Genomic DNA, 43907 nt, shown 5'->3' with positions numbered 1-43907 from the left:
CGGCTTGGCTCGGCTGCTGGGCCGGCTGCTGCTGGGGCGGCTGGTTCTGCGGCGCCGGTTGTTGCGATTGGGCCTGCGCCGGCTGGGGCGCCGGCTGGGCGGTGCGCGGGGCGGCCTGGCTCGGCTGTTGGGCCGGCGGTTGCTGGGCGGGCTGGCTCTGCGGTGCCGGCTGCTGGGGCTGGCCCTGCGTCGGCTGGGGTGCCGGCCGGGCGGTGCGCGGGGCGGCCTGATTCGGCTGTTGGGCCGGCGGCGGTTGCTGGGCGGGTTGGCTTTGCGGTGCCGGCTGTTGCGGCTGCGCCTGTGTCGGCTGGGGTGCGGGCTGGGCGGCGCGCGGGGCGGCTTGGCTCGGCTGCTGGGCCGGCTGTTGCTGGGTGGGCTGGCTCTGCGGCGCCGGCTGCTGGGGCTGGGCCTGCGTCGGCTGGGGCGCCGGCTGGGCGGCGCGCGGGGCGGCCTGGCTCGGCTGTTGGGCCGGCGGTTGCTGGGCGGGCTGGCTCTGCGGTGCCGGCTGCTGGGGCTGGCCCTGCGTCGGCTGGGGTGCCGGCTGGGCGGTGCGCGGGGCGGCCTGATTCGGCTGTTGGGCCGGCGGCTGTTGCTGGGCGGGCTGGCTCTGCGGCGCCGGCTGTTGCGGCTGCGCCTGTGTCGGCTGGGATGCGGGCTGAGCGGCGCGCGGGGCGGCCTGGTTCGGCTGCTGGGCCGGCTGTTGCTGGGCGGGCTGGCTTTGCGGTGCCGGCTGCTGGGGCTGAGCCTGTGTCGGCTGCGGAGCCGGCTGAGCGGCGCGCGGGGCGGCCTGGCTCGGCTGTTGGGCCGGCGGCTGTTGCTGGGCGGGTTGGCTTTGCGGTGCCGGCTGTTGCGGCTGGGCCTGCGCTTGCGGCGGCTGTGACGTCACCGCCGGTCGGGCTGCTGGCTCCTTCAGGACGATCGCCAGGAGGCCTTCGCTGCGGGACAGGTTCAGGCTGTCGGCGCCGGTCGTCGCGCCCGCCGTCCCCGCCGTCGCCGGAGCGGGCGGTGAGGGAGCCGCTCGCGCCCGGAGCGCTGCCGCGCGGGCCTGCATCTCTGGCAGGGCCTGGGCGAGCGGGCGGCCCCCCACCTCGGTCACGCGCAGGGCCGTGGCATCGGGCTGTTGCGCCGTCACCTGAAGCGTCAGCCGCGTGCCCTCGGGCATGGGCGGGAGGCTGGTGCGCAGGGTGAAGGTGGTGTCCGTTCCCGCCATGCGCACTTCGGCCACGCCCCGGTTGGTGGCGGTGACGGTGCCCTCGATCTTCGCCGCCGGCGGCAGGGCCTTCACGGCGGGCGGCGGGCGCGGTGCGGTGGCCGACGCGGGCGAGGGCGGCGCCGGCTGGGTGGGTCGAGCGGGCGACGGTCGCTGGGGCGGCGGCGGAAGCGGTTGCGACATGCCGCCCCTCCGCTACAGCTTCAGCAGCCGGTCGGCGACGCCCTCCACGTCCAGCGCGGCCTCGGCGTTGGGGTGGCGGGTGAGGATGGGCGTCTGGTTGCGGATCGCCTCGCGCACCCGCATGTCGCGGCGCACGATGCCCAGAAGCGGCGGGTTTATCTTCAGGAATCCCTGGCAGGCTTTCTGAAGTGTCTGGTAGGTGCGCTCGCCCTCGCGGGTGGAGTTGGCGGCATTGATGATGACGCGGATGTCCACCCCCGGCCGCTCCATGGCCGTGACCTTGATGAAGGCGTAGGCGTCGGTCAGCGACGTCGGCTCGTCGCTGGTCACCACGATGATGGTGCCGGCCGAGCGTGCCAGGTGGCGGACGCTCTTTTCCACGCCCGCACCCAGGTCCAGGATCACGCGGTCGTACTTCTGCGCCATCAGCGCCAGGTCGTCGGCCAGGATCTGGAGGCGGCTGGCGGGAATGTTCGCCAGCGAGCCGGAACCCGAGCGCCCGGCCAGCACGTCGAACCCGCCCGGTTCATAGCGCATGACAGCCTGGTTGAGCGTCATCTTGCCGGCCACCACGCTGCCCAGGTCGAAGCGCGGCATCAGCCCCAGCTGGATGTCGACGTTGGCCAGCCCCAGGTCGCCGTCGAACAGCAGCGTGTGCTGGCCCCGGCGCGAGATGGCGTGGGTGAGCGTGATGGCGAACCACGTCTTGCCCACGCCCCCCTTGCCGGAGGCGATGGCGACGATGTTGCGACCTTTCTGCCGCCCCGAGGGACGCGGCGCCAGGGCGGGCACGGCGTCGGAAGAGGTGGTCATGACTGGCGAGCCTCGTTCCAAGCGTTGAATTCTTTCGTTCTTGCGGGCGCGGCGCGCACAGGCGCCGGCTCGGGTGTCGCGGCATGTTCTATGCCGGAGGACTCGCCGGGCGGGACGATCAGCCTTGCGAGTGAAACAGGATTGATGGAGCACAAGCCGTTGGCGACGTGCGGATTGACCGACACCTCGCTGAACATGAGCTGCCCGGCGTCGGCGGCGGAAAGAATGGCACCCAGGCGGCGCGTCATGTCCAGCCGGGTCGCCAGCAGGCGGGTGGCGCCGGCGCCGGCAAAGGCCTCGGCGATCTCGGCGGCCTCCACGGGGTCGCCGCCGGCGGCCATCACCAGGATCGGCTCCACGTCGACGGAGTCGATCAGGTCGCGCAGGAAGCTCATGTCGTTGTCGTTGAAGGGGTTGAGGCCGGGGCTGTCGATGAAGGTCAGGTCCTGCATCCCCAGCGTCTCGTCCAGGATGTCGCGCAGGGAGTCGGGGCCGCGCGCCTTGTACAGCTCGATGTCCAGGATGCGGGTGAAGGCGCTCAGCTGCTCCATGGCGCCGGCGCGCACGGAATCGGCGGTGATGACGGATACCGCCCGGCCCGCCAGGCGCGTGCGGGCGGCCAGCTTGGCCACCGTGATGGTCTTGCCTGCACCCGGCGGTCCGACGATGAGGAACGGGCGCGGTGCCTGGCGCGCGGGCAGCGGCGCGAAGGCGAAATGTTCGTCCAGCGCGGCGGCGCAGGCCATGGTCGGCTCGCTGACGTCCAGGGCGCGCACCCGGCCCACCAGGCGCTCCAGCAGTCCGGGGACCACGCCATGATAGTCCAGGCAGTCGCGCACGGTTTCGGCGATGGGCGAGGGCTCGGTGCCCGACAGGACGGTTTCGATTTCGTCGTCGAGCGCCATGGGTTCTTCCATGGCGGCGGTGATGCGCACACCCTGGCCGCCGGCCGCGCGCTGGGTGGAGACGATGATGGCATCGTCCCCCAGCTCCTCGCGGACCAAGGCCATGGCCTCGGCCATGGAGTCGGCGGCGTAGCTTTTAAGGCGCATTCACGAATCCCTGACGTGTCGCGGACGACCGTCCGCCACACCGTTATGGCATCGGAAGTGTTACCATTCGGTTCATGCCCCTGCCACGATAATCACACCGTCGGCGACTCCTGAAGCCCGCTGGCGGGTTTTGACGTGGTGTCACGGGGTGGCGCTGTCCCCTGCGGCGTCATGAGGAGTCCGGTCCGGCCAATCGAATGAGGTGGTTTAGGCGGGATGCTTGCTTCAAGCCCGGGCGCTGCTGTTCGCGCATGGCCGGCACGGTCGGTCGCCACCCCCGGTGCCGGAGGTCGCGCAGCGGTGCTAGAGGATCGGCGCCAGCGCGTCGCGCAGGGGCGCCAGGTGGTCGCCGTACTTCTGCCATGCCTTGACGCTGGAGGTGTACATCCGGCGCCTCACCTGCGTGGCGCTGGCCGTGCGCACGGCACGCCGGGTCTTGTGGAAGTCCAGCACCCGCTCGTCCCATTCCAGGCCGCAGTGCGCGAGCAGCCGGCGCGACTGGCCCTCCTGGTCGCTCACCAGATCCTCGTAGCGGCAGGTGAAGACCCGGTCGCCCAGCAGGCGGCGGTGTTCGGCCATCAGGTCATGGCAGGCGAGATGCACCGCCGCAATGTCCTGCAGGTCGAAGCCGAAGCTGAAATCGCTGTCGGAGAACAGCGTCTTGTAGATGGACAGGCCGACGTCCATCGGATCGCGCTGCATGTGGATGATCCGGGCGTTGGGAAACGCCCGCGCGATCCAGGCGAGCCAGATGAAATTGAACGGCATCTTGTCGACCACGCGCAGGGTCTCCGGCCCCGTGTGGCGGTCGAGGAGGCGCCCGTACTCGGCGATGAGGCGCGGTGAGGCATCGGGCGTGATCCGTCCGTCGGTCAGCCACCGGCCGAGCGTCTTGCCGATGAGCGCCACCTCTCCGGCGCCCTCCACGGCGGGATGGCTGGCGAGGATCTGTTCCGCCAGGCTGGTGCCCGAGCGCGGCATCCCGACGATGAAGATCGGCCGCTCGTCCGGCGACGGCTGCGGGATCATCCGTGACAGCAGCGGCTCGACGAACAGGCGGGCGGCGTGACGCATGGCGGCGGCGCGGTCTGCTCCATCGCCGCCGATCGCCTGCCGCTGCCGGTCGTTGGCCGTGCGGAGAAGGGCGAAGGCCTCGTCGTAGGCGCCGATGTCCTCCAACGCCTTGGCCAGCGCAAACTCGACATGCGTTCTTTCGTCCGGCGCCAGGTCGCCCTTGCCGAGCACCGTCCGCATGGCCTCCATATGGGGGTGCCCGGCGGTGTAGCGGCGCTGGGCGGCAAGCATGCGGTGGGCATTGCCGAGCGTCGGCCGCAGCCGCACGGCCTCTTCAAAATCCCGTTCGGCCTCCGCCATGCGTCCCATGTCGAAATAGAGCTGCCCGCGGTTGTTGAAGGCCGGCGCCTGGTGCGGTGCCAGTGCGACCACGGCATCGTAGGCGGCCAGCGCGTCTTCCAGGCGGCCGGCGGCCTGGTACATGCGCGCCAGGTTGGTCTTCAGAACGGCGTCATCCGGTGCGAGCGCCGCCGCCTGCTCCATGGCCTCCAGCGCCTCGTCCTCCAGGCCCGCGGTCCAGGCGGCGTCGGCCAGTGCCTCGTGACGCCCCGGGTCATCGGGTTGCACGCGGGCGGCGTGTGCCAGGACCGCCGATGCCGCCTCCGGCTTGCGCTGGGCGAGAAACACCTCGCCCAGAACCTCGTAGAGCGGCAGGGCGTCGGGAAGTTTTTCCGCCAGGGCGCGGGCCTGCGCCTCCGCCTCCTGCACGGCGCCTTCGTGGCACAGGGTCCGCAGCGCGTCGACTGCCTCGGCCGGAAGCGCCTGTTCCGCCTGCTCGGCCCGCTCCGCGAGGCGATCCAGGCCGGCCTTCGCCTCGGCCTCGTGCTGTCCCGCCGAGGCCAGCGCATCGAACAGAAGGGCAGCCTTCATGGGGTCGTCGTTGCGCTCCGCCGCCTTCGCCAGGGCCAGTGTGCGTTCGGGGGATGGAGGCTGGGTCATTGGTCTCTCCGTGCCGAAGCGCCCTCGCGGGGGCAGGGAAAGGCCAGATCGTCAGATCTGGCCCAGGGTGCGGATCTTGGCCTTGGGGTGGATCTCGTTCTGCGACATCACCGGCGTCAGCGGGCGGAAGCGCTCGACGATGGAGCGCACGTAGGGGCGGATCATTGGGCTGGTCAGCAGCACCGGCGTCTCGCCCTGCTGGGCCAGGCGCTCGAAGGTCTGGCGGGTGTTGACGATGAACTGCTGCAGCTTGGACGGGTTCATGGCCAGTTGCTTCTCCTCGCCCTGGCCGACCAGCGCCTCGGCGAAGGCCTGCTCCCACTCCGGCGACAGGGTGACCAGCGGGATGACGCCGTTGTCGTCGGAATGGGCGTCGGAGAGCTGGCGCGCCAGGCGGGTGCGGACGTGCTCGGTGATGGAGGTCAGGTTGCGGGTCGCGCCGGCGGCCTCGGCCATGCCCTCCAGGATGCTGGGCAGATCGCGGATGGAAACGCGCTCGGCCAGCAGGTTCTGCAGCACCCGCTGCACGCCACCCAGCGAGATCTGCGACGGCACAAGGTCGCCGATCAGCTTCTGGTGTTCCTGGTCCAGGTCGTCCAGCAAGCGCTGGGTGTCGGCGTAGGACAACAGGTCCGGCATGTTCTCGCGGACGATTTCCGTCAGATGGGTGGTGATGACCGTCGGCGGGTCCACCACCGTATAGCCGCGGAACAGCGCTTCTTCCCGGTTGGCGGGGTCGAGCCAGATGGCGGGCAGGCCGAAGGTGGGCTCGCGCGTCTTCTCGCCGGGCAGGCCGATGTCCTCGCCGCGCGGGTCCATGACCAGCAGCATGTTGGGCCGCAGGTCGCCCTTGCCCGCCTGCACCTCCTTGATGAACACGCCATAGGAGTTGGCGGGAAGCTGCATGTTGTCCTGGATGCGCACGCTGGGCATGACGAAGCCGGTCTCCACCGCCAGCGCCCGGCGCAAGGCCTTGATCTGGTCGGTCAGGCGCTGGTTGGCGCCGCCGTTGATCATGGCCAGCAGGCCGTAGCCCAGTTCCAGGCGGATCTGGTCGATCTTCATGGCCTCGGAGATCGGCTCCTCCTCCACCGGCGGCGGATGGTCGCCGGCGGGCGCGGGCGAGCCGTCGGGGCGGGTGCGCGGCGCACCGCCCGGCCCGCCGGTGGCTGCGGCGGCCGCTTCCTCGGCGGCCTCGCGGTCCTGCTTCTTGCCCAGATAATAGGCCGCGCCGGCCGTGATGCCGGCCAGGAACAGGAAGGGCAGGGCCGGCGTGCCCGGCAGCAGCGCCAGGGCGACGGCCAGGCCGGACGACATGCCGAGCGCCTTCGGATACGAGGTGAACTGGCCGACCAGGGCCTTTTCCGTGCTTTCGGTCAGGCCGCCCTTGGACACCATGATGCCGGCCGCGACCGAGATGATCAGCGCCGGGATCTGGCTGACCAGCCCGTCGCCCACGGTCAGGCGGGTGTAGGTGTCGGCGGCCTGGGCGAAGGACAGGTCGGACTGCACCATGCCGATGATCATGCCGCCGACCACGTTGATGCCGGTGATGATCAGGCCGGCGATGGCGTCGCCGCGCACGAACTTCGACGCACCGTCCATGGCGCCGAAGAAGTCGCTTTCCTTCTGGATGTCCTGGCGGCGCTGGCGGGCCTCGGACTCGTCGATCAGGCCCGACGACAGGTCGGCGTCGATGGCCATCTGCTTGCCGGGCATGGCGTCCAGGGTGAAGCGGGCCGTCACCTCGGCGATACGTGTCGAGCCCTTGGTGATGACCATGAAGTTCACCAGGATCAGGATCGCAAAGACAATGACGCCGATGACGAAGTTGTTGCCCATGATGAAGCCGCCGAACGCCTGGATCACGTCGCCGGCGGCCCCTGGTCCCTCGTGCCCGTTGGCCAGGATCAGGCGCGTCGACGCCAGGTTCAGCGACAGGCGGAACAGCGTGGCGATGAGCAGCACCACGGGGAAGACGTTGAACTCCAGCGCACGCTCGATGAAGATCGTCGTCATCAGGATGAGCACGCTGAGCGTGATGGACATCGCCAGCAGGACGTCCAGCATCCATGGCGGCAGCGGCAGGATCAGGACCACCAGGATCATGATCACGCCGGCGGCGAACATGATGTCGCCACGGCTGCCCGCCTTGAGCAGCGCCGACTTGGCGTTGCCCCTGGTCATCTGGCCCTTGATGGCGCCGATGCGCCCGCCGCCGGCGCCTGCGCCCGCGGCAGCGGGTTCGACCGACTGGCCCGACCCTTCCTCAGCCATTCTTCATACTCCGGGACATCATCAAGAGGCACACCACCGCCGTCACAGGCTCTGGTGGCCCCGGTCGCCCTCGCCGGACGGGGACGGCACGGGCAGGCCCTGGTCGGTGTAGAGCTTCAGCTTGTTGCGCAGGGTGCGGATGGAAATGCCGAGGATGTTGGCGGCATGGGTGCGGTTGCCCAGCGTGTGCTTGAGCGTCTCGATGATAAGGTCGCGCTCCACGTCCGCCACGGTGCGGCCCACCAGCGCCGCCGTGCCGTCGCCGGCCGCGCCGCCCTGGCCTTGACCGGCCGCGCCGGCCTGCGCCGCCTGGTGCCGGGCCAGCGCCGAGGTCGGGGCGGCGGCGGAAGAGGACGCCGGCGCCCCGCCGCCGACCGTCTCGCGCGCCAGCGGCTGGGCGTCGGGCAGCAGGATGGCGTCGGGGCCGATCTCGTCGGCGCCGGCCAGCAGCACGGCGCGGTGCATGGTGTTCTCCAGCTCGCGCACGTTGCCCGGCCAGCGGTAGGCCTTGAGAAGCTGAAGCGCTGCGGCCGACAGCGGCCGGCGCGGCATCTCGTTGGCCTCGGCGAACTTGTTGGCGAAGTGCTCGGCCAGCGCCTCGATGTCGGCCGGACGCTCGCGCAGGGGCGGCAGGGCCAGGTTCACGACGTTGAGGCGGAAGTAGAGGTCCTCGCGGAAGGAGCCCTCGCGCACCGCTTCCTGAAGGTTGCGGTTGGAGGTGGCGATGAGGCGCACGTTGACCTTGACCGGCGTGTTGGAGCCGACGCGGTCGATTTCCTTTTCCTGGATGGCGCGCAGCAGTTTGGCCTGCAGGCGCACGTCCATCTCGCTGATTTCGTCGAGCAGCAGGGTGCCGCCGTGGGCTTCCTCGAACTTGCCGATGCGGCGTGCCACGGCGCCGGTGAAGGCGCCCTTCTCGTGGCCGAACAGCTCGCTTTCCAGCAGGTTGTCGGGAATAGCCGCGCAGTTCACCGCGATGAACCGCCCCTTGGCGCGGCGGCTTTTTTCGTGGACGAAGCGGGCCATCAGCTCCTTGCCGGTGCCGGACTCGCCGGTGACCAGGATGGAGGCTTCCGACGGCGCCACCTGCTCGGCCATCTTCATGGACCGCTGCATGGCGGGGTCGCGGAAGATGATGGAGCGGCTGTCCTCGGTCACCGCCTGAAGGACGGCGGCGATGAGTTCCGGCTCCGGGGGCAGCGGGATGTATTCCTTGGCGCCGGCCTTGATGGCGCGCACGGCGGCCTTGCTGTCGCTCGCCACACCGCAGGCGACGACGGACACGCTCATGTGTTCGGCAGCCAGGCCGGTGATGAGGGCCTCCACGTCCAGTGCCACGTCGACCATGACGAGGTCGGCACCTTGCGTGCGCAGGACCTCCAGGCCGCGCGGGATATCGTCGGCCTGCACCACCTGCGCGCCGCGGGCGACGGCGATGCGGCTCGCGGCGCCGATCTGCCCGCCCAGGGACCCGATGATCAGAAGACGCATCCTATCTCTCTCCCACGCATGCCGTTCTTGTTCGTATCGGTCATGTAACGGTTGTCGTCAGTCGAAGACGCTGACGCGGCTGCCCGGCGGCAGCACGCTGTTGATCTGCATTTCCAGCCGCCGGGGATTGTCCTTACGGCCGATGGACAGGACGCCCAGCAGGTGCACGCGGGCCACCAGATGCTCGTCGGTGGCGTTGCGCTCCAGCTTGGAGGCCAGCGGCGTGAACACCACAGTGCCCAGGATGGCGCCGTAGAAGGTGGTCAGCAGCGCCACGGCCATGCTGGGGCCGATGGTCGACGGGTCGTCCAGGTTGCCGAGCATCTGCACCAGGCCGATCAGCGTGCCGATCAGGCCCATGGCCGGCGCGATTTCGGCCGCCTTGCGCAGCACCCCGACGGCGATGCGGCTGCGGTGCACGGCCGCCGACAGCTCATGGCGCAGGATGGCCTCGACCTCCGCTTCCGGCAGCCCGTCGATCACCAGCGACAGGCCCTTGTGCAGGATCGGCTCGCGCTTGAGAAGGTCCAGCGCCGGGCCCTGCATCTTCAACAGCCCCTGGCGGCGCGCCACGTCGGCCAGCCCGAGCACGCGCATGGCGGCTTCTTCCGGCGCCCGGGGCGACGGGCGGACGGTGGTGCGCAGGACCGACAGCGTGCGGCGGATGTCGCCGATCGAGAAACAGGCGGTGGTGACCAGCATGGTGCCGCCGATGACGATCAGCACCGCCGGCACGTCCACGAAGGAGGCCGCCGAGCCGCCCAGCAGCAGCGCCGCGCCGATCAGCACGGCGGCGCCGCCCAGGCCCAGCACGGTCGCCAGGTCCAGTGCGGGGCGGCCGGGGCGCGCCGGTATGTCCAGGCCGTCGGCCATGATGGGCTCAGCTCCGGTCCGTCTTGATGATCTCGGTCATGGTGATGCCCAGGCGCTCCTCGACCACCACCACCTCGCCGCGTGCGACCAGGCGGTTGTTGACGTAGATGTCGATGGCCTCGCCCACCTTGCGGTCCAGTTCCACCACCGCGCCGCGGCCCAGCTTGAGAAGCTGGTTGACCTGCATGGACGACTTGCCCAGCACCGCCGAGACCTGCACGGGGATGTCGTAGACCGCTTCCAGGTCGGCGGCGGAGCGCGGCTTGTCGGGCACGTCCGACGGCTCGTCCTCCAGGTCCTCCAGGCCGCCCTCGGCGGGCACCGGCGTCTGGTCGCCGTTCAACTCGTTGAGGTCGAGGTCGTTGTTGTTCTCGCGTTCGTCAGCCATGTCTCAACTCTCTTTTCGCGGTCCGCCGGCCTGCGGCGGTGGCGGCTGTGGGGCGGCGGCGATGGCCGGTCACCCGTCGGTTCCATTGCGTGCCTCGGGCGCCTCGGGCTCTTCCCCGGTCCCGGCCGGCGCATCGGCGTCCGTTTCCGTCTCCGGGTCCGGCTGCCCGCCGTCGCCTTCGGCATCCGGTGCGGGCGCGTCATAGGCGCCCTCGGCCTCGCGGGCGGCGACGTCGGCCTCGGCCTGTTCGCGGGCGCGGTCCTTCGCGCGCTCCATGGCGGCGTGCTCGGCCTCGGCCAGGGCCTCTTCCTTGAGGCGCGGGAAGGCCTCCTCGGCGGCGCGCTCGGCCTCGGCGAAGTCGCCCGTCAGGCCGCTTTCGCCGACGACGTTGCGGTCGATGATCTCCAGCACCTCGGACCATGTGCGGGCGGTGTCCTTCTCGACGCCGCCGTCGCCCCATTCCATGCGGGCGTCGCCGGGCTGGATCTGCGGGTCGTCGGTGACCACCAGCTTGCCCTCGAATCCGGCGTCCTCCACCACCGGGCGGATGGCGGTGCGGGTCTGTTCGGCCAGCGCCGGATGGACGCGCACCACCAGCCGGGGCTGGTCGATGACGGTGGGCACCACGCGCCGCACCAGGGCCTCGATCTCCTCCACGCCGTGGCGGGCGGCGATGATGGGCAGCACCCGGCGGCACACGGCGACGGCGATCTCGGCCGCCATGGGCTCCAGCCGCTGATAGGGCTCGTCGATGGTGCCCGCCATCTGCCGCAACTGCTGGGCGATGAAGTGCAGGCTTTCCGCCATCAGGCGCTCGGTGGCGGCCTCGGCCTCCTGCAGGGCGGCGGTATGGCCGGCGACGTAGGCCTCGTCGCGGGCGGCTTCCAGGTCCTGCTCGCTGAAGGTGGGCGCCGGCGGTTCCTCGGGCTCGGGCTCGGGTTCCGGCTCGGCCTGGTCCTGTTCGGCGGCTTCGGCTTCGGCCTGCGCGGCGGCCTCGGCCTCGGCGGCGGCGTCCGCTTCGGCCTGTTCCTGGGCGGCGGCGACGGCGTCGTCCAGCCGCGTGTCCTCCATGGGACGCGGGTCGGGCGGCACCGTCGTGTAGGAATCCCGCACGGCGTCATCACCGTCGAGGTTCAGGTCGAAGGTGAACTTGCGGATCGCGCTCTGTTTAGGCATGGCGGCCATGGAAGGCGACGTCCTCGGCGGAAGCGGAGTGGGGGCGGGCGGCGAGCGGCATCATCAGTAGATGAGCTCGTCGTCCTCCTTGCCCTCGGAGATGACGATCTGGCCGGAGTTGGCGAGTTCCTTGGCCAGGGCGACGATGATGTTCTGGGCCTCGTCCACCTCGCGCAGGCGCACGGGGCCGAGGGCGTCCATGTCCTCCTTGAGCATCTTGCCGGCGCGCTCGGACATGTTCTTGAAGAACAGATCCTTGATGCCGTCCGACGCACCCTTGAGGCCGAGCGCCAGCTTGTCCTTCTCCACATGGCGCAGCAGAGTCTGGATGCCCTGGCTGTCGATGCGGTTGAGGTCCTCGAAGGTGAACATGAGCTGCTTGATCTTCTCGGCGCTCTCGCGGTTGCGCTCTTCCAGGGCCGAGAGGAAGCGGCTTTCGGTGTTGCGGTCCAGGTTGTTGAAGATGTCCGCCATCATCTCGTGGGCGTCGCGGCGCGCGGTGCGGGCGAGGTTGGACATGAATTCCGTGCGCAGGGTCTTTTCCACGCCGTCCAGCACTTCCTTCTGGACCGCCTCCATGTGCAGCATGCGCATGATGACTTCCATGGCGAAGCCTTCCGGCAGCAGGGCCAGAACGCGGGCGGCGTGGTCGCCCTTGATCTTGGACAGCACGACGGCGACCGTCTGCGGGTATTCGTTCTTCAGGTAGTTGGCGAGCACCTGCTCGTTCACGTTGCCCAGCTTGTCCCACATGGTGCGGCCGGCGGGACCGCGGATTTCCTCCATGATGAGGTCCACGCGATCCTTCGGCAGCGACTTGGCCAGCAGGCGCTCGGTGCTTTCATAGGAGCCCACCAGCGAACCCGTGTTGGACATGGCGTCGGCGAATTCCACGAACAGCCGTTCCACCAGCGAGGAGGACACCGTGCCCAGGTTGGCCATGATCTGCGACAGCTCGCGGATCTCGTCGTCGTCCATCATGGCGAACAGCTTGGAGGAGTGCTCGTCGCCCAGCGACAGCATCATGATGGCGGCCTTCTGCGGCCCGGTGAGGCTGCGGTAGTCTTCCTTGACGCGTCCCACGGTTCTTCTCCTTCGTCGATGCCGCCCGGCGGGGGTCCGGGCGGATCGCGGCTGTCAGGCGATCAGGCTTCCTGGTAGAGCCAGTTGCGGATGATGGACAGGGCTTCCTCGGGGTGCTTGTCGACGATCTCGCCGATCTTGCGCAAGCTGGAGGCGCGCACGCGGCCTTCCACCTTGTCGATGTCGATCAGCTCGTCGGCCTCCATCTCCTCGTCCACGGGCACGGGCATGGAGCCCGGACCGGTCAGCTGCGGCACGCCGGCGGCGGCGTCGGCCGACAGCATGTCGGCCTCGTCGGGCGCGGCGGACTCGAAGGCGCGGGTGACCAGCGGACGCACCACCAGCAGGATCACAAGGATGGCGACGATGGCGATGCCGAGACCCTCGGCCATCTTCATGATCTCGTCCTTGGTGAAGCCCATGAACGTCCACGCGTCCTCGGGCATGAAGTCGTCCAGGCTGGTGAAGCGCATGTTGATGACTTCCACCTGGTCGCCGCGCTGGGCGTCGTAGCCGACGGCGGAGCGCACCAGCGTGGCGATCTTGTCCATCTGCTCGTCGCTGCGCGGCACGTAGGTGCGGGTGCCGTCCTCGGCCACGTCATAGGTGCCGTCGACCAGCACGGCGATGGACAGGCGCTCGATCTCGCCGCCGTCGCTGACGGAGTTCACCACGCGCTTGGAAATCTCGTAGTTGACCGTTTCCTCGGTGCGGCTCTCGCTGGAGGTGGCGGTGGGGCCGCCGGCGTTGAGGTTGGCGTCGGGCAGGTTGTTCTGCACCGTCACCGCGCCCGGGTCGTTCTCCCGCGTCTGGGCCTGTTCCTCCAGGTTGACGGTGGAGCGCGGCACGGCGCTCTCGGGATCGAAGATCTCCTCTTCCGTCACCGTGCGGTCGAAGTCCATGTCGGCGCGCACCTCGGCGCGGGCCTTGCCGGGGCCGACGGTCTGTTCGAGCAGCTGCTCGATGTTGCGGGCCAGGCGCTGCTCGGTCTTCAGGCGCATTTCCTCGCGCGTGAAGGCCAGCATGTCGCCGTCGTCCTCGAAGTTGCGCGACAGCAGCGTGCCGGCCTCGTCGACGATGGAGATGCGCGAGGGCTTGAGCTGCGGCACCGCGGCGGCCACCAGCTGCTGGATGGCGTTGACCTGGCCCTGGTCCAGGCGGCCGGTCTTCATCTTGATGTAGATGGAGGCCGACGGCTCCTGCGTCTCGCGCGAGAACAGTTCGCGTTTGGGCATGACCAGGTGGACGCGGGCGGCCTTGACGCTGTCGATGGCGGCGACGGTGCGCGCCAGTTCACCTTCCAGCGCGCGCACCAGGTTCACGTTCTGCATGAAGTTGGTGGCGCCCAGGCTGTCCATCTCGTCGAATACTTCATAGCCCACCGTGGCGCCGCCCGTGGCGAACTCGGCCAGCGACACCCGCTGGCGCAGCACCTGGTCGGCCCCGACGTAGATGTCGGCACCGCCGTTGCGCAACTCGTACGGAATGTTCTGCGCTTCCAGCTCCTGCACGATGCGGTTGCTGTCCACGGCCTCCAGGTTGCCGTACAGCAGCTCCATGGGCGTGGCGGTGAAGCGCGTGGCGAAGTAGATGATGAAGGCCAGGAGGCCGACGCCCACGCCCGCCAGCGCGGCCAGGCGCATGGGGCCGAGGTTCTTGAGCTGCGTGAGAAGCGCGTTCACGGGATGGCGTCCTGCTCGACGAATGGTGTGCCGGGCACCCCCTCCGGCCGCCCGGCGGGTACCCCCTCTGTCTTAGCGCGGAGGGTAGGAGGGCCTTATTAAAGAAGACGTTAACGGTGGGCAAAATTTGCCCGCCCCCGTCGCCGCCCCCGGACACAATTGCCGGGGCGGAATCTCGTGCCGCCCGAAACCGTCCCGGGTCCGGACACGCCACGGGCCGCGGCGGGCAGGGCAGGGGCGGGCGTGGTGGCGGCGTAAAAAGACTCAGTGGCGACAACGAGTCGCATCCCTGTTCGCGTCTGGCGTGGGATGTGCGAGGGGTGCCGCATCCGGGCCGTGACGGGATCATCGGTGGCAGTTGGCACGCTGTTTGAATAGGTCGGCGTCGGCAATCTCATGCCGCAGAAGGCGGCCCCGCCATACTCGGAACCGGAGTTAGAAGAGATGACCTCGTCCATTCTCACCAATGCCAGCGCGATGACCGCGCTGCGGGTGTTGAACTCGATCAACAAAGATCTTGCCACCACCCAGAACCGAATCTCGACCGGCCTGAAGGTCTCCAGCGCCAAGGACAACGCCTCCTTCTGGGCGGTGTCCAGCGTGATGAAGTCCGACGTCAACAGCTTCAAGGCCATCGGCGACAACCTGTCGCTGGCCGAGAACAGCCTGTCGGTGGCCCGCACGGGCGCCGAACAGATCACCAAGCTGATCGACACCATCAAGTCGAAGACGACGGCGGCCCAGGAAGGCTCCATCGACAAGGGCGCCCTGCAGGCGGACATCGACGCCGCGCTGGACCAGATCAGCGAGATCACCAAATCGGCCAACTTCAACGGCGTCAAGCTGCTGGAGACCACGTCGAAGGTGCGCCTGCTGTCGTCCATCGGCCGTGACGGCTCCAACGTCGACGCCAGCTACATCAGCTTCACGTCGCAGGACCTGACCTTCGCCCCGCGCGGCGGCCTGGAGAGCATCGCCGGCCTGTCGGTGCTCGACCGCGGCGACAGCCTGGTGGAGAGCAAGACGGACGGCGTGCCCGAGTACAACATGGGTGCGCTGAACAGCCAGACGTTCTTCATGGACGCCAACAAGTTCACGTTCGACACCGACAACACCGACAACGACTTCACGCTGACCTACAGCACCGGCACGGCGACCAGCGACACCAGCACCAGCGCCTTCGCCGACGTCAGCGACGGCAACGACCTGGCTTCGCAGCTGGCCGGCAGCGCCGACGTGGTGAACGCCACCTGGGACAACACCGAGGGCCTGACCGTCAAGCTCGCCAACGGCTATGACTTCAGCGCGCTGTCGGTGGCGACCGGCGCCGGCATTACGGCGCAGGTCGACGACTCGGTGGTCTACACGGCCAAGGCCGGGCAACAGGTCACGTTCAACTACGTCGATGAGGAAGGCGTCAACCGCACGCTGACCCACACGCTGCAGAACAACATCGTCTCCAGCGACGACGGCGCCCTGGCGCTGGTCGACGAGCTGAACGGCAACGAGGACTTCGCCGACCTCTTCCGCATCAGCTTCGACAACGGCGAATTCAAGATCTCCGCCAAGGATCGCGAGACCGACGTCGAGCTGAAGGACTGGAGCGGCCCGATGTTCACCACGCCCGGTGACGTCGTGACCTTCGCGCCCAGCAGCTACAACCTGGACACGGACAACACCGACAACGACTTCGTCCTGACCTACCGCGACCTCAACGGGTCGCTTCAGACGAGCGCGGTGGCCGACGTGGACGCCACGGCCCTGGGAACCACGGCGACGGCGCTGGCCGGCACCAACTTCATCAAGAACGCGTCCTGGGACAGCACCAACGGCCTGACCATGGCGCTGGAAGCCGGCTACGAGTTCGTCAGCATGCAGCCGACCGCGGCGGCGACCGGTGAAGGCGTGACCTTCGCCTCGGAGCCGACCTTCGAGGGGATGAGCATCGTCGAGCGCAACGAAATGTCCTTCCAGGACCAGCCGCTGCGCCTGGGCGAGGAGATCACCCTCAACTACACGGTCAACGGCACCCAGAAGGAGGTCGTGCTGCGCGTCACCGGGCAGGATACCGACACCGGCGCGCGCCTGGACGACCAGTCCAACCCGAACCGGATCGAACTGGCCCTGGACGCCCGCGAGGTGACGCACGCCAGCACCACCGGCAGCAAGATCGTCGAGGAGATCGTTGCGGCCCTGCAGGGCGGCAACCTGCCCAGCTCGTTCGGGCTGAGCAACGACTCGGCGAGCGCGCCGTCCTTCGGGACGAACCTGTATTACACCAACAACAACAACACGATCACCTTCGAGACCGCCGGCACCGGCATCGACAGCCTGGACGTGACCGGACTGCCGATCACCGACTACGACCAGCTGCTCGACAACCTGGAAGAGGCCATGCAGGTGGCGACCGACGCCGCCGCCGCGCTGGGTTCCGCCCAGGGGCGCATTGAAATCCAGAAGGATTTCATCATGGAGCTGACCGACAACCTGGAAGAGGGCATCGGGACGCTGGTGGACGCCAACATGAACGAGGAGTCCGCGCGCCTCCAGGCCCTGCAGGTGCAGCAGCAGCTGGGCATCCAGTCGCTGTCCATCGCCAACCAGGCGCCGCAGGCCCTGCTTTCGCTCTTCCAGTAATCAAGGCGGAACAGGCCGCGAGAACAGCAAGGTCATACGCCGACTTCCGAGACCGGGGGGTGCGCCAGAACGGCGCGCCCCCTTCTCGCGTCCGGCGGAGGCAGCGGCGCGGCGGTGGCGCGGCGCGTGTGCGCGGTAAAATGGTGTGCGTTGGTCTGACGAATTCGATAATCCATTGATTTTATGGAATTAACGTCTTGTTCACCTTTGCGGTCACGGTGCAAAGGTGTTGCGGATGGCGCGGTCGTATGGCTTAATCCGACGCTGATGGGTCACCAATAGGGGTGGCCTGGCCCACAGAAGTGGGCCGCGGAACAGCCAGAAGGAAATTCCGCCATGTCTTCGTCGATTCTCACCAATGCCTCCGCGATGACCGCTCTGCGTGTCCTGGAAAGCACCAACCAGGACCTCGCCAAGACGCAGAACCGCATCGCGACCGGCCTGAAGGTGTCCAACGCCAAGGACAACGCCTCGTTCTGGGCCGTGTCGACCACCATGAAGGCCGACGTGAACACCCTGAAGGCCATCGGCGACAACCTGTCGCTGGCCGACAACTCGCTGGGTGTGGCGCGTAACGGCGCCGAGCAGATCACCAAGCTGATCGACACCATCAAGTCCAAGACCACCGCCGCCCAGGAAGGCTCCATCGACAAGGCCGCCCTGCAGGCCGACATCTCCGCCGCCCTGGACCAGATCGCCGAGATCACCAAGTCGGCCAACTTCAACGGCGTCAAGCTGCTTGAGGAAGCCACCGACGTGAGCCTGCTGTCGTCCATCGGCCGCGAGGGTTCGAACGTCGACGCCTCCTACATCTCCTTCCGCTCGCAGGACCTGTCGTTCAGCGCCGGCGGCGGCCTGGAGAGCATCGGCAGCCTGTCCGTGCTGGATCGCGGCGAGTCCCTGCTGTCCTCGGCCACCGACGGTGTCGCCGAGCAGGACATGGGTCCGCTGCAGGCGCAGTCCTGGTCCATCGATGCCGACAAGTTCACGTTCGACACCGACAACTCGGACAACGACTTCCAGCTGGTCTACAGCACCGGTGCGGCGACCTCCGACACCAGCGTGACCACCTTCGCCAACGCCACCGACGGCAACGACCTGGCCTCCATCATGGCCGCCTCGGCCGACGTCCTCAGCGCCAGCTGGGATGCCGAGACCGGTCTGTCGGTCAACATGGCGAACGGTTACGACTACTCGGCCATGACCGCCATCACGGGTGCCGGCATCACCGCCGCCCTGGACAACTCGACGGTCTACACCGCCAAGGCCGGTCAGGAGCTGACCTTCAACTACACCGACGAAGACGGTGTGGCGCGCACCCTGACGCACACCCTCAGCCAGAACATCACGGCTGACCAGGAAGGTGCGCAGGCCCTGGTGAACGAACTGAATGGGAACAGCGACTTCTCGGCGCTGTTCAACGTCCGGTACGACACCACCGACAGCGAACTGAAGATCAGCGCCAAGGATCGCGACACCGACGTGACCGTCACGGGCTGGAGCGGTGCGACCTTCGCCGATCCGGGCGAAGCCGTGAAGTTCGATGCGGCGACGTTCACCTTCGACACCGATGCCTCGGACAACGACTTCGTGCTGACCTACCGCGATGCCAGCGGCTCGACGGCCTCGACCGCCATCGGCAACGTGGACTCGGACAACCTGTCCGCTGCGGCCACCACGCTGCAGGGTGCGTCCTTCATCAAGAGCGCGAGCTGGGATGCCGAGAACGGCCTGACCATCGCTTTCGAAGCCGACCACAGCTTCGAGAACCTGGCGCTCGCCACCAGTGCCTCGGCTTCCGTGACCCTGGATGGCGGCACGGCTGCGGTGACCACGCCGGACGACACCGGCATCGCGGTCGAGCAGAAGCAGGAGATGTCCTTCCAGGATGCCCCGCTGCGTCTGGGCGAAGAAATCGCCTTCAACTACAGCGTCAACGGCACCAACAAGGAAGTCGTGTTCCGCGTCACGGGCAACGACACCGCGACCGGTACCCGTCTGGACGAGCAGGACAACCCGAACCGGATCGTCCTGGCCCTCGATGCCCGCGAAGTGACCTTCTCCGGCACCACCGGCGAGAACATCGCGAGCGAGATCGAGACGGCTCTGGCCCCGGCCAACCTGCCGTCGTCCTTCGGTCTCACCAGCGGTGCCCCCGCCGCGGGTACGAACGTCCAGTTCGCTGTCGACGGTGACAAGATCACCCTGACCACGGCTGCCAACGGCTTCGACACCCTGAGCACGGCCACCACGCCGGCGACCGACTACGACGCGCTCCTCGACAACATCGAGGAAGCCATGCAGACCGCGACCAACGCGGCCTCGCAGCTGGGTTCCGCCCAGGGTCGTATCGACATTCAGCAGGACTTCATCAGCGCCCTGACCGACAGCCTGGAAGAGGGCATCGGCACCCTGGTGGACGCCAACATGAATGAAGAGTCGGCCCGTCTGCAGGCCCTGCAGGTCCAGCAGCAGCTGGGCATCCAGGCCCTGTCGATCGCCAACCAGGCCCCGCAGCAGCTCCTGTCGCTGTTCCGCTAAGGATCACGACGGCAGCGTCTACGGACCGCCTCTCCTTTGGAGGCCGCACCGCAAGGTGCGGCCTCTTTTCTTTGTACGGCCGGCCGCACGGCTCTGCGCCCCGGCGGCACAAGCGGCACGGCTTCCGGACGTCCGGCCAGCATGGCTGTGAAGACGCCGCGCCGCCGCTGCGGGAGAAGAGGCGGGGCCGGCCGCGCGACGGAAGTATCGTCATCCAGCTCTCTCGGTCCGCGGTGGGGTGCTGCCCGGCAAGAAATGCCGGGTCGGTCATCCCTGCCGGTCAAAAACGGCCGGCGGGGGCGCCGTCGGCCGCGCCGGAGCGCGTCTCTGGTCCCCGGGCGCCGTATACCGCGCGCCTTTCCGAAGCTGCTGCCGCCTCAGGCCATCGGAGCGCGCCCGAGGCGCCGCGCGGGGACGGCGCCGGGCCGCATCGTCGGCCACCTGCCGATGTCCGAAGGATCAGCGGCGCGGGGGCGGTCACAGGGCGTCTTGCGGTGTGATCACGGCACGCTGCTTGCACAGCCATCGGCAGGATGGACCGCCGCGCCGTCGCGTCGCCGTCGCTCCGGTAAAGGACTTTTTAAGCCAACCGGTGTAAGACGGGAGACGGCCCTCCGCGGTCATCTGCGGAACAAGGAGTGAGTTCAATGAACGCTGGTGCTTATCAGTCCGCCGCCATGAAGCAGGGCGCCTACCAGACGGCCCAGAACGCGTCGGAAGATCCCCGCTCGCGCGAATACCGCCTGTTCATCCGCGTGACCGCGCAGCTGCAGCGGGCGCTGGACGAGCAGGACACCGGCCCCGTCCTGGGCCTGGCGCTGCACGAAAACCGCGTGCTGTGGAACGCCCTGATGGACGACCTCAGCCAGGAGGGCAACCGGATGCCCCGCGACCTGAAGGCGCAGCTGATCTCGCTGGGCATCTGGGTCAACCGGCACAGTTCCTCGGTCATGCGCGGCGACGCCACCGTCGGTCCGCTGATCGACGTCAACAAGATGATCATCACGGGTCTGGCGCAGCAGGCCGACAACGCGGACGCGCCCGAGCCGGTGGAGGCTGTCGGTGGCCTTAAAGCTTAACCTGAAGCCCGGCGAGAAGATCGTCATCAACGGCGCGGTCATCGTCAACGGCGACCGCAAGGCGTCGCTGGGCGTGAAGAACTTCGCCAACATCCTGCGCGAATCCGACGTCATGCAGGAAGAAGAGGCGAACACGCCCACCAAGCGTGCGTACTTCGCGGCCCAGTTGATGCTGCTCGATCCCGAGCACCGGGCCGACTACGAGGTCCCCTTCCGGCGCTACATGAAGGACCTGATCGGCGCCTTCACCAACCGCGACATGCTGGACCTGCTGCAACTGGCGCTGGAACATCATGATGCCGGGGACTACTATAAGATTCTCGCCGTACTCCGAAAGGTGATATCGTACGAAGAAGTCCTGTTGCAGTCCATCGAGGCCCGGCCCCTGCCGCCGCTGGTGGACGTCATCGAGGAAGAGGATGCCGCCCGGCACAAGCGCGGCAGGCGCAGCAGCCCAGAAGGGGTGGAGGAGCGCGATGATCATCAGTAACCTCGTCGCCGGCCTGGGCACGTCGTCGTTGACGGCCCACACGGTGCTGAACCGCGACATCGATCGGTACCGCCAGATCATGCGCGAGGATCCCGCCATCAAGCGGGAAACCGATTACATTCGGGAAAACATCGGCACCAAGGCCTCCATCGACGAGGTGACGGACGACTACCGGCTCTGGCAGTCCATCACCACGGCCTTCGGGCTGGAGGATCAGGCCTACGCCAAGGCCATGCTCAAGAAGGTCATCCGCGAGGGTGCGACCGATCGCGAGGCCATGGCCAACCAGATGGTCGACCCGCGCTACAAGGAACTGGCGTCCTTCTTCGAGTACGACAAGCTGGGCATGCTCAACGCCCAGAGCCCGAAGTGGGTGGACAAGCTGGTCGAGAAGTACGAGACGGCCCAGTTCGAGAAGGCCGTCGGCGAAAGCAACGAGAACCTGCGCCTCGCCATGTATTTCGAGCGCAAGGTGAAGTCCGTCAAAAGCTGGTACCAGATCCTGGGCGACAAGGCCATGTACCAGGTCGCGCTCAAGATGGGCGGCCTGCCGAAGGAATACGCCCAGGTCGACATCGACAAGCAGGCGGAGTACTTCAAGGACAAGCTGCCGCTGGAAGACCTGAAGGACCCGAAGAAGCTTGAAAAGCTGCTTCAGTCCTTCCTGGCCCGCGCCGATGCCGAGGACAACTCGGCCATGGCCAATCCCACGGTGCAGATCATGCAGTCGGCCACCAACACCGGCTTCAGCCCCATCGTCAGCATCGATCCCACCCTGTTCCTGAAGCTGTGACGGCTGTCGGGGAGCGGGCCGCCAGGCCCGGTCCGGCTGCCCCGGTGGCGGCACCCGTCGGCCTGAGCCAATCCCGGAGTTCCCGCATCATGCATGTTCGCCTGTTCAAGCCCAGCGTCGGCCAGGAAGAGCTGGATGCCATCGCGGATGTGTTCGACCGCGCCTGGCTCGGCCTCGGGCCCAAGGTTGCGGCGTTCGAGCAGGCCTGGGCGGAGTACGTGGACGCTCCGGCGGCGCTTGGCGTCAACTCGGCCACGGCGGCCCTGCATCTGGCGGTGACGGCGCTGGACCTGCCGCCGGGCAGCAAGGTGCTCGTGCCGTCCATGACCTTCGTCGCCAGCGCCCTGTCGGCGCTCTACAACGGACTGGACGTGGTGTTCGTCGACTGCGACCCCGAGACGCTGCAGATGGACCTGGACGACCTGGAGCGCCGCATCACGCCCGAGACGCGCGCCGTGGTCGCCGTCCACTTCGGCGGCTATCCGGTCGACATGCCGCGCCTGATGGAGATCGCCGGGCGCCGCGGCCTCAAGGTGATCGAGGACTGCGCCCATTGCGCCGGCGGCCGGCTCGACGGCCGGGCGCTGGGCACCTGGGGCGACCTGGGTTGTTTCTCGTTCGAGGAAAAGAAGTGCATGACCACCGGCGACGGCGGCATGCTGGTCGCCCGCGATCCGGCCCTGGTGGAGCGCGTGCGGCCCAACCGCTGGCTCGGCATCGACAAGGATACCTGGAAGCGCCAGACGGGCTACACGGCCGAAGGCGCCGATGATGCCCGCCACTGGCACTACGAGGTCGCCGAGGCCGGCTACAAGTACAACATGAACGATCTTGCCGCCGCCATCGGCCTGGTGCAGCTGAAGAAGCTGCCGGCCATGAACGCGCGGCGCGGCGCCTTGATCGCGCGCTATCTGGACGGCCTCGCCGATATGCCCGGCGTGCGTCCGTTGCTGCCCTATCAGCCCGATGCCGGCCACGCCTACTGGATCTTCGGCGTGCGGGTCGAGGCGGGCCGGCGCGATGACGTCATCCGCCACCTCAAGGCGCGCGACGTGGCGACTAGCGTCCATTACATGCCCCTGACCCTGCACCCGCTGTTCGCCGCCCATGCGGGCGCGACGCCGGTGGCCGAGTCCCTGTGGCACGAAATGATCACCCTGCCGCTGTTCCCGGACATGACGGACGAGCAGGTGGATTACGTGGTGGATGCGCTCAAGGAGGCCGGTGCGGCGCGCGCGCCGGTCTGACCGCAGGATTGGCGGGCGCGGTCGCCAGGGCGCGGCCGGCGCTCCGCGCAGGATGTGAGACGGATCATGAAGGCAGTCATTCTCGCCGGTGGACGCGGCACCCGCATTTCCGAGGAAACGGTCGCGCGCCCCAAGCCCCTGGTGGAAATCGGCGACATGCCGATTCTGTGGCACATCCTCAAGATCTACTCGCACCACGGGATCAACGACTTCGTCATCTGCCTCGGCTACAAGGGGGCGATGATCAAGCAGTTCTTTTTGGAATATGCCTATCAGACGTCGGACCTGTCGGTGGACCTGGCGGAGAACGCCGTCGACTTCCACAGCCGCCGCGCCGAGCCATGGAAGGTCACGCTGGTGGATACGGGGCTGGACACGGCGACGGGCGGCCGCCTGAAGCGGATCCGGCCGTACGTGGCCGATGATGAGGCGTTCCTCATGACCTACGGTGACGGCCTCGCCGACGTGGACGTCACGGCCAGCCTCGCCCATCACCGGGCCATGGGCCTGCTGGCGACCATGACGGTCGTCCGGCCGCCGGCCCGCTTCGGCTCGGCCGCCATCAGCGGCGGGCGCGTGGAACGCTTCATCGAGAAGCCTCAGGCCGAGGAAGGCCTCATCAACGGCGGCTTCTTCGTCATGAGCCCCAAGGCCCTGGATTACGTGGCCGACGACGCGACGTCGTGGGAGTTCGGCAGCCTGCCGCGCATCGCGGCGGCCGGGCAGCTTGCCGCCTTCCAGCATGACGGTTTCTGGCAGCCCATGGACACCCTGCGCGAGAAGGACTACCTGCAGGGCCTGTTCGACCGGGGCGAGGCGCCGTGGATGGTCTGGCGCGGCACCGGCGATGACCGGGCCTGAGCAGCGGGGCGGCATCATGACCTTCGACATCCTGCGCGATGCCTTTTCCGGGCGCCGCATTCTGGTGACGGGCCACACGGGCTTCAAGGGCGCGTGGCTGTGCGAGATGCTGCTGGCGCTCGGCGCCCGGCCGCACGGCCTGGCCCTGCCGCCGCCGACCGATCCGGCCCTGCACGACGTGCTCGACCTGGGGCGCCGCATGACGGCGACCATCGGCGACATCCGCGATCCCGCCGTGGTCGCGGAGGCCTTCGAGACGGCGCGGCCGGAGGTCGTCTTCCACCTGGCGGCCCAGCCGATCGTGCGCGCTTCCTATGACGACCCGGCCGGCACCTATGCCGCCAACGTCATGGGCACCCTCTATGTGATGGAGGCCATGCGCCGCCACGGCACGCCCGCCGGCGTCATGATCACCACCGACAAGGTCTACCGCAACCCGGAGACCGGCGCGGCCTTCCGGGAAGGCGATGAACTCGGCGGCAAGGACCCCTACAGCGCCAGCAAGGCCTGCGCCGAACTGGTCATCCGGTCCCACCGCGAGGCCTTTTTCGCCCAGATGGATGCGGCGGGGAGCGCGGGGCCGCTGGTCGCCAGCGTGCGCGCCGGCAACATCATCGGCGGCGGCGACTGGGCGGCCGACCGCATCGTGCCCGACTTCGCCCGCGCCGTACTCGGCCGGGGTGAGGCCATCCGCGTGCGCAGCCCGCATGCCGTCCGCCCGTGGCAGCAGGTGATGGAGCCGCTGACCGGCTACATGATGGCGGGCGCCCGCTTGCTGGCCGGGGATCGCGAGGTGGCGGACGCTTTCAATTTCGGCCCCGATGACGCCGACGCGGTGCCCGTCGCCGACCTTCTTGAGCGCTGCCGCCGCAGGGCGGGGCGGGGCGAGATCGACATCGCCCCCAGCTCCGGGAAGCCGGAGGCGGGGCTGCTGCGGCTGGACAGCGCCCGCGCGCGGTCCGTCCTGGGCTGGGCGCCGCGTTTCGACCTGGATGCCGCCGTGGCCGGCACCATCGACTGGTATGCCGCGTTCTACGACGGCGGCGACGCGGCGACCATCACGCGCGACCAGATTGCCGCCTACATGGCCGCCTGGACTGCGGTGCCGGAGCGGGTGACGGCGGCGGGAGGCCAGGGGTGAAGGTCCTCGAAACGCCCATACCCGATCTTCTTGTGGCGGAGTTGGAGCCGCGCGGCGACGACCGGGGGTTCTTCGCCCGCGCCTTTTGCCGCGACGAACTTGCGGCCGCCGGCGTGGCGGACACGGCGGTGCTCCAGATCAACGACAGCTTTTCCGCCCGCAAGGGCACGCTGCGCGGCATGCACTATCAGCTTCCGCCCAGCGCCGAGACCAAGATGGTCCGCTGCATCCGTGGCGCGCTGTGGGACGTGGCGCTGGACCTGCGGCCCGACAGCGCGACCTTCGGCCAGTGGCACGGCGTCGAGCTGACGGCCGAGAACCGGCGCATGCTGATCGTGCCGCGCGGCTTCGCCCACGGGTTCATGACGCTGACCGACGAGACCGAGATGCTCTATTTCGTCACCGCCGCCTACGACCCGGAGCGGGAGCGCGGGGTGCGGTGGAACGATCCGCGCTTCGGCATCCGGTGGCCCATGGACCCTGTCGTCATTTCCGAAAAGGACGCCGGCCAGCGCGGCTTCGACCCGGACTGGCACCTGCCATGAGCGCATCGGCAGGCGCGAGCGGTGCGGCGCCCGTGCTCGTCTGGGGCGGGGCGGGCCACGCGAAGATGCTGCGCCCGACGCTGGCGCGCCTCGGCCATGCCGTCGTCGCCGTGGCGGACCGCGACCCTGCGCGAGGGTCTGCCCTTCCGTTCCCCGGCACCCGCTGGCTGGATGGCGAGGATGCCGTGCGTGCCTGGGTCGTCGAGGCTGATGCGGCGGCGCGCGGGGTGTGCTTCGTCCTTGCCATCGGCGGCCATAACGGCGCGGAACGCTGCCGTCTGGCCGATGTGCTGACCGGCCTCGGGCTGGCGCCGCTGACCCTGGTCCACGACCGGGCGTGGGTGGCCGAGACCGCTCACCTGGCGGACGGCTGCCAGATCCTGCCCATGGCGGCTGTGGGCGAGGAGGCCGTGCTCGGCCGCCAGACCATCGTCAACACCAATGCGTCGGTGGATCACGACTGCCGCCTGGGCGAGGGCGTGCACATCATGCCGGGCGCCACGCTGGCGGGCTGTGTCACCGTCGGCGACCACGCCACCATCGGAAGCAATGCCACGGTTCTGCCCCGCGTGACCGTCGGCGCAGGCTGCATGGTGGGCGCCGGCGCCGTCGTCACCCGCGATCTGCCGCCGGGCGCCACCGTGATCGGCGCGCCGGCCCGGCCCCTGACCCGTTAACCAAGCTGACAGAGTGTCCAGAAGGAGCGTCCCATGTCCCGTGAGCTGTCCGAGGCCGAGAAGGCCTTCGCCGCCGAAGTGAAAGGCAATGTCGAGGGCCTGGGCCGCGACCCCGTGATGAAGGACCTTACGGCGCAATGGTTCCGCCGGTCGACGGACCACAGGTACAGCTACAACTTCCGCTGGATGGGTCGTCCGCTGATCCAGTATCCGCAGGACATGGTGGCCCTGCAGGAGGTCGTCTGGGAGACCCAGCCCGACATCATCCTGGAAACCGGCATCGCCCACGGCGGGTCGCTGATCTACAGCGCATCGCTGCTGCGGCTTCTGGGCGGCGATCACCGCAAGGTGATCGGCATCGACATCGAGATTCGCCCGCACAACCGCAAGGCGATCGAAGAGCACCCCATGGCGCCGATGATCGAGATGATCGAAGGCAGCGCCCTGGACCAGGCCGTGGTCGACCAGGCCAAGGCGCTGATCCCCGAGGGCGCGCGCGTGATGGTCCTGCTGGACAGCAACCACACCCACGACCACGTGCTGGGCGAGCTGCGCCTGTACGCGCCGCTGGTGACGCCGGGCTGCTACTGCGTCGTCTACGACACGGTGGTGGAGGACCTGCCGGCTGAGTTTTCGGGTGATCGCCCGTGGGGGCCGGGCGACAACCCGAAGACGGCCGTGCACGCCTTCCTCAAGGAAGCCGACGGCTTCGAGATCGACCACGCGCTGGAGGACAAGATCCAGATCACGGTTGCGCCGGACGGTTGGCTCAGGCGCGTTCGCTAGAGTCCCTTATCATTTGACGCGGTCGCGCCGGATGAACGGCGTGCGCGCTTCTGCGCACGCCTTCGGCTCCAAGCTTCACCGAGGCTCATGCGCCCTGCCGGCGCGGGGGCGTCCGCTCACAGACCGATCGCCGAGAAATCGACGTTCGGGTGGTAGCGGGTGAGGCCGCGGATTCTCTCCTTCTCCGCCTCGGTGAAGAAAGACGCCCCGCGGCCCGCCACGCCCTTGTTCAGCCGCGTGTCGCCGGCGTTGGTGACTGCGTTGACGGTCTGGGCGATCATGGCGCTGTCGGCGTTGATGCCCCAGAAGCGGCACAGGTCCTTCAGCGCCGCTTCCGGCCTTTCGATCAGCGTTTCGTAGGCCAGCCACGTCACCCGCAGTTCGTTGCGCACGGTGACGCGCCACCAGCTGGCGTAGAACGTGATGTACCACGGGGCGACCATGTCGATGATGCAGGCGCGCCGGTCGTCTGCCGAGAGGCCGGGCCAGTGCCGCAGGAAGCTCTCGATGAACAGACCGGCGTCATAGTAGTCGTGCAGGCTGACCAGCGTGTCGAACAGGTTGCGCACCAGAATGACGGGAGTGATCCCGAACCCCTGCATCAGGTGAACGTTGGCCTCGGTCGCCCGGCAGTGCTGCTGCACCACCGCGTCCGTCCCCGCGTAGGTCTGCAGGTAGGGGAGGTAGAGGTCCTGCTCGTTCTGGCCGAAGGTGTAGCACAGCGGAATGTGCGGCAGGCCGCTCAGCGTCGAAAGCAGCGACAGCAGGAAGGTGGACCCGCTTTTCGGAAAGCAGGCCACGAACAGCTTCCGCCCCAGGGCGCCCGGCTCCATGTGCGGCATGAAGTCCGACAGGCCCGCCTTGGTCTCCGATGAAGCCAGCGTCGGCGACAGGTTGGCCCGCATGGTCGGATTGGCCGGCGCGAGCTGGACCAGAAGCCGGGCGATGCCGCCGCGGACCGGGTCGGTGGGGCGCGTCGTGCGGTTGACCTCGGTCTGCAGGTCCAGCAGGGCGGTGAGCAGGTCGCGCTTCAGGTCTTCAAGCTGCTCCTGGCGCCGGCCTTCCAGGGCATGCACTTCCGACACGGCCGCGGCCAGCAGGCGCATCCGCTCGGCCGGCGGGCTGGACTGGCCTGCCGTCCTGGCCACGGCCGCCAGGGCGTGCGACAGCGCGCGCCGGGCGGCAAGCGCCTCGGGGTCGGTCGAGACGCAGCGGTCGAGCAGGGGCAGGGCCCTCAGGGGCTCGCCCTTGTCCAGCAGGAGCCGGCCGGCCAGGGACAGCGCCTGCGGATCGGCGTCAGGCTTGTCCACTTCCGGCCGCAGCTCGGCGAGGGCATCCTGCGGCCTTCCGGCGGCCGCGAGGTCGTGTGCGCGATCCAGGGGCGGCTTGGCGGTGGACGTCTCGTCGGCTGGCATGAGCGGTTTCCCGGAAACTGTTTCGGCGCCTTCAGCCCGCGGGGGCCAAGGCGGCGGTGGGCTCTCTGGATGTGCTGGCGTCCTCGAACAGGTCGATGGCCTTGTGGCGGCCGTCGCAGGCGTTCTTCCACATTTCGCGGTAGGCGGCCTCGAGGTTGCGGGTGAAGCGGGCGCCGTCGCAGATCGCCGACCGCAGCAACTCGTCGCGCAGCGTGCCGCGCACCGCCCGCAGGCGGTCCAGGTCGCCGGCCATCAGGACCGCCTTGCGGATGTACTCGGGGATGCTCCACCCGATCCACTCGGGGTGCCCGACGGTGTCGACCATGGCGGCCCCAAGCCGCCCGACCGGCGGCCTGTCGGCGATGGCAAGGACGGGCACGCCCATGTACATGGACTCGCAGGTGGTGGTTCCAGACGCGTGCGGGAAGGTGTCCAGCACGATGTCCACCTCGCCGTAAAAGCCCCAGTAATCGCCGCTGTTGAGCACGTCGACCCGGTCCATGGGCGCGCCGGCCTCGGCCAGCCGCTTGCGCATGTAGTCGGCGCACCAGGCATCGCCGTAGTCGGGGTGGTCGAGCCTCAGCCGCGCCTCGGGCGTCCGGTTGAGGATCTCGGCCCAGCTGCGCAGCACCCGCGGGTTCAGCCGGATGAGGCGAGAGGCATTGCCGAAGGTGATATGCCCCCGGGTGTCCGCCGGCAGCGGAGATATGGCCTCGGGCGCCTTGGGCGAGGGCGTGTAGCAGGCCAGATAGTGGGGCAGGCGCACCAGGTGCTCGGAGAACACGTGGGCGGATTCCGGCGGCGAGGTGATGTGGTCGCCGATGAAGTAGTCCACGCCCGGCACGGCGGTGGTGTAAAGATACCCCAGCCATGTGGCGCTCGCCGGGGCGGGGCGGTAGGGAAAGACGTTGAGCCGGTTGTTGGACGTGTGGCCGGCCAGGTCCACCAGGATGTCCACGTTGTCGGCCCGGATGCGCGCGGCCACGTCCTCGTCCTTCACGCGCGTCGTCAGGAACCAGCCGTCGACCGTGTCCTGCACGTGCTGGGTGTCCTTGTCGCCCAGGCGCAGTTCGGCATAGGCGTAGACCTCGACGGCGTCGCGGTCGTGGTGATTGAGGAACGGCTTGATGAAGTTGATCATGGAGTGGCTGCGGAAGTCCGGCGACATGTAGCCGATCCGCAGCTTGTCCCGCCGGTGCTCGGCCGGAATGATGGCGGGGCGCACGTCCGCCAGGGTCACGACGTCCTTGTAGGTCTGGTAGTGGCGGAACAGGTCCTCGGCCGTCAGGTCGGGATCGTAGTTGGCCCCGAAGGCATAGGTCGACCAGGGGTTCAGGTGGCGGCGCTTGTCCTCCTCGATCTTCTCGAAGACGCGGCGCATGGAGGCGTGGTCGCCGAGCCCGCCGAAAAAGGCGGCCAGGCTGACCATCGGCACGAGAACGGCGCCGTGGTCTTCGTGGTCCGCCACGGCCTCGACCACCCAGTCCGGCACGCGGCCCTCGCGCAGCACCGTCTCGACGGTCTTTTCGGGCGGTTCCGGCAGCGCGTCGTCGCCGAAGGTGGCGCGCAGGAACATGGCGAGCGACTCGGAAACCTTCTTTGCGGCGCGCAGCGCGTTGCCCGCCTCGAAGCAGAAGGACTGCTTTTCCTCCGTGTGCTCGATGCCGGCGATGAAGGCCTCCGCGCCCTCCTGGTACTGGCCGCTGGACACGCAGGCCCGGCCCAGGCGCATGTAGGCCTTGTCCTTGGTCGGGTCAATTTCGATGGCCTCGCGGGCCGTCTCGATGGCGGTGGTGTACTGGCCGCGTTCGATCAGCGCGTGGGCGATGCCGATGAGCAGGTCGGGGCTCTCGGGACTCCGCGCCAGCGCGCCGCGCATGACCTTTTCGGCATCGCCGGGGCGGTTGCGCCGGATCAGGAACTCGCCGGCGCGACAGGCCGCCGTCACGGCGTCCGAGCCGTAGGACACGGCGCCGATCAGCAGCTTCTCGGCCAGCGCGAAGTCTTCTTTTTTCTCGGCCATGTAGGCGGCGTTGACCCAGCCTTCGACCACGTTCGGCTCGACCTCGGTGGCCTTGAGGAAGTTTTCCAGCGCCGCGTCGTCCCGCTCGGCGTCCTTCAGCAGCGTGCCGATGTTGTTGTAGGTGCGGCCGTTGCGCGGGTTGATTTCCAGCGCCCGCGCATAGAGCCGGATGGCTGCGGCGGCGTCGCCGGTCTCGTCCATGGCCTTGGCCAGGTTGAAGGTCGCACCCTCGTGATCCGGCGACAGGTCGAGAACGGTGGTCAGCGGCGTGACGGCCTCCTCGTATCGCTGCGTCTTGACCAGCATCAGGCCCAGCGCGAACCAGGCGGTCACGAAGCCCGGGGCGGCCTGCACGGCCTGGCGCAACCGCGCTTCCGCGCCCTTCAGGTCACCAAGGTTGAACAGCACCTCTCCCAGCAGGTGAAGCAGCTGCGGCGGCGGCGCGGGCGTCGCGACGGCCGGCTCCAGCAGGGCTTTCGCTCCGGTCAGGTCGCCCGCCTTGAGGGCGGCGTTCAGCTTCTGGCCGAAGGCCGCGCCGGAAGGGGCGCCGGCACCGGGGGACTTGCCGTTCTTGCCTGTCATGCATCGTCTCCATGAGGGTGCGGCGATCCTAAAGCCCTTGCGTAAAGCGAGGGTTAACACTTGTGAGGTAGGGTTGCTGCCGCGCCGGCGGCCTCATGCGCCGGTCGTGCCTGTCGTTCCTAAGGTTGATGGACTCGCCCCGCATGCCGACCTTCCGCTGCCAGCCCGTCCGTTCCGCCGATGCCGGTTCCGGTGCCGCCGCCCGCCCTGTGGCCGTGGCGCTCGATGCCGCGGCGCGTGGACAGGTCGATGCGGCCTTGGCGCATGCCCGCGCCGGCCGCCATAAAGAGGCCGCCGAGACGCTGGTGGGCGTTCTGCGGCGCGACAATCGGATGGTGGACGTCTGGCGGGCGCTGGCACCGGTGCTGGAGACGCTCGGACGTGGACGCGACGCGCTGGTGGCGTGGGAAAATGTTGCCGCCCTGGCGCCGGCCGATGCCGCTGCCTGGCTCAAGCTTTCCGTCGGCTACCGCGGCATGGAGCAGTTCGACGCCGCCTTGCGGGCGGCGCACAAGGCCCTGGCGGCGGGGGGCGGCGTTCCGGCGCATCAGGCGGCGGGTCTGGCGCTCGTCCTGGCGGGGCGGCCGGCCGAGGCGGCAGAGGCGTTCCGCGCCGGCTTCGAGGCGGCACCCACCAATGCGGCGCTTCTGCTCAACTGGCTGAACAGCCTGGTCGAAGTGCGCGCCTTCGCCGAGGCCGAACAGGCGCTGGAGGCCAATGCCGCCGTCGCCGAGGGAGACCCGTCCATCGACTATGTGGCGGGCGTCATCTACCGCCACCGTGGCCGGCTGCGGGAAGCGGCCCTGGCCTATTTGCGCGCCATGGCGGCGGCGATGGAGGCCGACGGTGCCATGGTGCGCGAGGGCTTGACGCCCGACGGCGCCCTGTCGCCGGCCTGCCGCCGTCTGCTCGAAAATGCGCCGGCGGAGCAGGTGACGGCGCCCGCCTTCAGCGAACTGGCCGCCGTGCTGGCGGTCTTCGGGGCCTTCGACGATGCCATGATGCTGACCGGACGGGCTGCCGCGACGTCGGCGCGGGCGGCCCGGAAGAACAGCGAGCTGTTCATCGTCAATTACCACCCGGACCTGACGGCCGAGGAAATTCGCGCCGTCTATGCCGACTTCGATGCCCGCACGCCTGCACCCGCCAGCCCGCCGGTCGTTCCGGCCGAGCGGCGAACGGCCGACCGGCCGCTGCGCGTCGGCTATGTCTCGCCCGACTTCCGCGGCCATTCCTGCGCCCAGTTCATCGAGCCCGTCGTGCACGCGCACGATCCCGCCGCGGTGGAGGCGGTCGCCTATGCCGAACTGTCGGCCCCCGACGAGGCGACGGCCCGCATCCGTCCCGCCTTCTCGCAATGGCGCGACACCCTCGGCGTGTCGGATGCGGCGTTCGGCGACATGGTGCGCGAGGATCGCATCGACATCCTGGTCGACCTGGCCGGTCACACGACGGGGAACCGCCTTCAGGCCATGGCGCGCAAACCCGCGCCCGTGCAGGCGTCGTGGATCGGATACTGCTACACCACCGGCCTGTCGGCCATCGACTACTACATTGGCGACACGGTGTCGTCGCCCGTGGGCTGCGAGCACCTGTTCAGCGAGGCCGTCGCCCGCCTGCCCTTCGTGCTGGGGTGCTACCGCCCGCCGCCGGGAACGCCCGACGTGGTGCCGACGCCGGCCCGCCAGGCGGGGCACGTCACCTTCGGCTGCCTGTCCCGCGCGATCCGTGTCAACGACCGGGTGATCGCCGCCTGGGCGGAGATCCTCCACCAGGTTCCCGGCAGCCGAATGGTGCTGAACAGCCGCCACTTCGGCGACGCCTTCCTGCGGGACCTGACGATCCGGCGCTTCGCCGAGCACGGCATCGCCGCCGAGCGCCTGGACATCGGCTTCACCCGCGGTGCGTGGGCCCTCTACAACCAGATCGACATCCTGCTCGACTGCTTCCCCCACAACTCCGGCACCACCACGTTCGAGGCCTTCTGGATGGGCGTGCCGGTGGTGACGGTCACCGACCGTCCTTCGGTGGGGCGCCTGGGGGCGTCGGTGGCGAATACCATTGGTCACCCGGAACTGGTCGGTTACAGCGTGCGCGAATACATCGCCATCGCCGTGCGGCTGGCGAACGACGTGGACGCCCTGGACAGCCTGCGGCAGTCCCTGCGCCCGGCCATCGCGGCGTCGCCCATCATGGACGCCGCCCGCTTCACCCGCACGCTGGAAGCGGCCTATCGCGGCATGTGGAGCCGCTACCTCTCCGGCCGGCCCGCGCGCAGTTTCGCCGTCGCCGAACCTCGGGCCTGAGCGTCCGCTTCCGGGCGGGCGCCGGTTCGGGCGGCCAAAGGAAAAGGGCCCCGGCGTTCTGCCGGGGCCCTTTTGCGCGTGCGGAGCCGGACTCCGCCGCGATTACAGGAAGTTGGCCAGGGTCAGCTGCGACAGCTTGCCGGTGATCGAGTAGGTGGCCTGAAGCTGGTTCATGGCGTCCAGCAGCGACGTCGCCACCTCGTACTCGTCAGCCTTCTCGATGCGGTTGACCTGCTGCTCGGTCAGGTATCCCACGTCCTCGTGACGGTTCTTCAGGGTGTTCAGGCGGTCTTCGGTGACGCCGATGGCGGTGCGGGTGTCGATCACCTTGGCGGCCGCGGACTTGAGGTTCGGCGCCGCGCGCGAGGCCAGGGCGTGATAGTGGTCGGCGTTGTCGCCGCCGTGCTCCACCGCCGCCAGGATCGCCGCCGCCTTCAGCGTGTCGACGAAGGCCGTCTCGTTGGCCCGCGCGCCGTAGGAGACGTAGGTGCCGTCGTCCACCTTGGCGATCACGGTGTCGCGCGCCTCGGGAATGTCCTCGGGGCCGCGGCCGGTGGGGGCCCAGTTGCTGCCGTCCCAGACGCGGGTGGCGGCCGGGGTGACCGAGGTGTCGTCGATCTCCTGCCCCAGTTCGGGCGTCGTCCAGGTCCACGCGAAGCCATCGTAGGTGCCGATGCGCTTGGGGTTGGCGTTGTCGTCGATCAGCGTGGTCGGCTGCGGATCGACGACGCTCCAGCTCGACGTGCCGGCGTCCCAGCGCATCACGGCGTCGGACCGGTCGCCGCCGGCCTGGTCGCCGGCCAGCACCTGCACGCCGTCGGTGCCGGGATCGAAGACCTGCCAGTTGGCGCCGTCGTACTCCACGATCTGGCCGCGCAGGTCGGCCGGCTGCGGCGGGCTGTCCCAGTTGGCGTTGGTGTCGGCCACCGCGCGGGTGCCGGCCGTCGGCGCGGCGAAGGACCATGCGGTGCCGTCCCAGGTGGCGATCTCGCCGGCGTGCGTGTCGAACGGATCACCGCCCGTCGGCGTCGCGCCAACCAGGAACTGGTCGCCGGCCTTGGGGTTGGCCGGGGCGTCGTTCAGCGCCGGCAGGCCGGGGGCAGAGCCCTGGATGTGGCCGTCGACGGTGACGTTGGGCATGCCCGGGCCGTTGTACCACTTCACCGTGGTGTTGCCGGCACTGGCCAGCCGCGTGGCGCCGGTGGCGGGATCGCCCTCGGGAATGCGCGGCGGGTTGTCCTCGAAGAAGCTGTCGGCGGCGGCAGCCGAAGCGGCGCCCGAGACCTCGCCGGCGACCAGGTCCTTCACGCGGGCTTCCAGCGCCACGCGGAAGTTGATGGCGGTCTGCTCGGCGGTGTCGCCGATTTCGTATTCGACGACGTCGGTCGGCGGCGTGCCGATCTTGGCCGAGACGCCCTTCATGACGATGGTGGTCTCGGTGCCGTCGGGAAGTTCGAAGGTCAGGTCCACCTGATCGCCGGGTGCGCCGGGGCCGGTGAAGGTCAGGTCGCCGCGGGCGCCGTTGGCCGTCTCGTAGAGGCCGGGCATGGAGGCCGAGCCATCGATCTCCACCCCGCGCAGCTTGAGGCCGAAGACGCCGCCCTCGCTCTTGAGGCTCAGGGTTTCGGGCGCCAGCACGCCCTCGCCGCGGGTGATGGACAGGCGGCCCATGCCGTCGTCGCCGACGTTTGCGTCGAGCCACAGCTGCGAGAATTCCTTCAGGCCCATCTTGCCCGGCGTGCCGTTCATGATGGCGTCCTGGTTGGTCACCGGGCGCGTCTGCGTCTCGGCGCCGGCGAAGACGTAGCGGCCGTCGATGTTGCTGTTCAGCGCCGTGATCATGCTCTCCAGCGCGCCCTGGGCCTCGCGCGGGATCTGCTGGAGCTGGATGTCGGCGTCGGTGTTGAGCGCCGTCATGCCGTTGATGCCCAGGCGGTCGCCGGCCTGCTGCAGCACGTCCAGCGCGCCCTGGATGCCCTCGGTGCGGGTGGACACCTGGCTGATGGTGCGCAGGTAGCCGTCCAGGCCTGAAACCTTCTGGCGCAGGCCCTGCACCACGTTGGACTCGCTGCCCAGGTCGCCGTGGGTGAAGGCCTTCTTGCCCGTCGCCTGCTGTTCCTGCAGCCGCGCGATGTCGGTCTGCAGGTCGCTGATGGACTTGCGCAGCTGCAGGTTCTGGCCGAGCGCCGTGGTGTTCTGGTAGGTCGACGGAGTGTAGAAACCGGAAATGCTGGTCATGGTCGTCGTCCTCGGGGCTTAGCGCAGGCTCATCAGGTCGTCGAACAGGCGATCCACGGTCTGGACCACCTTGGCCGACGCCGAATAGGCCGATTGCAGCAGGATCAGTTCCGCCAGTTCGTCGTCGACGTTGACGCCGGTCATGGAGGAGTGGCGCTGTTCCAGAAGCGTCGTGCGGGTCGCCTGGTCTTCCGACAGCGACTGCTGGGTCGTCGCCTCCATGCCCTGGTAGGACACCACGGCCCGGCCCAGGTCCAGGATGGTGCCCTTGTAGGGATGGGCGGCGTCGCCCAGGCCGGTGTTGGGCGAGTAGGTGAACCGCGTCTCGGTCAGCTGGTCCATGAGGAAGCGCGGGCGCGCGTTGTCGCCCACCGCCACCTCGCCATGCTCGGCGGTGTAGCGCACCAGCAGCGTGTCGTCGTCGGCGATCTCGGTGTTGACGCCGATGCGGCCCGCAAAGCCCACCTTTTCCCAGACGGTGCTCGACAGGTTGCCGGTATAGGCCTCCTGTTCGATGCGCGGGCTGTTGCCGTTGGCGAAGAGGTTGAGCATGGGGCCGTCGACCGGCGTGGTGCTGGCCTGGTGCAGGGCGACGTCGTCAATGGACACCGTCGCCGTGGTGGTGGAGATGTTCAGACGCTCGCCGGTCGCCGAGAACAGGCCGCCGATGGGCATGGCGCTGCTCATGGCGGTGGCGATGCGGTTGGCGAGGCCCTGGTTCTGGGCGCCCACCCCCGTGATGTCCACGAAGACCGCGTTGTCGGGGTCGGGCACGCGGTTGAGCAGGTCGGTGTTGGAGGCGTCGTCGACGAAGTAGACCGTCATCGACTTCTCCATGCCGCCCTGCGTGTAGGAGATCGCCATGCGGTCGCCGTCCTGCACGCGCAGCACCTGGTCGCTGCCGCTGGCGCGCGTGATCGGGGCCTCGGCGGCGTCCGTGAAGTCCATGGAGCGCGTGTTGGTGCCGGTCAGCGGGATGGTGGTCTCGCGGTCGGCCATGCCCAGCGCCAGGTTGTGCGCGATCTCGTCGAGCTGCGCCTGGGCCTCGGGCAGCCGCTCGTCGCGCAGCTCCAGCAGGCCGGCGATCTTGCCCTGGCGCGGCGGGCCGTCCTGCAGCAGGTCGACGCGCGTGCCGCCCGGGCTGACCAGCGTCAGCGAGCCGACGCCCCGTTCCACGTCGTCGGTGGAATAGGCGTCGTTGGCGGTCAGCACCTGGCGGCCGTCGAAGGACAACTGGGCGGCGCGCTCGTTCACCAGCACGTGGCCGGAGTTGGTGAACACCGTCATGGCGCCGTCGCCGCGCTCCACCGTGCGGATGTCCATGTTGCGCGCCAGCGTCTGGAGGTGGATGTCGCGGCGGTCCTCCAGGTCGGCGATGGTCAGGTTGGCGGCCTCGCGGTTGGCGATCTCGCGGTTCAGCTGCTCGATGCCCTTCAGCGCGTTGTTCACCTCGTCGACGGCCAGCGACAGGCTCTTTTCCGTCTCGCTGCGCATGTCCTGCACGGCGCCGGACAACTGGTTCAGCTCGCGCGCCACGGCGTCGGCCTGGGCGATGACCGCCTTGCGGACGCCGGCGTTTTCCGGGTTGTCCACCAGTTCGCCCATGCGGATCGACAGGGTGTTGACGGCATAGGCGATGGAGGTTTCCTGATCGGGCCGGCCGAACAGTTCGTCCACCCGTGTCAGATAGTCGGTCACCGTGTCCAGGCGCTCCGACCGGCTGATCTCGGCGCGCAGGCTTTCCAGCAGGCGCTGGTCGACCTGGCGCTGGGTCGGCAGGATGCGGACGCCGGCGCCGTCGCCGTCCAGGATGGCGTTCTCGCGCGGAGCGACCTTCTTGGTGTAGCCCGCCGTGTTGGCGTTGGCGACGTTGCGCGAGACGACGTCCAGGCCGATCTGGTTGGCCTTCAGACCCGTCACTGCATTGTTGAGCGCGCTGAAAAGGCTCATCGGAGGAACTTCCTTCGGGTGGGGCCGGCGCCGCGCGGGGCGGCGGCGGTGGTATTTCTCCCCGGGTTGCGGCGCGGCCCGCCTTCTACGGGCCGGCGCCGGCGGAGGTGCTGGCGGCGGTCACCCGCGCGTCAGCGCTTGAGGTTCACCACCTCTTCCAGCATCTGGTCGGCGGTGCGCACCGTCTTGGAGTTGGCCGAGTAGGCGCGCTGGGTGACGATCATCTTGGTGAACTCGTCGGCGATGTCGACGTTGGACTGCTCCACCGCCGAGGCGATGATGTTGCCAGCGCCGGCCTGGCCGGACTCGGCGATCAGCGGGTCGCCGGATTCCGGCGTGCGCTTGAACGAGCCGCCGTCCATGCGCTTCAGCTCGTCGGGCGAGGCGAAGGTCGCCAGCGGCACCTGATAAAGCGTGCGCGAGCGGCCGTTGTCATAGTTGGCGACCACATAGCCGAAATCGTTGATGAACACGTCGGTCAGGATGCCGGCCTGATAGCCGTCCTGGTCCAGGCGGTACACCGCGATGTCGTCGGCGTAGTACTGGGTCAGCAGAGTGTTGGGCTGGCCGTCGTTGGGATCGTTGTCGATGCCCGTGAAGTCCAGCGTCATGTCCTCGCCGAAACCGCTGAAGGTGTTGGGCGGCAGCGTCAGGGTGCCGGCGAAGGCCGTGGGCGTGCCGCCCGGCGTGGTGGCGACCTGGGTCGGGCTGCCGTTCACGAAGGTGAAGGTGCCAAGGTGCGTCCACGGGTCGGTGCCGCCGTTGGGGTCCTTGGCGATGAGCGACCACTGGTCGTCGACGCCGGTATTGACCCAGCGCATCTGCACGTCGACCGGGGTGCCCAGGTCGTTGTAGATGGTCACCGCGCCGCCCGAGTAGCTGCCGTTGGCCTGGTAGAGCGCGGTCTCGTCGTTGTTGGCGAGGTACTGGGCGTAGGTGGCGCCGCCCGCGACGGTGGCGTTCTGGTTGATCGTCGGGTTGCCGACGAAGATCAGCGAGTTGGCCGTCTGCGTCACGCCCGCGTTCGTCGCGTCGGTGCCTTCCGCGGCGTCGGTCGTGTCGGGGTGGATGACGAAGCCGCCGGCGCCGCCGCCGTCGATCTGGTCGGCGAAGGCCTCCAGGAAGCCTTCCAGGTTGGCGTGGGTGCCCTGGTCGTAGGCCAGCGAGTATTCCGTGTCGTTGATCGTCATCGAGATGACGTCGCCGTTGTTGATGCTCGACAAGGCGCCGGCGAAGTTCACCTCGGTGTACGACTGCGTGGTCGTCGGGTTGATGACGGTGGCGTTCACGTTGGCGTTGCCGTCGGTGAACGTCGGCGCCGCCGAGCTGGCGGCGACCGTCAGGGTGTTGGCGGCCGAGTTGGTGGTGATCGTGTAGGCCGGGTACTGCGACTGAAGCTGGGCCGCCAGGTTGTCGAGGGCCTGGTTCAGCGCGGTGGCGCCGGTGCCGGTGATGCCGGCGGTGGCGGCCTCGGCCGGGGTGAGGTCGTAGGTGTTGCCGTCCACGGTGACCGACACGGTGTCGGTGGCGGTGTCATAGCCGGCCGCCGAACCCGAATAGTCCCAGGTGCTGCTCTGCGGCTGCTGCGGGTTGGTGGTGGCCGTGACCGAGGAGGGGAACGCCCCCGCGTTGGCCGGCAGGTTTGCGTTGTAGTTGACGCGCGTCGTCATGTTGGCCTGCATCACATCGGTCTCGATGCGGATGGGCTCGTTGACGTCGGAGGTGTTCAGCGTCTCCTCGTCCAGCACGCGGCGGCCGTTCAGGTAGTAGTTGCCGCCGTTCTTCAGGTAGCCGAACTTGTCCATCTGGAAGTCGCCGCGGCGGCTGAAGATTTCCTCGTTGTCGAAGGACACGCCGGTGGGCGTCACCGAGTTGGCCTCGGACACCAGGAAGAAGCCGTTGCCCGAGATGCCCATGTTGGTGGTGATCTGGGTCTGGCTGATGTCGCCGCCGATGGAGTGGCGGTAGCGCGGCGTGGCGATCACGCCGCCGGGCTGGTGGCCCATGCGGTTGGACAGGGTGACTAGCTCGGCGAAGCTGGTGTCGATGCGCTTGAAGCCCACCGTCTGGCTGTTGGCGATGTTGTCCGAGATGTGGCCCAGCGACTTGCTCTGGGCCTTCATCCCGGAAACGGCCGCGTTCATCGCACCGTAGACAGTCATCGCATCCGTGCTCCTTGATCCTGGCCCCGCCATCCATGTCGGCCGGGCCCATACGCAAAAAGGTCTACGACCGTGTCTGCAAGCCCCGTGCCAGCGGTGCGGCGCGGGGCAAGCGGCGGGATTCCGCGCGTTACAGGGGGCCGGGGCAAATTCTTCCGCCGGTGGGGCGCTGCCCGGGGGCAGAAATTTCCCGGTCGGTCCTGCCGGGTTCGGGGCTGGCGACAGGCGCGGCGCACGCCGCCGGGCCCTGAATGCGACGACGCCCCGCCGGGGTGCGGCGGGGCGTCGATGGCTGGGCGTTCTGCCCGGGGCGGGGTCTTCTCCCCGCGTGGCGCTTTGGCGCCCAACCCGAAAGGGTTGAGCACTCAGAGTGTCGGCTTCTCCGTCACCGCGCCGATCTGGCTGAGCGGCAGTGCCGCCCCGTTGATGGTCACATAGGGCTCCTTGCCGTCGGTGGAGGCGCCGGTGATGCGCGCCTGCACGGTGGTCCAGCTGTCCACCGGCTCGCCCTTGGTGTTCTTGCTGCTCAGCTTGACGGTGTATTCGCCGTCGGGCAGCTGGGTGCCGTCCTGGCCGCGGCCGTCCCAGGTCATCACGTGGTTGCCTTGGGCGGTCTTGCCGCTCATGGTGCGCACCAGCACGCCGTTCTCGTTGTAGAAGTCCAGCTTGGTGCTGGCGGCGTCGGAGGCCAGGCTGTAGGCGAATTTCACTTTGCCGTCGGACAGGGTCAGCAGGTTGTCCTGCACCTCGGCGTACTTGCCGATGAAGCCCAGCGCCAGCGAGTTCATGCTGCTCTGCTGCAGGCTGATCTGCTGTTCCAGGTTCTCGTTGATGCCGATCTGCTGCTCGACCTGCGAGAAGCCGACAAGCTGCTGGGTGAACTCGTTGGACTCCATGGGCGACAGCGGGTCCTGGTTCTGCAGCTGGGTGGTCAGCATCATCAGGAAGGCGTCCAGGTCCTCGGCCAGCTTCTTTTTGGCGCCGGCGGACTTGCTCGCCTCCGCCGCCTGCTGGGCCTGGGTCTGGGAGTACGCCTGAACGGGATTGGAAACGGTCATCTGCTTGCTCCTCAGACCTTGACGTTGACGCCGCCGCGGGCGGCCGCGCGCTCGGCGGCCAGGGTGTCGGCGTCTACGGGCTGTTCGGTGTCGGCGGCGTCGGCGCCGTCGTCGGGCCCGGCGGCGCCGTCACGACCCTGCTGGCCATCGGCGCCCGCCTGGGCGTTCTGCTGTTCGCCGCGCAACTGGAAGTGCAGCGAGGTGTCGTCGGTGCGCAGGCCGGCGTCCTGCAGCGCGCGCTCCAGCCCCTTGGCGTCGGAGCGCAGGAGGTCCAGCGCCTCGGGGTTGTCGGCGGTGACGGTGGCGCGGACGTGGCCTTCCTGGCCGAACTCCAGCTTGACGTCGACGCGGCCCAGCTTCTCGGGCCGCACCTGCAGGGTAATCGATCCCTTGCGGGTCGCGGCGGCCGAAGTCAGCTGGCTGCGCAGGGTGTCGGCCAGGTCGCGCAGGCGGCTGTAGCCGTCGGGGTCGGGGCGCTGCTGCAGGGCCTGGGCGAAGCGGTCGCCCGTCGCGCCGGCCGTACCCGCCCGGCCAAAGCCTGCCGGCGTGAACCCTCCGTCGCCGCCGCCGAAGGCACCGCCGCCGGTGCCCTGGCCGAAGCCCTCGCCGAATCCGCCGCCCTGGCTGCCGAGCCCACTGAGGCCGGCCGGCATGCCGGCGGCCTTGGCGGCTGCGGCGGTGGTGGTGGTGCCGGTCTGGCCGACGCCCGGCGTGCCGGCGCTCGCGGTGCCCTTGCCGCCGGTCGCGGCGCCGGTCTGGCCGGCCGTCGCAGCGGCGCGCGGGGCGGCGCCGGCGGAGGCGGCCGCCTGGGCGTGGGCCGAGGCCGTCGCCTGAGCATGGCCGGAGCCGTTGGGCGTGGTGGTCGTCTGGGCGCCCTTGCCGCCGTTTGCGATGGGCGCGCGGGCCTCGGCATCTGCCTTGGCCTGGGCCTGCGCCTGGACCTCGGCCTGGGTCTGCGGCCCCTGGCCGCCGGCCGCCTGCTTGGGCGCCGCCGCCTGCGGCTGACCCTGCGGGACGTCGACGGCCTGAGCCGTGGTGGCGGCCTGGGCGGTGGCCTGGGCCGGCGCCTGCTGGCCCGTCAGGGGCTGGGATTGAGCCTGACCGGCGTGCTGCGGCGTGGAGGCGCGCGACTGGGTGATGGCGACCCGGGCATTGTCGCCGCCGGTCTCCTTCACCAGCCGCGACAGGGCGTCGGCCTGCTCGGCAGCCTTGGCGGAGGCGGGCTGCTGGCCGGCCGGACGCGCCTGGGCGTCGGCCGTCTGGCTGCCCGGGGCCGCCGGGCCGGGCTGGGCCTGAGTTGGGGTCTGGCCCTGCGGCTGTGCCTGCGGAGCGGGCTGTGCCTGCGGACGCGCGGCCTGCTCGACGCCCTTGCCGGGCGCCTGTCCCTGCGCCTGGGCCGCCTGGGCCTGGCCGGTCGCCGGGCTCTGCGCCTGATCGCGGGGCGGTGCGACCTGGGCCGGCCGATCCCCCTGGGCGGCGGCGCGGCGGTCGTCGGCCGCGCCATCGTCGGACCCGTTCCCGGCGCGGTTGTCGGCGCCCTCGTCGCGGGGCTGGTCGGGCGCTCGCGGCGGCTCGGGGCGCTGCGGAGGCGGGGCGGGACGGTCGACCGACAGCAGCGCCGTGGGTGCGCCTTTGCTGGCGGTCCCGGCGGCGGCTGCCTGCGCGGCATCGGCCACGGCCGTGGCGAACACCGCGCCCCAGTCCGTGGTCGTCTGTTCCTTGCGAGTGTCGGTTCTGGGCTGGTTCTGCTGCCAGCCGACCCGTGACACGTCCATGGTCGGGACCCTCAAGACAATTCCTCGGCCCCGTCTTTGCAACCGACGTGCCAGCCGGGGAAAGCCGGGTTTATCGGGGACCCACGGCGGCCGGGGACTCTGCGGGCGGCAGAATCTGCGTCGCCTGGGCAGGATTTGCCGGGACGCCGGGCCCGGACGCGGCAAGGGCGGCCCACCCGAAGGATGAACCGCCCTTGTCCGGTCAACCGGCCGTGACGCCGTCAGATCTTGTTGTTGAGCGACAGCGACCGGCGGCCGCGTTCGTTGACGTTGTCGCGCATGGCGCCGGTGTCGCCGTAGGTGGACAGCAGGTCGACGTTCATCTGCTTGGCGACGTCGACCACCGTGTCGATCACCTGGCTGACGGCGCTGATGTTGGCCTGGAGGATCTTCATGTTCTCCTCCGCCGCATCGCGCAGCATCTGCCCGCCTTTGAGGACGGCCTGGCGTTCTTCATCGGTCAGGCGCTTCTTGAGGTCCTCGCGCTTGTTCAGGTTGGCGAGGCTTTCCTCGTACAGGCGCGTCAGCCCGGCCTTGCGCAGGGCGAACTTGCTGACCGCGTCGAAGTCCTTGGCCTCCACCGACGCCGTCTCGCGCTTGAGCAGGTCGTACAGTTCGTGCATCAGGTCGAACAACTCGGCGAAGGTCGGATAGGTCGCGTTCTTCGACGCCGAGGGCAGGGGAAGCTCCGGCCAGTCGGGCACGATGACCGGGCGTTCCTTGCGGCGGCGCACGGCCTTGGTGGCCTCGGAGGCGTCGTCGGCCTCGGCGGCGGGCTGCTCGGGCGCCGGCTCGGCACCGGGCTGGGCCTGCGCCGGGTGCTGCTGCGCCGGCTGGGCGGCACCCGGCTTGGCCGGACCGCCGGGGGCGGGCTTCGCGGCAGGAGCGGCACCCGGCTTCGCGGGTCCGGCGCCGGGCGTGGCAGGGCCGCCGGGCTTCGCCGGGCCGGCCGGGGCGGGACCGCCCGGAGCCGCCGGCGCGGCGCCGGGACCCTTGGCCTGGGGTGCGGCGGCGGGAGCGCTTCCGCCGCCCGCCGGAGTCCCCGGACGTGCAGGGCCGCCGGGTGCTGCGGGACCCGCAGGACCTTTCGCCGCGGCTCCGGGACCACCGGGCGCCGGCGCGGTGCCGGGACCACCGGGCTTGCCGGGTGCGGCCGGGCCGGGTCCACCGGGAGCTGGCGGCGCGCCGCCGGGAGCGGGTGCAGCGGGACCGGCGCCGGGGGCTGCCGGGGCGGCAGGGCCGGGGCCACCCGGACGTGCCGGAGCGGCGGGGCCACCGGGAGCGGCGGGGCCACCGGGACCGGCCGGACCACCGGGAGCGGCGGGACGGGCAGGGCCGGCGGCCGGGCCCTTGGGTCCCC

At 69.3% G+C, this 43907-nt stretch carries 30 protein-coding genes and 1 pseudogene; 12 read left to right on the top strand and 19 right to left on the bottom strand.

Features of this window, described 5'->3' with window-relative positions:
- The 11 genes and pseudogenes from C882_RS24805 to fliF all read right to left on the bottom strand — a co-directional run.
- Positions 1–1393, bottom strand: a pseudogene (locus C882_RS24805) (hypothetical protein); the annotation flags it as partial.
- A 12-nt stretch (positions 1394–1405) separates the two neighbouring features.
- On the bottom strand, positions 1406–2206 hold the full coding sequence (locus C882_RS21150; RefSeq protein WP_009542727.1) for a MinD/ParA family protein: 801 nt from the start codon (positions 2204–2206) through the stop codon (positions 1406–1408).
- Positions 2203–3258: a flagellar biosynthesis protein FlhF gene (locus tag C882_RS21145; RefSeq protein ID WP_009542726.1), complete on the bottom strand. Its 1056-nt coding sequence runs from the start codon at positions 3256–3258 to the stop codon at positions 2203–2205. Before C882_RS21145 ends, C882_RS21150 begins: the two co-directional genes overlap by 4 nt.
- Before the next feature lie 303 nt (positions 3259–3561).
- Complete coding sequence (locus C882_RS21140; RefSeq protein ID WP_009542725.1) at positions 3562–5271, bottom strand: tetratricopeptide repeat-containing sulfotransferase family protein; 1710 nt, start codon at positions 5269–5271, stop codon at positions 3562–3564.
- Positions 5272–5322: 51 nt separating this feature from the next.
- Positions 5323–7548: a flagellar biosynthesis protein FlhA gene (gene flhA, locus C882_RS21135; RefSeq protein WP_009542724.1), complete on the bottom strand. Its 2226-nt coding sequence runs from the start codon at positions 7546–7548 to the stop codon at positions 5323–5325.
- A gap of 42 nt (positions 7549–7590) precedes the next feature.
- Positions 7591–9039: a sigma-54-dependent transcriptional regulator FlbD gene (gene flbD, locus C882_RS21130; RefSeq protein WP_009542723.1), complete on the bottom strand. Its 1449-nt coding sequence runs from the start codon at positions 9037–9039 to the stop codon at positions 7591–7593.
- A gap of 57 nt (positions 9040–9096) precedes the next feature.
- Positions 9097–9912 carry a motility protein A gene (locus C882_RS21125; RefSeq protein WP_009542722.1) on the bottom strand — a complete coding sequence of 272 codons (816 nt, stop codon included), beginning with the start codon at positions 9910–9912 and terminating at the stop codon, positions 9097–9099.
- A gap of 7 nt (positions 9913–9919) precedes the next feature.
- Positions 9920–10300, bottom strand: a complete 381-nt coding sequence (fliN, locus tag C882_RS21120) for a flagellar motor switch protein FliN (RefSeq protein ID WP_009542721.1) — start codon at positions 10298–10300, stop codon at positions 9920–9922.
- 69 nt (positions 10301–10369) lie between these two features.
- Positions 10370–11485 (bottom strand): FliH/SctL family protein, encoded by a 1116-nt coding sequence (locus tag C882_RS23650; RefSeq protein WP_009542720.1) that lies wholly within the window; start codon positions 11483–11485, stop codon positions 10370–10372.
- Between the two features lie 54 nt (positions 11486–11539).
- Positions 11540–12559 (bottom strand): flagellar motor switch protein FliG, encoded by a 1020-nt coding sequence (fliG, locus tag C882_RS21110; protein WP_009542719.1) that lies wholly within the window; start codon positions 12557–12559, stop codon positions 11540–11542.
- Between the two features lie 62 nt (positions 12560–12621).
- The gene (gene fliF, locus C882_RS21105) at positions 12622–14241 is read right to left on the bottom strand and encodes a flagellar basal-body MS-ring/collar protein FliF (protein ID WP_009542718.1); all 1620 of its coding nucleotides are present in this window, start codon (positions 14239–14241) and stop codon (positions 12622–12624) included.
- A 444-nt stretch (positions 14242–14685) separates the two neighbouring features.
- On the opposite strand from fliF, the gene C882_RS23645 reads away from it, so the two are divergent.
- The 11 genes from C882_RS23645 to C882_RS21050 all read left to right on the top strand — a co-directional run bounded on the left by C882_RS23645 (position 14686) and on the right by C882_RS21050 (position 27038).
- Entirely contained in the window at positions 14686–16878 is a 2193-nt protein-coding gene (locus tag C882_RS23645) for a flagellin N-terminal helical domain-containing protein (protein ID WP_009542717.1), read from the top strand.
- Between the two features lie 336 nt (positions 16879–17214).
- Positions 17215–19419 carry a flagellin N-terminal helical domain-containing protein gene (locus C882_RS23640; protein ID WP_009542716.1) on the top strand — a complete coding sequence of 735 codons (2205 nt, stop codon included), beginning with the start codon at positions 17215–17217 and terminating at the stop codon, positions 19417–19419.
- A 647-nt stretch (positions 19420–20066) separates the two neighbouring features.
- Positions 20067–20498, top strand: a complete 432-nt coding sequence (flaF, locus tag C882_RS21090) for a flagellar biosynthesis regulator FlaF (RefSeq protein ID WP_009542715.1) — start codon at positions 20067–20069, stop codon at positions 20496–20498.
- The gene (gene flbT / locus C882_RS21085; protein WP_009542714.1) at positions 20482–20988 is read left to right on the top strand and encodes a flagellar biosynthesis repressor FlbT; all 507 of its coding nucleotides are present in this window, start codon (positions 20482–20484) and stop codon (positions 20986–20988) included. The genes flaF and flbT overlap by 17 nt, the downstream gene beginning before the upstream one ends.
- The gene (locus tag C882_RS21080) at positions 20975–21781 is read left to right on the top strand and encodes a DUF1217 domain-containing protein (RefSeq protein WP_009542713.1); all 807 of its coding nucleotides are present in this window, start codon (positions 20975–20977) and stop codon (positions 21779–21781) included. The genes flbT and C882_RS21080 overlap by 14 nt, the downstream gene beginning before the upstream one ends.
- 89 nt (positions 21782–21870) lie before the next feature.
- The gene (locus C882_RS21075; protein WP_009542712.1) at positions 21871–23028 is read left to right on the top strand and encodes a DegT/DnrJ/EryC1/StrS family aminotransferase; all 1158 of its coding nucleotides are present in this window, start codon (positions 21871–21873) and stop codon (positions 23026–23028) included.
- Between the two features lie 66 nt (positions 23029–23094).
- Positions 23095–23889, top strand: coding sequence for a glucose-1-phosphate cytidylyltransferase (gene rfbF / locus C882_RS21070; protein ID WP_009542711.1), 795 nt, complete (start codon positions 23095–23097; stop codon positions 23887–23889).
- A gap of 16 nt (positions 23890–23905) precedes the next feature.
- Positions 23906–25030 carry a CDP-glucose 4,6-dehydratase gene (gene rfbG / locus C882_RS21065; protein WP_085952457.1) on the top strand — a complete coding sequence of 375 codons (1125 nt, stop codon included), beginning with the start codon at positions 23906–23908 and terminating at the stop codon, positions 25028–25030.
- Complete coding sequence (gene rfbC / locus C882_RS21060) at positions 25027–25575, top strand: dTDP-4-dehydrorhamnose 3,5-epimerase (RefSeq protein WP_009542709.1); 549 nt, start codon at positions 25027–25029, stop codon at positions 25573–25575. Before rfbG ends, rfbC begins: the two co-directional genes overlap by 4 nt.
- Positions 25572–26252: an acetyltransferase gene (locus C882_RS21055; protein ID WP_052000253.1), complete on the top strand. Its 681-nt coding sequence runs from the start codon at positions 25572–25574 to the stop codon at positions 26250–26252. The genes rfbC and C882_RS21055 overlap by 4 nt, the downstream gene beginning before the upstream one ends.
- A 33-nt stretch (positions 26253–26285) precedes the next feature.
- A complete protein-coding gene (locus tag C882_RS21050; RefSeq protein WP_009542707.1) occupies positions 26286–27038 on the top strand; it encodes a cephalosporin hydroxylase family protein in 753 nt (250 codons plus the stop codon).
- 116 nt (positions 27039–27154) lie between these two features.
- On the opposite strand, the gene C882_RS21045 is transcribed toward C882_RS21050, so the two are convergent.
- Positions 27155–28453, bottom strand: a complete 1299-nt coding sequence (locus C882_RS21045; protein WP_009542706.1) for a tetratricopeptide repeat protein — start codon at positions 28451–28453, stop codon at positions 27155–27157.
- A gap of 31 nt (positions 28454–28484) precedes the next feature.
- The gene (locus C882_RS21040) at positions 28485–31058 is read right to left on the bottom strand and encodes a tetratricopeptide repeat protein (RefSeq protein ID WP_009542705.1); all 2574 of its coding nucleotides are present in this window, start codon (positions 31056–31058) and stop codon (positions 28485–28487) included.
- A gap of 143 nt (positions 31059–31201) precedes the next feature.
- Here C882_RS21040 and C882_RS23635 point away from each other — a divergent pair, with 143 nt between their 5' ends.
- Complete coding sequence (locus C882_RS23635) at positions 31202–33364, top strand: O-linked N-acetylglucosamine transferase, SPINDLY family protein (protein ID WP_009542704.1); 2163 nt, start codon at positions 31202–31204, stop codon at positions 33362–33364.
- 102 nt (positions 33365–33466) lie between these two features.
- On the opposite strand, the gene C882_RS21030 is transcribed toward C882_RS23635, so the two are convergent.
- The 6 genes from C882_RS21030 to C882_RS25160 all read right to left on the bottom strand — a co-directional run bounded on the left by C882_RS21030 (position 33467) and on the right by C882_RS25160 (position 43281).
- A complete protein-coding gene (locus C882_RS21030) occupies positions 33467–35602 on the bottom strand; it encodes a DUF2793 domain-containing protein (RefSeq protein ID WP_009542703.1) in 2136 nt (711 codons plus the stop codon).
- 18 nt (positions 35603–35620) lie between these two features.
- Positions 35621–37552, bottom strand: coding sequence for a flagellar hook-associated protein FlgK (flgK, locus tag C882_RS21025; protein ID WP_009542702.1), 1932 nt, complete (start codon positions 37550–37552; stop codon positions 35621–35623).
- Between the two features lie 131 nt (positions 37553–37683).
- Complete coding sequence (locus tag C882_RS21020; protein WP_009542701.1) at positions 37684–39714, bottom strand: flagellar hook-basal body complex protein; 2031 nt, start codon at positions 39712–39714, stop codon at positions 37684–37686.
- 365 nt (positions 39715–40079) lie between these two features.
- A complete protein-coding gene (locus C882_RS21015) occupies positions 40080–40772 on the bottom strand; it encodes a flagellar hook assembly protein FlgD (RefSeq protein ID WP_009542700.1) in 693 nt (230 codons plus the stop codon).
- A gap of 11 nt (positions 40773–40783) precedes the next feature.
- Positions 40784–42547 carry a flagellar hook-length control protein FliK gene (locus C882_RS21010; RefSeq protein ID WP_009542699.1) on the bottom strand — a complete coding sequence of 588 codons (1764 nt, stop codon included), beginning with the start codon at positions 42545–42547 and terminating at the stop codon, positions 40784–40786.
- A 221-nt stretch (positions 42548–42768) separates the two neighbouring features.
- Positions 42769–43281 carry a flagellar protein FlgN gene (locus C882_RS25160; RefSeq protein ID WP_009542698.1) on the bottom strand — a complete coding sequence of 171 codons (513 nt, stop codon included), beginning with the start codon at positions 43279–43281 and terminating at the stop codon, positions 42769–42771.
- Positions 43282–43907 lie beyond the last annotated feature (626 nt).

The organism is Caenispirillum salinarum AK4, assembly GCF_000315795.1.
Lineage (GTDB): Bacteria > Pseudomonadota > Alphaproteobacteria > Rhodospirillales > Rhodospirillaceae > Caenispirillum > Caenispirillum salinarum.
This window is presented reverse-complemented; position numbering and strand designations above follow the sequence as displayed.

Excerpts from the sequence above, each read along its gene's own strand:
- C882_RS21150 (WP_009542727.1), bottom strand. The coding sequence starts at position 2,206 with ATGACCACCTCTTCCGACGCCGTGCCCGCCCTGGCGCCGCGTCCCTCG.
- C882_RS21145 (WP_009542726.1), bottom strand. The coding sequence starts at position 3,258 with ATGCGCCTTAAAAGCTACGCCGCCGACTCCATGGCCGAGGCCATGGCC.
- C882_RS21140 (WP_009542725.1), bottom strand. The coding sequence starts at position 5,271 with ATGACCCAGCCTCCATCCCCCGAACGCACACTGGCCCTGGCGAAGGCG.
- flhA (WP_009542724.1), bottom strand. The coding sequence starts at position 7,548 with ATGGCTGAGGAAGGGTCGGGCCAGTCGGTCGAACCCGCTGCCGCGGGC.
- flbD (WP_009542723.1), bottom strand. The coding sequence starts at position 9,039 with ATGCGTCTTCTGATCATCGGGTCCCTGGGCGGGCAGATCGGCGCCGCG.
- C882_RS21125 (WP_009542722.1), bottom strand. The coding sequence starts at position 9,912 with ATGGCCGACGGCCTGGACATACCGGCGCGCCCCGGCCGCCCCGCACTG.
- fliN (WP_009542721.1), bottom strand. The coding sequence starts at position 10,300 with ATGGCTGACGAACGCGAGAACAACAACGACCTCGACCTCAACGAGTTG.
- C882_RS23650 (WP_009542720.1), bottom strand. The coding sequence starts at position 11,485 with ATGGCCGCCATGCCTAAACAGAGCGCGATCCGCAAGTTCACCTTCGAC.
- C882_RS23645 (WP_009542717.1), top strand. The coding sequence starts at position 14,686 with ATGACCTCGTCCATTCTCACCAATGCCAGCGCGATGACCGCGCTGCGG.
- C882_RS23640 (WP_009542716.1), top strand. The coding sequence starts at position 17,215 with ATGTCTTCGTCGATTCTCACCAATGCCTCCGCGATGACCGCTCTGCGT.
- flaF (WP_009542715.1), top strand. The coding sequence starts at position 20,067 with ATGAACGCTGGTGCTTATCAGTCCGCCGCCATGAAGCAGGGCGCCTAC.
- C882_RS21080 (WP_009542713.1), top strand. The coding sequence starts at position 20,975 with ATGATCATCAGTAACCTCGTCGCCGGCCTGGGCACGTCGTCGTTGACG.
- C882_RS21075 (WP_009542712.1), top strand. The coding sequence starts at position 21,871 with ATGCATGTTCGCCTGTTCAAGCCCAGCGTCGGCCAGGAAGAGCTGGAT.
- rfbF (WP_009542711.1), top strand. The coding sequence starts at position 23,095 with ATGAAGGCAGTCATTCTCGCCGGTGGACGCGGCACCCGCATTTCCGAG.
- rfbG (WP_085952457.1), top strand. The coding sequence starts at position 23,906 with ATGACCTTCGACATCCTGCGCGATGCCTTTTCCGGGCGCCGCATTCTG.
- C882_RS21055 (WP_052000253.1), top strand. The coding sequence starts at position 25,572 with ATGAGCGCATCGGCAGGCGCGAGCGGTGCGGCGCCCGTGCTCGTCTGG.
- C882_RS21050 (WP_009542707.1), top strand. The coding sequence starts at position 26,286 with ATGTCCCGTGAGCTGTCCGAGGCCGAGAAGGCCTTCGCCGCCGAAGTG.
- C882_RS21045 (WP_009542706.1), bottom strand. The coding sequence starts at position 28,453 with ATGCCAGCCGACGAGACGTCCACCGCCAAGCCGCCCCTGGATCGCGCA.
- C882_RS21040 (WP_009542705.1), bottom strand. The coding sequence starts at position 31,058 with ATGACAGGCAAGAACGGCAAGTCCCCCGGTGCCGGCGCCCCTTCCGGC.
- C882_RS23635 (WP_009542704.1), top strand. The coding sequence starts at position 31,202 with ATGCCGACCTTCCGCTGCCAGCCCGTCCGTTCCGCCGATGCCGGTTCC.
- C882_RS21030 (WP_009542703.1), bottom strand. The coding sequence starts at position 35,602 with ATGACCAGCATTTCCGGTTTCTACACTCCGTCGACCTACCAGAACACC.
- flgK (WP_009542702.1), bottom strand. The coding sequence starts at position 37,552 with ATGAGCCTTTTCAGCGCGCTCAACAATGCAGTGACGGGTCTGAAGGCC.
- C882_RS21020 (WP_009542701.1), bottom strand. The coding sequence starts at position 39,714 with ATGACTGTCTACGGTGCGATGAACGCGGCCGTTTCCGGGATGAAGGCC.
- C882_RS21015 (WP_009542700.1), bottom strand. The coding sequence starts at position 40,772 with ATGACCGTTTCCAATCCCGTTCAGGCGTACTCCCAGACCCAGGCCCAG.
- C882_RS21010 (WP_009542699.1), bottom strand. The coding sequence starts at position 42,547 with ATGGACGTGTCACGGGTCGGCTGGCAGCAGAACCAGCCCAGAACCGAC.